The sequence below is a fragment of the Fibrobacter sp. UWB7 genome (assembly GCF_900142945.1).
Taxonomy (GTDB): domain Bacteria; phylum Fibrobacterota; class Fibrobacteria; order Fibrobacterales; family Fibrobacteraceae; genus Fibrobacter.
Genome location: NZ_FRCO01000004.1, coordinates 1 through 57671 on the forward strand (window position 1 = coordinate 1; position 57671 = coordinate 57671).

The 57671-nt window shown below is 48.9% G+C and carries 49 protein-coding genes (1 of these 49 running past the window's edge); 17 read left to right on the plus strand and 32 right to left on the minus strand.

All coding sequences use genetic code 11. The annotated features are described in order from the left end of the window. The first annotated feature begins 315 nt into the window (after positions 1–315). Both BUC30_RS11690 and tsaA read left to right on the plus strand, forming a co-directional pair. On the plus strand, positions 316–2877 hold the full coding sequence (locus BUC30_RS11690) for a VPS10 domain-containing protein (protein ID WP_073425032.1): 2562 nt from the start codon (positions 316–318) through the stop codon (positions 2875–2877). Positions 2878–2972: 95 nt separating this feature from the next. Beyond that, positions 2973–3650: a tRNA (N6-threonylcarbamoyladenosine(37)-N6)-methyltransferase TrmO gene (gene tsaA / locus BUC30_RS11695; RefSeq protein ID WP_073425033.1), complete on the plus strand. Its 678-nt coding sequence runs from the start codon at positions 2973–2975 to the stop codon at positions 3648–3650. Between the two features lie 355 nt (positions 3651–4005). Here tsaA and BUC30_RS11700 read toward each other — a convergent pair whose 3' ends face one another. Next, the gene (locus tag BUC30_RS11700) at positions 4006–5220 is read right to left on the minus strand and encodes a sialate O-acetylesterase (RefSeq protein WP_073425034.1); all 1215 of its coding nucleotides are present in this window, start codon (positions 5218–5220) and stop codon (positions 4006–4008) included. 151 nt (positions 5221–5371) lie between these two features. Between BUC30_RS11700 and BUC30_RS11705 the strand changes: the two genes are divergently transcribed. Continuing rightward, positions 5372–5926: a hypothetical protein gene (locus BUC30_RS11705; RefSeq protein ID WP_073425035.1), complete on the plus strand. Its 555-nt coding sequence runs from the start codon at positions 5372–5374 to the stop codon at positions 5924–5926. Here the strand turns inward: BUC30_RS11705 and BUC30_RS11710 are convergent. From BUC30_RS11710 to BUC30_RS11735, 6 genes are all read right to left on the minus strand, one after another. Continuing rightward, on the minus strand, positions 5923–7938 hold the full coding sequence (locus BUC30_RS11710) for a transglutaminase-like domain-containing protein (protein WP_073425036.1): 2016 nt from the start codon (positions 7936–7938) through the stop codon (positions 5923–5925). The two genes, BUC30_RS11705 and BUC30_RS11710, sit on opposite strands and share 4 nt — an antisense overlap. After that, positions 7935–9269, minus strand: coding sequence for a DUF58 domain-containing protein (locus tag BUC30_RS11715; protein ID WP_244536613.1), 1335 nt, complete (start codon positions 9267–9269; stop codon positions 7935–7937). The genes BUC30_RS11710 and BUC30_RS11715 overlap by 4 nt, the downstream gene beginning before the upstream one ends. Before the next feature lie 50 nt (positions 9270–9319). Further along, positions 9320–10231, minus strand: coding sequence for an AAA family ATPase (locus tag BUC30_RS11720; RefSeq protein ID WP_073425037.1), 912 nt, complete (start codon positions 10229–10231; stop codon positions 9320–9322). Positions 10232–10312: 81 nt separating this feature from the next. Beyond that, positions 10313–11086 (minus strand): glycosyltransferase family 2 protein, encoded by a 774-nt coding sequence (locus BUC30_RS11725; RefSeq protein WP_073425038.1) that lies wholly within the window; start codon positions 11084–11086, stop codon positions 10313–10315. A gap of 20 nt (positions 11087–11106) precedes the next feature. Beyond that, positions 11107–12189 carry an NAD-dependent epimerase/dehydratase family protein gene (locus tag BUC30_RS11730; protein ID WP_073425039.1) on the minus strand — a complete coding sequence of 361 codons (1083 nt, stop codon included), beginning with the start codon at positions 12187–12189 and terminating at the stop codon, positions 11107–11109. Then, complete coding sequence (locus BUC30_RS11735) at positions 12186–12626, minus strand: hypothetical protein (RefSeq protein ID WP_073425040.1); 441 nt, start codon at positions 12624–12626, stop codon at positions 12186–12188. Before BUC30_RS11735 ends, BUC30_RS11730 begins: the two co-directional genes overlap by 4 nt. Positions 12627–12810: 184 nt before the next feature. Between BUC30_RS11735 and BUC30_RS11740 the strand changes: the two genes are divergently transcribed. Further along, positions 12811–13626, plus strand: coding sequence for a hypothetical protein (locus tag BUC30_RS11740; protein ID WP_073425041.1), 816 nt, complete (start codon positions 12811–12813; stop codon positions 13624–13626). A gap of 128 nt (positions 13627–13754) precedes the next feature. Here BUC30_RS11740 and BUC30_RS11745 read toward each other — a convergent pair whose 3' ends face one another. The 3 genes from BUC30_RS11745 to BUC30_RS11755 form a co-directional block, all read right to left on the minus strand. Next, positions 13755–14465, minus strand: coding sequence for a queuosine precursor transporter (locus BUC30_RS11745; protein WP_170861543.1), 711 nt, complete (start codon positions 14463–14465; stop codon positions 13755–13757). Positions 14466–14467: 2 nt separating this feature from the next. Then, positions 14468–14944: a preQ(1) synthase gene (gene queF, locus BUC30_RS11750; protein WP_072827383.1), complete on the minus strand. Its 477-nt coding sequence runs from the start codon at positions 14942–14944 to the stop codon at positions 14468–14470. A 91-nt stretch (positions 14945–15035) separates the two neighbouring features. Further along, entirely contained in the window at positions 15036–17279 is a 2244-nt protein-coding gene (locus tag BUC30_RS11755) for a fibrobacter succinogenes major paralogous domain-containing protein (protein WP_073425042.1), read from the minus strand. Positions 17280–17440: 161 nt separating this feature from the next. Here BUC30_RS11755 and BUC30_RS11760 point away from each other — a divergent pair, with 161 nt between their 5' ends. Together BUC30_RS11760 and BUC30_RS11765 are read left to right on the plus strand one after the other, a co-directional pair. Further along, positions 17441–19732 carry an endo-1,4-beta-xylanase gene (locus BUC30_RS11760; RefSeq protein WP_073425043.1) on the plus strand — a complete coding sequence of 764 codons (2292 nt, stop codon included), beginning with the start codon at positions 17441–17443 and terminating at the stop codon, positions 19730–19732. 79 nt (positions 19733–19811) lie between these two features. After that, positions 19812–22352 carry a DNA gyrase/topoisomerase IV subunit A gene (locus tag BUC30_RS11765; protein ID WP_073425044.1) on the plus strand — a complete coding sequence of 847 codons (2541 nt, stop codon included), beginning with the start codon at positions 19812–19814 and terminating at the stop codon, positions 22350–22352. Between the two features lie 163 nt (positions 22353–22515). Here BUC30_RS11765 and ftsE read toward each other — a convergent pair whose 3' ends face one another. From ftsE to BUC30_RS16145, 5 genes are read right to left on the minus strand one after another with little or no spacing between them, the layout of a single operon-like run. Next, a complete protein-coding gene (ftsE, locus tag BUC30_RS11770; protein WP_073425045.1) occupies positions 22516–23205 on the minus strand; it encodes a cell division ATP-binding protein FtsE in 690 nt (229 codons plus the stop codon). A 1-nt stretch (position 23206) separates the two neighbouring features. Continuing rightward, entirely contained in the window at positions 23207–24490 is a 1284-nt protein-coding gene (locus BUC30_RS11775; RefSeq protein ID WP_073425046.1) for a peptidylprolyl isomerase, read from the minus strand. After that, positions 24490–25293 carry a hypothetical protein gene (locus tag BUC30_RS11780; protein ID WP_244536614.1) on the minus strand — a complete coding sequence of 268 codons (804 nt, stop codon included), beginning with the start codon at positions 25291–25293 and terminating at the stop codon, positions 24490–24492. The genes BUC30_RS11775 and BUC30_RS11780 overlap by 1 nt, the downstream gene beginning before the upstream one ends. 38 nt (positions 25294–25331) lie before the next feature. Continuing rightward, complete coding sequence (gene hrpA, locus BUC30_RS11785; protein ID WP_073425047.1) at positions 25332–29273, minus strand: ATP-dependent RNA helicase HrpA; 3942 nt, start codon at positions 29271–29273, stop codon at positions 25332–25334. 13 nt (positions 29274–29286) lie between these two features. Next, a complete protein-coding gene (locus BUC30_RS16145) occupies positions 29287–29427 on the minus strand; it encodes a hypothetical protein (protein WP_012820363.1) in 141 nt (46 codons plus the stop codon). A 61-nt stretch (positions 29428–29488) separates the two neighbouring features. Here BUC30_RS16145 and BUC30_RS11790 point away from each other — a divergent pair, with 61 nt between their 5' ends. Both BUC30_RS11790 and BUC30_RS11795 read left to right on the plus strand, forming a co-directional pair. After that, a complete protein-coding gene (locus tag BUC30_RS11790; protein ID WP_073425048.1) occupies positions 29489–29974 on the plus strand; it encodes an acyl-CoA thioesterase in 486 nt (161 codons plus the stop codon). Positions 29975–30112: 138 nt separating this feature from the next. Further along, positions 30113–31447, plus strand: coding sequence for an MATE family efflux transporter (locus tag BUC30_RS11795; RefSeq protein WP_073425049.1), 1335 nt, complete (start codon positions 30113–30115; stop codon positions 31445–31447). Positions 31448–31502: 55 nt separating this feature from the next. Here BUC30_RS11795 and BUC30_RS11800 read toward each other — a convergent pair whose 3' ends face one another. Continuing rightward, positions 31503–32486 (minus strand): Rpn family recombination-promoting nuclease/putative transposase, encoded by a 984-nt coding sequence (locus BUC30_RS11800; protein ID WP_083555826.1) that lies wholly within the window; start codon positions 32484–32486, stop codon positions 31503–31505. A 381-nt stretch (positions 32487–32867) separates the two neighbouring features. On the opposite strand from BUC30_RS11800, the gene dnaG reads away from it, so the two are divergent. From dnaG to BUC30_RS11825, 4 genes are all read left to right on the plus strand, one after another. Beyond that, complete coding sequence (gene dnaG / locus BUC30_RS11810; protein WP_073425052.1) at positions 32868–35024, plus strand: DNA primase; 2157 nt, start codon at positions 32868–32870, stop codon at positions 35022–35024. A 31-nt stretch (positions 35025–35055) separates the two neighbouring features. After that, on the plus strand, positions 35056–35805 hold the full coding sequence (sufC, locus tag BUC30_RS11815) for a Fe-S cluster assembly ATPase SufC (protein WP_072826759.1): 750 nt from the start codon (positions 35056–35058) through the stop codon (positions 35803–35805). A 15-nt stretch (positions 35806–35820) separates the two neighbouring features. Beyond that, positions 35821–36882: a SufB/SufD family protein gene (locus BUC30_RS11820; RefSeq protein ID WP_073425053.1), complete on the plus strand. Its 1062-nt coding sequence runs from the start codon at positions 35821–35823 to the stop codon at positions 36880–36882. 99 nt (positions 36883–36981) lie between these two features. Further along, positions 36982–37815 (plus strand): hypothetical protein, encoded by an 834-nt coding sequence (locus BUC30_RS11825; protein WP_073425054.1) that lies wholly within the window; start codon positions 36982–36984, stop codon positions 37813–37815. 562 nt (positions 37816–38377) lie between these two features. Here BUC30_RS11825 and BUC30_RS16460 read toward each other — a convergent pair. The 3 genes from BUC30_RS16460 to BUC30_RS11835 form a co-directional block, all read right to left on the minus strand. After that, on the minus strand, positions 38378–38506 hold the full coding sequence (locus BUC30_RS16460; RefSeq protein ID WP_012820371.1) for a hypothetical protein: 129 nt from the start codon (positions 38504–38506) through the stop codon (positions 38378–38380). A 161-nt stretch (positions 38507–38667) separates the two neighbouring features. Continuing rightward, positions 38668–40572: a SulP family inorganic anion transporter gene (gene sulP / locus BUC30_RS11830; RefSeq protein WP_073425055.1), complete on the minus strand. Its 1905-nt coding sequence runs from the start codon at positions 40570–40572 to the stop codon at positions 38668–38670. Positions 40573–40783: 211 nt separating this feature from the next. Further along, positions 40784–41713, minus strand: a complete 930-nt coding sequence (locus BUC30_RS11835) for an Rpn family recombination-promoting nuclease/putative transposase (RefSeq protein ID WP_073425056.1) — start codon at positions 41711–41713, stop codon at positions 40784–40786. A 193-nt stretch (positions 41714–41906) separates the two neighbouring features. On the opposite strand from BUC30_RS11835, the gene BUC30_RS11840 reads away from it, so the two are divergent. Continuing rightward, positions 41907–42545, plus strand: a complete 639-nt coding sequence (locus BUC30_RS11840) for a hypothetical protein (protein ID WP_073425057.1) — start codon at positions 41907–41909, stop codon at positions 42543–42545. Positions 42546–42611: 66 nt separating this feature from the next. On the opposite strand, the gene BUC30_RS11845 is transcribed toward BUC30_RS11840, so the two are convergent. From BUC30_RS11845 to BUC30_RS11855, 3 genes are read right to left on the minus strand one after another with little or no spacing between them, the layout of a single operon-like run. Next, on the minus strand, positions 42612–42953 hold the full coding sequence (locus BUC30_RS11845) for a hypothetical protein (protein ID WP_073425058.1): 342 nt from the start codon (positions 42951–42953) through the stop codon (positions 42612–42614). Between the two features lie 2 nt (positions 42954–42955). Then, on the minus strand, positions 42956–43546 hold the full coding sequence (locus BUC30_RS11850) for a hypothetical protein (protein ID WP_073425059.1): 591 nt from the start codon (positions 43544–43546) through the stop codon (positions 42956–42958). 9 nt (positions 43547–43555) lie between these two features. Next, on the minus strand, positions 43556–44104 hold the full coding sequence (locus tag BUC30_RS11855; protein ID WP_073425060.1) for a sulfurtransferase TusA family protein: 549 nt from the start codon (positions 44102–44104) through the stop codon (positions 43556–43558). Positions 44105–44258: 154 nt separating this feature from the next. Between BUC30_RS11855 and BUC30_RS11860 the strand changes: the two genes are divergently transcribed. Beyond that, the gene (locus tag BUC30_RS11860) at positions 44259–45812 is read left to right on the plus strand and encodes a glycosyltransferase (RefSeq protein ID WP_073425061.1); all 1554 of its coding nucleotides are present in this window, start codon (positions 44259–44261) and stop codon (positions 45810–45812) included. Positions 45813–45925: 113 nt separating this feature from the next. Here the strand turns inward: BUC30_RS11860 and BUC30_RS11865 are convergent, their stop codons facing one another. Genes BUC30_RS11865 through BUC30_RS11885 form a run of 5 tightly spaced genes read right to left on the minus strand, consistent with a single transcriptional unit; the run spans position 45926 to position 50485 of the window. Further along, positions 45926–46204 carry a type II secretion system protein gene (locus tag BUC30_RS11865; protein WP_073425062.1) on the minus strand — a complete coding sequence of 93 codons (279 nt, stop codon included), beginning with the start codon at positions 46202–46204 and terminating at the stop codon, positions 45926–45928. Positions 46205–46229: 25 nt separating this feature from the next. Beyond that, positions 46230–46532, minus strand: a complete 303-nt coding sequence (locus BUC30_RS11870; RefSeq protein WP_073425063.1) for a prepilin-type N-terminal cleavage/methylation domain-containing protein — start codon at positions 46530–46532, stop codon at positions 46230–46232. Next, a complete protein-coding gene (locus BUC30_RS11875) occupies positions 46532–47464 on the minus strand; it encodes a DUF4097 family beta strand repeat-containing protein (RefSeq protein WP_073425064.1) in 933 nt (310 codons plus the stop codon). The genes BUC30_RS11870 and BUC30_RS11875 overlap by 1 nt, the downstream gene beginning before the upstream one ends. Next, complete coding sequence (locus tag BUC30_RS11880) at positions 47445–48650, minus strand: hypothetical protein (RefSeq protein WP_244536615.1); 1206 nt, start codon at positions 48648–48650, stop codon at positions 47445–47447. The genes BUC30_RS11875 and BUC30_RS11880 overlap by 20 nt, the downstream gene beginning before the upstream one ends. 38 nt (positions 48651–48688) lie before the next feature. After that, complete coding sequence (locus BUC30_RS11885; protein WP_073425066.1) at positions 48689–50485, minus strand: type II secretion system protein GspD; 1797 nt, start codon at positions 50483–50485, stop codon at positions 48689–48691. A 421-nt stretch (positions 50486–50906) separates the two neighbouring features. Here BUC30_RS11885 and BUC30_RS11890 point away from each other — a divergent pair, with 421 nt between their 5' ends. Next, positions 50907–51806 carry a coiled-coil domain-containing protein gene (locus BUC30_RS11890; RefSeq protein WP_073425067.1) on the plus strand — a complete coding sequence of 300 codons (900 nt, stop codon included), beginning with the start codon at positions 50907–50909 and terminating at the stop codon, positions 51804–51806. A 77-nt stretch (positions 51807–51883) separates the two neighbouring features. Continuing rightward, the gene (locus BUC30_RS11895) at positions 51884–52330 is read left to right on the plus strand and encodes a hypothetical protein (protein ID WP_073425068.1); all 447 of its coding nucleotides are present in this window, start codon (positions 51884–51886) and stop codon (positions 52328–52330) included. A gap of 79 nt (positions 52331–52409) precedes the next feature. On the opposite strand, the gene BUC30_RS11900 is transcribed toward BUC30_RS11895, so the two are convergent. The 5 genes from BUC30_RS11900 to BUC30_RS16150 all read right to left on the minus strand — a co-directional run bounded on the left by BUC30_RS11900 (position 52410) and on the right by BUC30_RS16150 (position 56727). Beyond that, positions 52410–53870, minus strand: a complete 1461-nt coding sequence (locus BUC30_RS11900) for a hypothetical protein (RefSeq protein ID WP_073425069.1) — start codon at positions 53868–53870, stop codon at positions 52410–52412. A 17-nt stretch (positions 53871–53887) separates the two neighbouring features. Further along, on the minus strand, positions 53888–54748 hold the full coding sequence (locus BUC30_RS11905) for a hypothetical protein (RefSeq protein ID WP_073425070.1): 861 nt from the start codon (positions 54746–54748) through the stop codon (positions 53888–53890). Beyond that, positions 54735–55568 carry a TIGR02147 family protein gene (locus BUC30_RS11910; protein ID WP_073425071.1) on the minus strand — a complete coding sequence of 278 codons (834 nt, stop codon included), beginning with the start codon at positions 55566–55568 and terminating at the stop codon, positions 54735–54737. The genes BUC30_RS11905 and BUC30_RS11910 overlap by 14 nt, the downstream gene beginning before the upstream one ends. Positions 55569–55710: 142 nt before the next feature. Then, the gene (locus BUC30_RS11915) at positions 55711–56400 is read right to left on the minus strand and encodes an aspartate/glutamate racemase family protein (RefSeq protein ID WP_073425072.1); all 690 of its coding nucleotides are present in this window, start codon (positions 56398–56400) and stop codon (positions 55711–55713) included. 183 nt (positions 56401–56583) lie between these two features. Next, positions 56584–56727 (minus strand): hypothetical protein, encoded by a 144-nt coding sequence (locus BUC30_RS16150; protein WP_170861544.1) that lies wholly within the window; start codon positions 56725–56727, stop codon positions 56584–56586. Positions 56728–57153: 426 nt separating this feature from the next. Here BUC30_RS16150 and BUC30_RS11920 point away from each other — a divergent pair, with 426 nt between their 5' ends. Then, a protein-coding gene (locus tag BUC30_RS11920) for a hypothetical protein (RefSeq protein ID WP_073425073.1) crosses the window boundary here: on the plus strand, positions 57154–57671 show its 5' portion. It continues 304 nt past the right edge of the window; only the first 518 of its 822 coding nucleotides appear in the window; it begins with the start codon at positions 57154–57156; the stop codon falls past the right edge of the window.

Here is a 57671-nt window from a genome sequence, read left to right on the forward strand (position 1 = left end):
TTGAGTCCTTTAAGAAAAAGCGCAAATTCATCTCTTGTCATTTTAAATCCTCATATAACGGCAAGGATCATTCCCCACCTATTACATTAACACGCTATTTTGAGGAAAAAATTCCGGAAATTTTTCTTTTTTTGCGTAAAATGATTTAAACACAGAAAAAGGGGCATAACATTTTACAACCAACCTCATTTTCAAAATGTTCTCAAAATTTTTCTCAAATTAAGGTTTATATAAGAACCGCTTTTTCAAATATTTATATATATTAACTATAGTTTTAAGGGTTTTAATTGTTCTCAAAATTCCAACGGAGACGATATGTTTGGTAAAATTTCAATAATCGGCATCGCCGCACTCGCCCTCGCCACGAGCGCAAGCGCCGAAAAATACGAATGGGGCAACGTCCGCTTCGATGGTGGCGGATTCGTTTCTGCCGTGATGTTCCACCCCAAGGCCGAGAATTTGCTTTACGCCCGCACTGACGTGGGCGGTATCTATCGTTTCGATTTTCAAAATAAGACTTGGATTCCGCTAATGGACTTCATCTCGGAAAACGACAAGGGCCTTTACGGTACCGAAGCTTTTGCTCTCGACCCCAACGACCCCAAGCGCATTTACGTGCTGGCAGGAACCGGCTATTTCAGCAAGGGCCGCACGGCCGTGCTCCGCAGTGAAGACTTCGGCGCCACCTGGGACACTAGCTATGTGGAAATGCTCGCCCACGGTAACGGCATGGGCCGCCAGACCGGCGAAAAGCTCGCCGTGGACCCCAACAAGGGAAACATCATCTTCTGCGGTAGCCGCACCAAGGGACTTTACAAGAGTACCGACTACGGCAAGACCTGGACAAGCGCCTACAAGGTCGCCCTTTCTACCGCCACAGAATCCAGCCTGAACGGCGTGAACGGCATCAGCTTTGTGATGTTCGACGAATCGCAGGGCAAGAACGCCGACGGTTCCACCAAGACCATCTACATCGGCATTTCCGAAACCAAGGATAATTTGCAAGTAAGCCACGACGGCGGCGCTACCTGGGAAGCCATCAAGGGCGTTCCCACAGGACTCATGCCCCACCGCGCAAAGATTGTCGACGGAGACATGTACGTAACATTTGCTGACGGCCCCGGTCCGTATAACATCGCAAGTGGTGGTTTTTACAAGTACAATATCGCTGGAGGCACGTGGACCGACCTTACCCCGAGCGATTCCGTGGAACACGAAGGCAGCACCACCAAGAGCTACGAAAAGGACAAGAGCTCTTACGGCGGCGTCGCCATTGACCCCAAGGACAAGAACCACATTGTGATTTCGACGCTGGGCAAGTACACCGGCCGCCACGTGACCAAAGACGAAAAGGAAAACTACGGCGACCGCATCTATGCCACCACAGACGGCGGCAAGACATGGAATCACGGTCAGCATTACAATGACATTCCGAACATCGACGCCAACGGCACCGACTGGATCCCGGGCAACGCCATCCACTGGGCGGGTTCTCTTGAAATCAACCCGTTCAACAACAAGCAGGCCTGGGTCACTAGCGGTAACGGCATCTTTATGACCGAAGACGTTTCGGCAAAGGTTCCTCTCTGGAAGTTCATGTCCAAGGGTATCGAAGAGACTGTGCCGCTCGACATCGTGAGCATTCCGGGAGGCCCGCTGGTCACCGCCATCGGTGACTACGACGGCGCAGTCTATACGGACATCAAGCAGAGCGCCCAGCGCCACAAGCCGACCATCGGCACGACCGAAAGCATGGGTTACGCTCCGCTCACCGGAAGCTTGGTGCGCACAGGCGTGATTACCGTTTACGGCAAGTACGATTCGCAGAACTTCAACGTGATGTACCGCAGCGACGACATGGGCAAGACTTGGGACAGCGTGAAGACCACGCTCAAGGGCCCGAAGGGCTTGGTGGTACTTTCTGCTGACGGCAAAATCATGTTGCACCGTCCAGACCAGGGCGCCACCGTTTACCGATCCGACGACAATGGTGCCAGCTGGACCGCCGTTGAAACCGGAACGCAGACAAACTATTCCCGAATCGTCGCAGACCCGGTGGACCCCAAAACGTTCTACGTCATGGGCGGCATGGGCTCGCTTTACAGATCTACCGACGGAGGCAAGACTTTTGCTGAATCCGAAGCCCGTTTGCAGAACGAACAGGCCGGCGAATACTACAACGGCGGCGGACTCATCCGCACCGTTCCTAAGAGAGAAGGACATCTTTGGGTTCCGATGGACCAGGCTCAAGTCTGGCAGCCGAAGGGCTTCACGGAATACGGTCTTGCCTACACAGAAGACGGAGGCAAAAGCTGGAACCGCTGTGAAGGCGCTTCTACCGCAATCGCCGTGGGCATCGGCAAGGCCAAAGAAGGCAGCGACTACGAAACCATCTTCATCTGGGGCGCGGCAAAGTCCGGCGATCCGATTGGCATCTACCGCAGTACAGACAAGTGCAAGACCTTTGAACGCGTGAACGACGACTTGCACCAGTTCGGCGGTCCGGGTAACGGAAACTTCGTGCAGGGTGACATGAACACCTTCGGCGTTGTTTACATGAGCACCGTGGGCCGTGGCACCATCGTGGGCGCTCCGGAAGGCACTAAGTTCGTCGAAGTTCCGCCCACCGGCCTCAACAAGGTAGCACTCAACATTGGCAAGGCAACACTCACGCAGCAGAATAGAACTTTGCAGGTGAATGTTCCGAGCGAAAGCAAGCTTGAAGTTATCGCGCTGAACGGCAAGACGCTCCTCACTGCAGACGTGAACGGCAACAGAAGCGTAAGCCTCAAAAAGCTCCCGAACGGCAAGTACATCGCAAAGGTTGTCGGCGCTAACGGCAAGTTGCTCTTGAAAAAAGCGATTGCGATTAAATAAGTTTCAATAATCATCAATCCCACACTTAAAAAGGCTAGAGTCCAAAGCGAATGCTTGCAAACTCTGGCCTTTCTTTTTTGCTATGTTGTTAGGCGATGCAAGAACTGACGTTTAGAATTATTGCGCGAATTAAAAGCGATTTCCGTGAAAAGTTTGGCATTCCGCGACAGAGCGGGCTTGTGCAGAACTTGCGTTCCACAATACGCTTTGAACCGGAATATCGCAATGCCGATGCACTCCGCGGTCTTGAGGGCTTTAGCCACTTGTGGATTATGTGGATTTTTTCGGAAAACATCCGCAGCACATGGAGCCCAACCGTGCGCCCGCCTAGACTCGGCGGGAACAAGCGTCTCGGCGTTTTCGCCACACGTTCAAGCTTCCGCCCGAATCCGGTGGCACTTTCTTGCGTGAAGATTGAAAACATCAACCTCGACGGTCCTGAAGGTCCTGAAATCGTTGTGAGCGGCGCAGACCTCATGGACGGCACCCCGATTGTCGACATCAAGCCGTACCTCCCCTACACGGACGCGCATCCCGAAGCGGTCGGCGGTTTTGCAGACGCCGTGAAGCAGAACAAAGTACACGTCAAGAACCCCGAAGTACTTGCAAAGCTGAGTGAAGAAAAACGCACCGCTCTGATAGAAGTCTTGGAGCAGGACCCGCGCCCCGCTTACCAGAACGATCCCGAGCGTGTTTACGGATTCAACTTTGCCAAATTTGAAGTCAAGTTCAAAGTTTCAGGTGACGAGCTCGAAGTCGTGAGTATCGAATAAGTGTTTCCGCAACATTTCATTCTCAAAAAAGACTTTTTCCCAAAAACATGCTACTAAAACACGAAATTCAGCGATTTAGTAGCACAATTTTCGACTTTATATGTAGTAAAAAAGGCATAAACAACCCTGTTCGTGCTACTAATATTTCGTTTTTTGATATTTAGTAGCATATCCAACTCAAATTTCAGCGTTTACGCCCTAATTTTCAATTACTTTGTATCAAAATCATGCTACTAAAATTAAGTTTTCAATGATTTAGTAGCACATTTTAACACATTTCACTCTTTTTTCCATAAAAAAAACACAAAGAAAGAGCCCCGTGCGAACACGGAGCCCTTAGCGTGAGGAGAACTTATTATTGTAAATTCACGCGTTGTATAATGTATGACGACGATGTCATAACGCTCATCATATAAACGCCCGCAGGAACTTTTCGCTTAGAAACCAGAACGTTACTCGAACCCGAGCTCAACAAGCGACTCACACTAGCCACCTCTGTACCGAGCACAGAATAAAGGCGAATATTCACAAAGCCAGCATTCGATAGAGAAAGCGGAACTTGTACAAAATCACCTGCATACGCCACATGACCAATCGACACAGAACGCACGGCATCCGAGAAGATAATTCCGCCTACAGTCGAACTCGAAGAAACATCAACACTCGATGAACTTTCCGCTTCTGACGAACTCGACTGCGTTTCGCTACTGCTCGATTCAGCAACAGGATCCAACTTGCTTCCGAGAACCTCAATCATCTTTTCGGCATAGCGCTTGCCAAAGTCGCGGTATTCCTGCGAAGTAAAGTGGACATTCTGTCCATCGCCAAGAGCCTGATTAAATCCTTCGGATGAAACTACATAAAAGTTTTTTGACTGTTGCGGGAGTTTAGCGATATTGTTGTTCGCGCCCTTGCTAGAGCCGCTACGCAACACTTCGCCCGCAAGGAACGGCACATCATTGCCAAGACCCAAATCCTTAATAATGTTATCGTAAACCTTTTTGACCTTGGAGGGCCATTGACCGTCACCAGCATCCGTTTCACCCTGGTGGAAGATGATCCCCTTGATGACACCATCTTCTTGAGCCTTCTTAGCCATTTCAATCAAGCGACCGTAAGGATTTCCACCATATTCATTAATGCGCTGCGTCATCCAGCTCTGCTGGGACCTAGCATAATTGGCATAGCCATCCTTGTCGAACAGTTGGATACTGCACCCGGCAACAGCCACGACGATAACACCCACCTTAATTTTAGAATCCGTCTTTTCGACCATCGTGCGGCCAAAATAGTCCGTAGGTCCAAGTTTTGCGCCCTGACAATGCGCCAACGGAGGCACTGCCGTAGCCCATTTTCCCTTGGTTTTCCCTGAACAAGAACCATTATTTGCCGCCCAGAGCACCTGGAAACGTTCGTCAACGGTCTTATCCTGACTACCGACGTCGCCCTGGCCTTCCATATTGGATTGGCCAAAAGCAAGATAAATGTGGAAATTTGGGTCTGGGGCAGCATGAGCCGACACGGCAAGCCCCAAACCGAAAAACAAGCCCACGAAACGCGAGACTTTCATCTAACACTCCTTGGGGCACTGAAAATGCCCCCCAACAACTTTTCATAATATATTCTCTATTCACAAAGAATGTTAAATCTTTGGAAAATCGCGTTGTAGGGTTCTGCAACATTGAATTTTTTATATATATTCCCACTAAAAAGAGGATTTTATGACAATCAAAATTTTGGCAACCCTTGCTGCAGCCGCCATGCTCGTCGCTTGCGGTGATGATACATCGACCACCCCTCCGTCCAAAGCACAGCAGTGCTCCACCGGGCTTTCCGCAGATTGCCTTATGGGCACCTGGAGCATCAACGGACCGACCGTTACAAGAACCGTTGAAGGAGAAGTCGTATCCCTCATCGACCCGAGCCACGACTTAACCGCAAACCCGGCAACACTCAAGTTCTATGTCGATGCCAAAAACGTCAATAAATTTGAATTCGTCAACTCCAGCTTAAGCAAGGCAGATTGCATTACCGGCACAGGAAAGACCTATGGCGATTGGAGCATCGCAGGCACTTCGCTCACGCTCGTGGCCAAAATCGGCAACGAATGCATGGCAAAGAGCACCATCTCGGTCACCCCCACCATCGCTGTCAACGGCAACCAAGTCACTTTAACACTCCCCTCCATTTTCTTCATGGAACCGGAAATGAAGCAATCCGACGCTGTTGAAAAGCAGACTGCAAGCGAAGTCTACAAGTTCGAAACAGCCAATTAAGCACGCCAGCGGTTGCGTTCGTATTCACGCAACTGCTCTAATGCGGCAGACAAATTTTGTTCAAAGTGCGAGTCCTTGCGGCTCGCCTTTTTTGTTGTTCGCACAGTTGTCTGCACAGTATTTAACGACTGTTCCACACGTTTAGCAAAAACGGGAACAGTCTCGCCGGGAGCTCGATTGAAGCCCAAGCGAGCAAGTCTTTTTTCAGCATCATCAATGAGCGCAATCCATTGGGCAGCACTCTTCGAAACATTTTGTTGACTTATTTGGCGACGATGCCCACGGAACTTGAGCAAAGCAAAAACAAGGAGCAAGACAACAAGTACAACGTAAAGTACAGGGCTAGAAACGATACGTTCCGAAGCGGTTTGCCAGCTATCGACAATACGGCGCCACTCGCCATCCTTGAGTAAATGCATCACATAAGAGAATCGACCTTTCAAACCTTCAAGCTTTGTTGAAAGCCAGGAGGGTTTTGCAAAAGTCATTTCGGTCAATGGCGGTGTCGGATCAAAAATGTACCACTTATGGTCGATATAAACTTCGACCCAGGCATGGCTATGACGCCGGCGGAAAGTCGCATACGGACGCCCCGCAACGTGTTCAGGATGAGCAAAACCAGTCACGTAGCGCGCAGGGATTCCCTGATGACGCAAGAGGAGTGTCGCAAGCGTTGCGTAGTACTCGCAATAACCTTCCTTGGTTTTCCAGAAAAGAGCAATGGGGTCGGTTTTAGAATTTGGAGTTCGACCGGGAACGATGTACGAGTATTTGAAATTATGGATAAAATAGGATTCTATTGTTTTTAAAGTTTGGACCGGATGCGCGAGCGGGAGTGACATCGCTGCGGCGATCGTGTCCAAGAGCGATATTTCTTTACTCGGGATTTGCAAAAAAGCCGAAAATGTCGTTGAAGAGTCAACCGAAGAAAATGCCGAGGAATCCGCTGGTAAATGCGCTGTAATCGCAAGTGTTTCCGCAGAGTCCGGCACGTAATAATACCAGTCGCTACGAGTTCCATTCGCGCCCGCAAAAATATTCGTCGAATAGTAATCCAAGGAGTCTGCATTTTTGCTCGCCACGCCCACAACATTCGCAGGCGCAAACATAAAGCCAAAATTGTTGAGTGTCGCTTGCACCCAAACTGATTTGACGTTTGGAGCTACAGCCGCTGAATCTTCGGATTCAAAGACTGCATAATCTACGCGATAACGAGCCGGATAAAGTTTCTTTTCGGCCTTTGTTGGGAGTTTCCAGATGCCTGCCACATATTTTTCGTAGGCAGCAGCACGCAGATACGAGGGAGCAAGAGTGTCCCAAACGCGAAGGACAATTTCGCTATTGTACTTGGAATTGTAATTACTGGAGAAGGAGCCCAATGCAGCCACGGGATCAAATCCCATCACGCGATTTTTCACGTAATACTCTTCAGCCCAACGGCCACTATAATAGCGATTGCTCTTCCAATATTTAAATCCGAGATACGATGAGCCACACAAGCTCGCATAAAGTAATACAAAAAGCAGCCGCTTGTAAAGAGCAACGTGCGGACGACCGAACGCATATACAGCAAGCAATAGCGCCACAACAGCACTGATTACGCTTGCGCGAGGCGCTTGGAACAGTCCCATGAAAAGCGCAGCAATGCCATTAAACACGACAAAGACTTCGTAGCCGCCATTCCCGAGACTCCGCTTTTGCAACCATGCCAAGTAAAGTAAATACCATGCCGGGATAAAGACCAAGTACGGCGAGACGCCCATTTCAACGCTCGGCGTGAGTACCCACCACAATGCACACGGGACAATCGCACCGTATGCGAAAATTTTTCTGTAACGCGGGATTTTTCTCTGGTTCGTCGCAGACTTTGAAAGCAAATATTGTTTGACGTGAATCGCGATAAACAAGGCTGCAAAAACAAAGCCAAGAATTTCAAGTCCACTTGAAACGCCCAAATTGATGGAAACGATGCAGAAGAAAATCGTCTTGCAAATTTCACGGAAGTTCATCATAGACTGACCTCCGCTTCGCGGGAACTTTCAGGCGAACGCTCTAAATGCGCTCGTTCACGATGCAATCGTTCATTAAAAACGCGTTCGAGAAGCGCCGCGTTCACAGCCAAAACATCATCGGAAATTGCGATCTTAGATTCGTCCGTCAACTTGGAATGCGCATCCAAAATCACCTGCTTATGCACAAGCGGATCTTCAGTCGCGAAAAGCCCCATGCGGAGCACAGGGCCAAGCGGGCGTGCCGCCGGTGACCAAAGTTTTGGCGCACTTGTCGCACTTCGAGAATTTACAGTATTTCGAGATGCACGCGGACCTTTCGAAGTGCGCGCCTCTAGCCAAGACGCAGCCGGGATTCGCGCAAGCGCTTCCAAGAAGCTCACGCCACCATCCCCCTGCACAAGCGCAATTTCGTCATCACCAATGAAGAATCGCCCAAGCGCCTTGCGTTCCAAAAGCCACAAACCCACCCCAGCCGCCAAACGAATCAACATTTCAACAGCCGATTTTTCGCGCAAGTTACGAGCAGTTACATCTAGCACGAGAATCGCACCCGCGCCACGTTCCGTTTCAAATTCTTTCGTGAATGGCTTTCCGTAACGTGCAAAAGCCTTGTGATGCAAATCGCGCAAAGAATCGCCCTCGCGATATTCGCGCACGCCCACAAAATCCATCCCGCGTGTAAGACTCGGCATCAGCAGCGGAGCAAATACAACACCGCTCGCGCCCGATGTCAAAAACGGGAACGCTCCCACACGCAACGGTCGCGGGAACACAAGCAATTCCGCTTTCCCTGCATTCGCCGCATAACGCAAGGCACCATTGATTTCCGGAATAATCACCGCCACTTTTGGGATTTCAAATGCGCCGCGCTTTTTCGTCTGGATTTTGCAAGTGAGTTTCGCCGTCTCGCCCGCAGCAATCGCAACAAGTGCGGACTCTTCGCACTTGAGCGATGGATCCATGCGGAAACATCCAAGCGACACCGCATTTAGCTTGTCTTCAGCAGTAACATGCAAGTCAATGGTCGACGTTTCCCCCTCATAAACGTTCCGGACAGAAATGTCGCCCGCCTTGAACTTGCTCTTGCGTGCGGTCATAAAAAGGCATGGCACAAGTGCCAAAAAATACATGAAATCCAAGCCGCAAAACACCCACGCCGCCCAGAATCCAGGCACCGCTCCCGCAAACATCGAGAACAGCATCAGCGCTGCCGCCGCATGCCCCACCTGCGTAAAGCCTTCTTGCCAAATGTAGTACAAACGCATCAAGAGTCCCTTGCGCTTGGGACTTCTCGGAATGGCGTTTATAAACCAGCGGAAAAAATGCATCATAAAAACTTCACTGGATCCTTCCGCCTTTGGCGTCAGGATGACGAAACGTATTACTTCGGCACTCGCACCAGTTTCAAGATGCCTTCGAGAATTTGTCTAGAGGCACCGGGCGTGTTCGAATCTTTTGCAAACACACGATGTTCCATCACCGGGAAGAACACATGTTGGATGTCATCGGGATTCACGAAATCGCGACCCGCGACATACGCGCAAGCTTGTGCCATCTTGATGAGGTTGATTCCCGCACGCGGGCTTGCCGCCAAACGCACTGCCGGATTTACACGCGTTGCCTGCACCAGCGAAACCACGTACATTTCAAGAGATTCATCAATGTGAATCTTACGGACATCGTTCCGCACTGCAATAATTTCATCGGGAGTCGTCACCGCCTTGAGCGTGTCAAGCGGTCGTCCATCGCGATGCGCGCGCAAAATGCCAAGTTCCGTTTCCGCCGTCGGATACCCAAGGGAAAGGCGCACCAAGAATCTATCCATTTGCGCTTCAGGTAACGGAAACACGCCATGGAATTCCACAGGATTCTCGGTTGCAAGCACCATGAAAAGTTTCGGGAGCGCATGGCGTTCTCCTTCCAGCGAGACCTGGCGCTCTTCCATCGCCTCCAAAAGCGCACTCTGCGTTCTCGGAGATGCACGGTTGATTTCATCCGCCAAAAGTACCTGCGTAAAGACAGGTCCCTTGCGAATTTCAAACTCGCCCGTATTCGCCTTGAACACAGCGCCACCCGTCACATCGGCGGGAAGCAAATCCGGAGTAAACTGGATACGCGCAAAATCAGCGCCAATCGCTGCGGCAAGCGCCTTTGCAATCGTCGTCTTGCCCGTCCCCGGCACGTCCTCGATAAGCACGTGACCATCGGCAAGGAGCGCCATCACAAGCATTTCAACCTGATCCTGCTTGCCAAGCAGAACACCATTCAAAGCATGAATTAAATCTTTAACCATGCTTATAATATATGTTTTTTAGTAGGAAGTAGGCGGCAGGAAGTAGACAGTAACCAGTTATTCAATTTTTGTGAGTAGAACTTAAAGCTTCGAAGCTCGCATTCTTCGCCAGATTTGGCACAAAACGCGCAAGCCGTACGTGACCACATTGAGGTTCGATTTTTCATCAGCGTAACGCGTCGGGATTGGGAGTTCCGCAATCGCGAAACGGCGAGCATCGGCAATCGCAATCAGTTCCAAATCGATATCAAACGACATGCTCAAGCGATTCAGATCAACGGTTTTCAGGAATCGCGAAGAATAAACGATAAAGCCACTGTGACGGTCCGTAAGTTTCACACGGAAAGCCAAATTTTCAAGCGCCGTCAAAAACGCTCCGCCAACGCGCTTGTACAAAGGCATGCCACCGCGTTTTGCCTCCCCCGCAACCGCATGGCGCGAGCCCTGCAACAAGTCGAGATTGCAGTTTTCCATTTCGGCAAAGAACGCGCCCAACTTTTCAGCAGGGTATTGATCATCTCCGTGCAAGCATGCGACAAACGCCGCACCAGAAGCTATTCCTTCCGCAAGGCCCTTTTTGACAACGGCACCGTAGCCGCTATTTTGTTCAAACTTAAAATATTCAAAACGCGATTTGAGGTCGCATGCATTTCCCGCACTTTCCGCATTTTCCGCGCAATTCGACATAAAGTGTTCATACGCTTGAGCCGTTCCATCACGCGAGCCATCGTCAATCACAAGCACGTGTGCACGCGACAAAACAGATTCATCAATTTTGGAGAGGACATCACCAAGTGTATTCTCTACGTTGTACGCAGGAACAAAAATAAAGTAATCTATCGCAGAACAAGACATAACTGGATCCTTCGCGCAGCTCAGGATGACGATTCAGATCCATAGTGATTTACAAACCATTCGAGCGATTCGCGCAGAACGACGTCAATCGGAGTCTTTGCCTTAAAGCCCAGCAAGCGTTCCGCCTTCTCTACAGACGGCAAACGGCGCATGGAATCTTCGTAACCTTCGCCGTAATATCCTACGCCAGAAACTACTTCCGGTTCAGGAATTGTATCAACACTTACGCCCTTGATTTCGGCAAAGATCTTGCGCATTTTATTGGCGAGTTCCGCAATCGTAAGTTCGTTTTCCGGATTCCCGATGTTAAACGCCTGTGACAGCGGCGATTTTTCCGCGGCATTTCCTGTTGCACTTGTCGAGAGTTCCGCTTCAAACAGAGCGAACATAAAATCGACCGCATCAAATACACTCGTGAAACTGCGCTTTGCAACACCGCCATTCACAAGCTTCAGCGGCTCGCCACGCACAAGAGCCGAGGAGAAATTCGCGAGCACTCGCGGAATGCCCGAGCCATCGACGCCCGGCATAAAGTCCATGTACGGTCCGACAAAGTTGAACGGTCGAACCACCGTCCACTTCAAATTTTGGAGACCTGCAATATAGCGTTCCGTCAAAAGCTTTGCAGTCGCATAGCTCCAACGGCTCGCCGTCACCGGTCCAAAGGTCAGCTCGGATTCGTCTTCAACAAGCAAGTCCGAATCCGCCGACGTGCGCCCGTAAATCTCAGACGTCGAAAAATGAATCAACCAGGAACCCGACTTTGCGCAAGCATCAGCCAAAGCTGCCGGATGGTCGTAATTGCTGCGGATAACTTCAGGAGCCTCCGCCATGTAGCGACTCGGCGTGCAAATTGCCGCCAAATTCACAACAATCGGATATTTAGCAATACGTTCAACGACGCTCTTATCGGCGAGGTCTGCGACCATGAACTCGCAACGTTCGTCATTCAGTCGGTGCTGGATTCTATAAAAATCCAAATCAACGCCAAAAACGCGCCACTTAGTGCGCGTCAAAATGGCGTCGAGAAGGTGACAACCAATAAAACCACCGCAACCAACAACGGCTACGGTGATACTTTGATCATTGAATTGAGGAATCATTCCTTGACAATGAAGAGACCGGAGTTGTTGCCCTTATTCTGCTTGTTGTACGGAGCAACGCGGATAGCGCCAGTCATAGTAGCTTCAACAGATTCAGCATCGAGCTTGACCTTTGCCGTATAGCAGGTCTTGCCATCTGCAGATCCATTCAAGTCATAAGGTTCATCGAGCAAATCAATGCCCTGATCGCTAGCATTCTTCTTGAAGATGATGCGGTAGCCATTGTCTTCAACAGCAACACCGAAAATAACATCAATCGTTTCGCCAATCTTGAACGTTTCGCCACCAGCCGGATAAACAACCTTGATGCCAGTTGCTTCGCTTACAGAGCAATCGTAAGTCGGAGTGGACGGAGCTGCAGACGGAGAATCGTCATCGCCACCGCAAGCAAAGAAAGCAAGGGAGCTAGCCAAAATCAAAGCATGGGAAAACTTCATAAAATCCTCTTCTCAAGTTTTTGGGTTTAATGGTAACAATATACAAATTTAAAGTTTAAAAAGATTTAAGCGCCATCACAAGGCGGCAAAACCTGGCAAAAACTGCCCATTTGTGTAGTTTACGTATATTTATAAAATTTTTACAATTCATCAAATTCAAAAAATACCCCTACCAGGAACTTTTATGGGAAAAACAATTATTTCGCTCGCATTAGTCGCAGCTTTTGCCCTCCCCTCCTTCGCGCAAGACATCATCTCCATGAAAAACGGAACCCGCGAAGAAGCAAACGTCCTCGAAATTGACGAAACAACGGTTCGCTATAAGAAATTCAACAATCCCGAAGGCCCAACCTACACAGCAAAGAAAGAATCTATCAGCGAAATCACGTACAAGAACGGAACCAAAGAGAATTTTGACAACACCCCTCCAAAGCTTTCCCCAGAGAAAGATCCAAACTCCGTTTGGTGGACAAAAGCTAAAGAAACAAAACTCGGTTTTTGGATGGATCCGCTAGGTTTGGCTCAATGGGGACCGATGGTCGGCGTTTCAATCCGTGTCGGGAGTAATTTTGACGTTAAGGCTCATGTGAGATACTACAACCGCGACTTCCCTCTACGCGACGTTTTTAGCTCTTATTCTTATTCGTACGATCAGGGGTTCGGCTTTGGATTGGAATTCAGCAAGCTCATCGCTACAACCCATGGAAATTGGCATACAGGTCTTTTGTTTGAAATTGCAGCATTGAGTGCTTGGGGCACATATGATTTCTTATTCACAGATAGATACGACTCTTCCCACAATTCTGAATATAAATACATAAAACTCAATTTACCAGTCACTCAATACACATTCGCCTTAACAGGTGGTTACACGCTACGTTTTAACAGCGGATTTTTCATCGACGGTTCACTCCAATCAGGCGTAACAGTCCAAACAGTTGGTGATACCGAAGATTTTTTCTACGCCGATGCCAGTCTAAAACTCGGATACGAATTCTAAACAACATTATTCCCGCGAAAGCGGGATTTTTTTTGCTCTATAAAAAGGCGATCCCGGCACTAAGGCCGGGATGACAATGTGCGACGAGATGGCTCTGGATCCCGTCGCGACGCTCCAGGATGACAAGCCTAATCTTTCAGCAGTTCCGGGTGTTTTTCGGAGATGCGGCGGGCAAGGTACACAAACGGAGTATCCATAAGCGTCGTAATGACAAAGATGCCGTAGCCGAACACGAGAATTTCGCCAATGGTATTCCACGGGAAAACGCCCGCAAACGCAAGCAAATTGAACACGAACACATTCATGAGCTGGCTTACAAGAGTCGAACCATTGTTACGGACCCACAAGTACGCTTTTTTATCCTTAAACTTTTTTTCAGTCCACTTCCACCAAGCGTGATAAGCCCAGACATCGAACATTTCGCAAATTGCGTATGCAAACAAGCTCGCGAGCATCACGCGCGGCGTATTCGAGAACACCATACGGATCGGTTCCGCCATCGTATCGCCATCGGCGGGAATGTACAAGAACCAGCTCTGCGAAATGAGAATAAACGTCACATTCGCGAGAATGCCGATTTTCACGCAGCGGCTGGCCTCTTTTTTGCCAAAGACCTCGCTCATGATGTCCGTCGCGAGGAAGGAGGATGCGAAAATAACGTTGCCGAGCGTCGTGTCGAGGCCAAAGGCGTGCACAAGAATTAAGACTTCGATATTTGCGGCAATTGTCGCAATGACGGTCCAAGCGAAAATGCCCTGCTTACCGAAAAAACGGAAAAAAGCAACCAAGCCTCCAAAGAACACGAAAATGGAGGCTATCATAAGGAGTTCGTTTTGCACGATTACTTTCTCCTATCGATAGCGGCGAAGAGGCGCGTCTTGGCGATAGCTTCGAATTCAGTACCCGGCTTGCCATAGTTTGCAAACGGATAAAGAGAAATGCCACCGCGCGGCATAAAGATGCCTTCGACTTCGATGTACTTCGGATCCAAAAGCTTCACCAAGTCCTTCATGATGATGTTCACGCAGTCTTCGTGGAAATCCCCGTGATTGCGGAACGAGAACATGTAAAGCTTGAGCGACTTGGATTCCACCAAATACTGGTCCGGAATGTAGTTGATCTTGATTTCGGCAAAGTCCGGCTGACCGGTTTTCGGGCAAAGGCTCGTGAATTCCGGGCAGTTGAACGTGACCATATAATCGTTACCCGGATGCTTGTTCGGGAACTTTTCGAGCACTTCGGGGCTGTAAGTGGTCTTGTACTGGGTTTTGTTGTTGCCCAAGAGCGTAACACCTTCGAGTTCAGCTTCTGAACGCATAAAGTCTCCTAGTTTTGTTTTAAGTCAGGATGGGTTTCGAACTGACCGATCTGAGCGCAAAGATAGAAAAATTCGCACTTCAAAAAAAGGACTACTCTTCGGATTCATCCTCAGTCTTTACGCAGCGAACAGAAAATCCACGTTCCTTTTCGTTATAAACACTAGCAGTCATCGACATATAATCTCTTCTATAATCAAAGAAGACATAAACCGCTAAATTAAATTCTTTACCTTCCTCGGCAGACCAGAAGTTCGCAAACAAACCGTCATCATCAAATTCCGTTTGACTGAAATCCGCATGAGCATCGGCATATCTTCCATAATAGGCGCCCACCGGAATTACAGAAAATCCATAGGGATCTGTCGACGGCTTATAGCTTGAAGCTTTCCAACCCTTAGATGACATCAAAAGTCCCGAAGAACCGTCAACCTTTTTTACATAATCTGCTAAAGTACGCCATTCAGTAGAATCAGGGATATGCCAACCATCTGGGCAAATTCCCTGATGCGGATATTGAATATCTTTATCATACCAACTGAGTCTATACTTCGTAGAGATATTCATCGCAGCGGTCCACGAATAAAGCCTACCTCCAACATCGCAGTTTTTATCTTCTTCCTGATAGCACTTGGCATTACCGACCAAATTATAATTATCCTTATCGTAATAGTTCAGATTTTCAGCCATCCAAGTCTGAGTACCAATAACGACCGTCTTATATTCCTTACCATCACGGGTATCCTTTAACTTGCCGTAATCCACTTCATCATTCATGTAGTATTCTTTCGGATGGTCGTAAGTCGTTGCTGGGCGCCAATATCCATTGCCCCCATCGCAGATATAAATTTCATTGCGCGGGGTCGTCATAAACTCTCCAGCCCTCTTGGCAGTACAAGCTCTTTCATAAAGTTTTTCAGTGGAGAACATCATTCGCCATACATTATCTTCACAGACATAGTATTCACCGAGATTCTTGCTATTACCATTTTTCAGCTGAACATAATCACCATCATTTTCATCCGTGCACGCACCGAAGCCATATGCTTCACCAACAAACAAGCTTACATACTTTTCGAATGCCGGTACTTGAGGATTGATCTCTTCGAGCATCTGGCGAATGCCGACCATCCCATACGAATAGGACATAATCCAGTCTGCCATAGAAACTCGCATTTTTTCACTGTTGTCCCAAGTGCCATCTTCTTCAATATTATTAGCAATGCTCGTAAGACGACTCAACAAATCCGTTTCTTCCAAATCTCCCTGCAAAAGAATCGATACGGCAAGCAATTTGGCATCGTCCGATGTTTTACCAAAAATCGTCAAATCCTCAAAAGGATGGTTAGCACCACCAAAACCAAAAGCCTTCATGATTTCCTGTTCAGCGGCAGCCTTTGCCGCAGGAACATTTTTATACTCGCCACTCTTGGTAAAAAGATAGACCACACGCTTATAAGCCAAATGCATCAGCACATTGATGTTTACGCTTTCTCGATCTTTCAAGTCAACAATACCACGCAAAGTCACCGGCGATGTTGAATTTTTAAACAAGTTTTCATTATAGTAATTGCCATTGACTTGTAACTGAGCATATTGACTAGACAACGTAACCTTTGGAGAGGTATAGCCCCCCTGTTTACCAGTCACTTCCCATTCAAAGTTCGTTCCGGTTAAATCAAGCTCACCATCAAGTTCAGACAATTTAACGGTACTTCCCACCGCAAAAGGTCCCTTTTCAGCAACCCCCTTAAAGGATTTCTTATTAATTGCAATCGTCTTTACATTTTCTCCAGAACCAACAACACTAGAACTCGATTCAGGTGTGACACTAGAACTTGATTTTTGCGAACTACTAGACTTTTGAGAACTACTGGACTTATCGCGAGAATCAGAAGAAACTGCCTTAGACGACGAGGATTTTTTGTCGCCTGAATCAGACGAAGTTATCTTCGATGACGAAGAACTGTTCTTAGAAGAAGAGGATTTATCCTTAGACCCAGCCGATTCTTCCTTAGACGAAGAGGAGCTATTCTTCGAATCGGAGGATTTCTTTGAAGACGAAGAAGTCTTTTCATCACTGGAACTAGATAATTTCTCAACTTTTTCCCACTTTTTATCTAGGCAACGATAGTCTATTTCTTCATCCTCAACAAAAATGACAGAGCCATCCCTATCGGATGTACACTTACCTAAGTCAAAAATAGACTCCACGCTTGATCCGTCCGCAGGAACATTATTGGATACGGAAGAAGGTTCAGACGGGGATTCTTCACCGCAGCCCACTAAAAGTAATGCCGAGATAAACGGAAGCAATGCAAGTCTATTCTTTTTCATATTATCCCTAAATTGAGTATACAAAGCAATGTATATTTACGTGGATTTATGCAATAATAGATATTTTGTCAATGAAAGATTTCTAGATAAGAGTAATTTTCCTACGTTTTCGAGGTAGTTTTATTATTACATGCTGTAGCCATCAAAAATCTGGGGTTGTCATGAATAAAATTTCAACGATGTTTAAGGCATTTTCATTAGCCATTGCCGCATCAACATTTTCTTTTGCGGGTGTAGGCATGGCCGATGGTGCTGCAAAATTTCTTGGCAATACCACAACTTTTGGCGAAATCCCTGATGATTTTGGCACATACTGGAACCAGATTACTGCCGAGAACGAGTGCGTTTGGGGCCATGTCGAAAAAACGCGTGGTGAGTACGACTGGACGGGTTGCGACCTCGCCTATAACTGGGCAAGAAAGAACAAGGCTATTTTCTCGTTTCACACCCTGTTGTGGGGTTCGCAAAAGCCGCAGTGGTTGGGAAAGACTCTCGACGCTAGCGAAACAAAAAAGGCTTGGACTGATTGGATTGATGCGGTTAAAGAACGTTATCCCGACCTCGAAATGATTGAAGTGGTAAACGAAGCCGTCAAAATCAACAACAACAACTATCACTCTGGATATACCAACAGCAATCTGGTTGAAGCCCTTGGCGGCGATAGCGGAAACTACGAATTCGTGGTCACGGCTTTTAAAATGGCACGTGAACGCTGGCCCAAAGCCATCCTAATTTACAATGACTACAATACAATCCAATGGAATAAGGAGCTAGCCATAGACCTTGTTAAGAAAATCAAGGCCCAGGGTGCGCCGATTGATGCCTTTGGAATGCAGTTTCACGAAACAACCACACAAGGGAGCGGCAAACGCAAGTGCTTGCATTTCTCCGTCCTCAAACGCGCACTTAACGATGCACACGAACAAACGGGCCTTCCCATATACATTACACAATACGATGTCGGAGACAAGGACGATAATCTTCAGAAAAAGTGCTACATAGAGCATATTCCGCTCTTGATGGAAACAGAATACGTGAAGGGCATTACCCTTTGGGGCTACATTTACGGCAAAACTTGGTTGGAGGAGGGTAATTCCGGCCTTATTAAAAACGGTGTAGAGCGCCCGGCATTAACCTGGCTCAAGGAATATTTCAAGGATTCGAGAGTTCGTCGCTATATGCTAGGCCTTGCCAACGGTGCAGAAAAACGTCTAGGTAATGTCATTGTCGATGGTCAATCCATTCCCGAAGATTATGAGGACTACTGGAATGAAATTACTACGGATAACGCGTGCACATGGATTGCCGTCGAAAAGGAACGCGGCAATTACGATTTTTCAAAATGCGATGCCGTTCATCAATGGACTGTCTTAAATCGATGGGATACTCGCATGCCCTTCAAGTTCCGCAATCTGCTGAAAGGGACGCATTTGCCACATTGGCTGAATGGGCTCGACGTGAACGAAACCAAGGAAGCCATTACGGCTTGGTTTGACGCAGTTGCCAAGCATTATCCCGAAATTCACCAGATTGAAGTTGTCGATGGAGCGGTCCGTAATAGCACAGGTCACTATCATTCCGGATTTGATGCCTACAACAACGTAATTGAGGCTCTCGGCGGCGACGATGGCGACTACAAGTTTGTGACCACGGCCTTCAATATGGCTCGTAAACGCTGGCCTTATGCGACCCTGATTTACAACGATTATGACGAAATGCGTTGGGAAAACGATCCGACGGTTAATCTCATTCTGAAACTTCAAGAACAAAATGCGGCTATCGATGCATTTGGATTGCAGGCAGCAAACTGGATGATCCAAGGTTCTGGCCCTGAGATAAAGTGCATTGCCGGGAGTACAATACGGGACGGCATTCAAAAAATTTACGACAAGATAAAGATTCCCTTGCTCATTACAGAATACAGCATCGGTACGGATGATGACAACCTTCAGAAAGCTTGCTTTGCAGAACATATTCCCGTTTTCATGGAATCGGAATATGTTGCGGGAGTCACTCTCTGGGGCTACATTTACGGGGAAACGCCGCGGATGAGCCCCACAAATACAGGCCTCATCAAAGATGGAAAAAATCGCCCTGCTATGGACTGGCTTGAACAATATTTCATTAAGCACTGGGCAGACAGCAAGAACATGTGGTCCCGAGGCATCACGAGACATCCGCTGGATTCGCTTGATTCAATCGCTTTGGAACCGCCGATAGCCATTGACGATAACGGCGGCAAATTCGGCAACAAGATTCGCTTAGAGCAGAGCTCGCTGCAAAATTACGATGTATTTGATGTGCAAGGCGTACGCTTGGGCAAGCTCTCGGCCTACGGCTTTAGCGATGCATCAACAATGCTCAAGTCCGCCAGCACCGTAAAAACCTCGGGAATCTACTTCTTGCGCAACCGCACCACCGGCAAAATGCAAAGCGTTAGAGTCGCGAGATAAGGACAGTTGCACCGCAACATTTTGCCCTAATGAGCACTACAAAATTTTCTGACAGGAAATTTTTACTACATTTCGAGCCATGAATCAAGAAACACCCGATACTACTCTAGGTTTATCTAACGTCAATCACCTAGAACGACTTTATGACGGCTGGTTCCTCGATTACGCCAGCTATGTGATTTTGGACCGTGCGGTCCCATATTTTGAAGATGGCCTGAAGCCTGTTCAGCGCCGTATTTTGCATTCCATGTTCGAAAACCACGACGGACGCTACCAGAAGGTGGCAACAATCGTCGGTCGAACGATGGCTTACCACCCGCATGGTGACGCCTCCATTGGCGATGCACTTGTGGGCCTCGGTCAGAAGAATTTGCTCATCGACACCCAGGGTAACTGGGGTAACCCCTACACGGGCGACCGCGCTGCAGCCCCCCGTTATATCGAAGGCCGCCTCACGCCATTCGCTGTCGATGTCGTATTCAACCCCGAAACAACGGAATGGATCCCGAGTTATGACGGCCGTAGCGAAGAACCGGTCACGCTCCCGGTCAAGTTCCCGTTGCTTTTGGCTCAGGGCGTCGACGGTATCGCAGTCGGTCTTTCGACTTCCATCCTCCCCCACAACTTCCGCGAGCTCTGCGAAGCTAGCATCGCCTGCCTGCGCGGCAAGAAGTTTACGCTTTACCCGGACTTTTTCACGGGTGGCATTATCGACGTCACGGACTACAACGACGGTCAACGCGGGGGCAAGGTCAAGGTCCGCGCGAAGATTGAAAAGGTCGACAACAAGACGCTCGCCATCCGCGAAATTCCGTATGGCACCACGACCGTGAGCCTCATCGAAAGCATTGTCAAGGCAAACGACAAGGGCAAAATCAAGATCAAGCACGTGGATGACAACACGAGCCAGGGCGTCGAAATTCTCGTGCACTTGCAGCCGGGGACGGACCCGCAGGTCGCCATCGATGCGCTTTACGCCTTTACGGACTGCGAAAAGTCGCTCTCTCCTTGCACGTGCGTCATTATCGACAAGCACCCGAAATTTGTCGGTGTTTCTGACATCTTGAAGCTCAACACGGAACACACCGTGAAGCTTTTGGAATGGGAACTCGCCAACGAACTCAAGCACCTCGAAGACAAGTGGCACATGACCACGCTCGAAAAAATATTCATCGAGAAGGAAGTCTATGAGGTCATCAAGAAGGCGAAGGACCGTGAACAAATTATCCGCCTCGTTCGCGAAGGCCTCACGCCGTACCTCAAGCGTCTGCATCGTCAGACCGTTACGGACGAGGAAATCGGCAAGCTCATTGAAATTCCGATCCGCCGCATAAGCCATTACGACCGCGAAAAGGCCGACCAGCTCTTGAAGGAACTCGAAGAGAGCATCGCGACCTGCAAATACAACCAGGAACATATCATTGACTACGCCGTGAACCACTTCAAGAACATCTTGAAGAAGTACGGCGAAGGCAAGGAACGCCGCACGCAGATTGCCGAATTCGGTAAGGTAAATGCCGTACACGTGGCACTTGCAAACCAGAAGCTTTACGTGAACCGCAAGGAAGGCTTCGTGGGCACAGGCATGAAGAAGGAAGAATACCTCTTCGACGTGTCGGAATACGATGACTTGATCGTGTTCAAGGCCGACGGAAGCTTCAAGGTCGTGAAGGTCAGCGACAAGGACTTTGTCGGTAAGGACATCATTCTCGTTGAAAAGTTCAACAAGGACGACGAACGCCATATCTATAACGTCATCCACCAGGATGGCAAGGATGGCTACGCTTACATCAAGCGTTTCAACGTCGGCGGCGTGACTCGCGACAAGGATTACTACATGGGCAAGAACAAGCCCGGTAGCAAGATTCTTTACATGTCGAGCAACATGAACGGCGAAGCCGAAGTGGTCGAAGTCATCTTGAAGCCGCGTCCGCGCATCAAGCTGAACTTTGAAGTGGACTTCAGCGAAGTCGAAGTCAAGGGCCGTGGCGCTCTCGGCAATATCGTTTCGAAGTACCCGGTCAAAACGGTCAAGAGACTCCGCAAGGGCGTTTCGACACTTGGCGCAAGAGTGCTTTACTTCGACGCTCCGAGCGGTATCGTCTCGACGCAGAAGAAGGGCGATTGCCTCGGTGAGTTTGGCGAAAACGACAAGTTGCTCATCATCAAGCAAGATGGTAGCGCTCGCGTCCACAACATGGCAGACCCGATTCTCGTCGGTTCGAACATCAAGTACCTGCACAAGTACGACCCGGCACAGGTCTTTACGGTGCTCTACTTCGAAGGCTCGAATTTCAACTACATGGTCAAGCGCTTCAACCTTGAAGGCTGCCCCATGACGACGGAATTCAGCGTTGTTTCTGACCACAAGGACACGAAGTTCATCGAGCTCTTTGCAACTGATGACGCACGCGAACTGATGGAATACCAGGTCGGTCGTGAAGTCCAGAAGGAAGAACTCGACTTGACGGAAATTGCGGAAGTCAAGGGCTACAAGGCTCTCGGAAGCAAGTTCACCGCCAAAAAGATCAAGCGCGTGAGCCGCATTTCGCCGGCAGACCCGTTTAGCGACGGAAGCGGTGAAAGCGAAGGTTCTAGCGAAGATCCGAGCTTGTTCTAGGGAACGCTTATTCTAGGAAATGTGCCCCGCGGATGCGGGGCATTTCTTTTCTTAAAACATGATGGTAATCCCGGAACTGAGTCCGGGATGACAATGCAATTAAACAAAGTGTTTATGATGTCATGCCGCACTTGTTGCGGCATCGCCTTTTTTAATCGATGTTTTAAAGAATATCTCTGTTAAGCAATTCGCCGTGGCTGAGTTCAAGGCGACGGAACGGGCTGTTCAAATAAAAGTCCGGGTTATGCGTTGCCATGAGGATGGTTGTTCCGCGGGCGTTGATTTCCTTGAAAATGCAGAAGACTTCTTCAGCGTTTTTCGGGTCCAAGTTACCGGTCGGTTCGTCCGCCAAAAGCAAATACGGGTTGTGCACCATCGCACGGGCAATCGCCACGCGCTGCTGTTCACCGCCCGAGAGCGTGTAAGGCATTGCAAAGCGCTTTTGGCTAATGCCCACGAGCGCAAGCGCGTCAAAAACAGCCGCATTAATCTTGTTGCTCGGAGTACCCACAATGCGGAGCGCCAGAGCCACATTTTCAAAAACATTGCGGTCCGGCAACAGCTTAAAGTCCTGGAAAATAATTCCCATCTTGCGGCGGAGCGCCTGGATTCTATCGTCCGGCGTGTTCTTGCTATCGTACAAGACGTTGTCCGAGAACTTGACCATCACTTGGCCACCACGCTGTTCGTCCGGACGTTCGTCCATGTAGATGAGTTTCAGCACCGTCGACTTTCCGGCGCCGGAATGCCCCGTCAAGAAAACAAACTCGCCCTTGTTAATACGGAAAGTGACGTTGTTCAACGCCTTCCAGTTGGCTTCGTAAGATTTCGTGACGTGAGTAAAATGGATCATATTATTCCGTCATTCTGATTTCGACGAGAACTTCCTTGCGCCACTTCTGGATGAGCTTCTGGAGCTTTTCATTTTCCAAGTGAGTGGCAGCCATCATTTCAATCTTGCCGTAATCTTCTTCGAGCGTGAGTTCGCGCACCTGGCGGGAATCGTCGAGACGGAACAAGTGATAAGCGCCATCAATAATGACCGGTTCAGAAATTTCACCGACGTTCAAATTGGCAACCGGATCCACATAAGCGGGTTCCATTTCGTTACGCTGGAACCAGCCAAGCAAACCACCCTGGAAGTTGCTGGATTTGTCTTCACTGTACTTCTTTGCTGCCTTGGCAAATTCATCCTTCGTCTTAATATTCTTGCGGAGCGAATCGGCGAGAGCAACGACTGCAGCAGTATCCTTTGCGGTCGGAATCGTGCGCAAGAGAATTTGCGCAGAGCGAACGCCATCTTCCTTACGGCCAAGCACACGGGCAATGTGCCAACCCAGGTCCGTCTTGACCGGAGTCGAGGCATAGTGACCGTTCTTCAAATGTTCAATAGCCTTTTCGAAAGCAGGGTCCAAGAGACCACGCTTAAAGTAACCGAGATCGCCACCCTTTGCAGCAGAGCTGTCCTGCGAATGGCGCTGAGCCAAAAGTTCAAATTTGATACCGAAGTTGAGACTATCAATCAAAGATTCAGCCACATGCTTCACAGAATCCACAATCATGGAATCCGGTTTCACAGGAATCTGGATATGGCTTAGCAAAACGCAGTTGAACTGGCGCGGGAGCGAATCCTTGTAATCCTTATAGAACAAATCCACTTCTTTCTTGGTCGGGTGGATCGTGCCCACATGAAGCTGGCGCACACGGGAAATTTCCATGTGGTTGCGAATCTGCTTACCGAGCTGTTCGCGATACTGAATCATCGAAAGACCGAGCTGGGCACGTACAGCCTTTTCGAGCGTTGCCATATCAATTTTCTGGCTTGCGGCAATAGACTGAAGGTGCGAAGTCACACGCTGGTCCACTTCGTTTTCCGAAATCACAATCGAATCGCGGTCAATGCGGCTGAGCAAAACCTTTTCTTCAATCATGCGATCCAGCACTGCATCTTTCTGCTGCTGTTCAGTCATATTTGCAGCTTCGGGTGTTTCCTGGAACCTGTAAAGGTTGTTCATGAACTCCGAACGCATAATCGGCTTGCCATCGACAACAGCCGCAATCCCCTCCATCAACACAGGCTCAGCAAAGCAGCCAACAGAGAGGGCAAAAACTAAAGAGGCAATTCGATTACTGATCATTATCTTTCCTTTTCACTAAATACGTTCATCTTCGTAATTATGGGAATTCCCGTTTTCCATTCATCCTTGAGGCGTTTCACAACCGTATTCTGGTGTTCCACCCAAGCATGCATAGAGACATCTTCAATCACTTCGTCAAGCGGACGGGCATCAGCGGAGTCCAGGCGGTTTGTCACCACGGCAATCTTAGCGGCGCCATCGCAAACCTTCATCGGAGTAATGCGGCCCACCACAGCTCGACGAATAGACGGAATCATGCACGGGTCCGGAGTCACATCGACACCATCAAATTCTCTCATGCGCTTTACCAAGCGATGGTTAGGCGGAATCGATTCAAACTTGGTATTCTTGAACTCTTTATAATACAGCACCGCAGACTTCCAGTCGGCAAAGGTGAGAATTGCACCCGAGACCGAAGTTTTCCCATTCAAATACAAGTTCTGGTTCTTATGGTAAAAGTCAATCTTTTCGACATCGCTTACAATCATCGTATCGAGATAAGTCTGCATGAAATAATCAGCAACGATTTTGCGCTTTGTGCGTTCAATCATACGGATGAGCACAGAATCTTGCAATGCGCCATTTTTTACCGCCTGCTGATAAACGAGTTCTTCATCAATCCAACGCTGCAAAAAGAGAATGCGCTCGCGGTCGCCCCAGGAATCCCAATCGGGAGCGTACGTGTAAAGCTCCGACTGGTGCAACTTGGAATCGCCCACAGTAACAACGACAGGGTCTTTTGTCTTACAGCCAGCCATCATCGCCAAGCTGAGGACAAGCAATATGCGAATAAGAGATTTCATCGCGACAAATTTAGCAAATCTCGAGGTCGAGAGAGTACTTAAAGCCTTCCAAAACGACCTTTCAACCTTGCTAAAGCGTCTTCTTCTACGATATCTTCGGCGTCACCCCCCTTGCGCTTGTACTTGAGGATTTCAAAATCTTCGAGCAAAGCCTTCGCCTGCAAGTAAAGTTCGGCAAATTCCGGGTCATCTGTTGGCGTACGGTCGATTTTTCCGAGGAGTTCACGGGCATTTTTCAGTTCGTGATCCTTGAGGTAACGCGCCTTGAGGTACGAGCGGAAATACTCGCGGAGGGTATTGGCCGAAAGTTCCGTGTTTTCGCGGGACACGAATTCGCGAGATGCGCTAGAATTGTGAGATGCGCCAAACGGAAGTTCTATGTTGAAAAGTTCCGCAAGAACACGCAGGCGTTCAAACAAAGTAAGTTCTTTTTGGTACGCCGTATGGATCGCAATTATGGTTTTATTTTTTACGGTTGACTTACCGCACCCATTGCGCATTTCCACGCTGAAATCTTTAAGCAAATTCCAGTTCTTTACAAAAGCTTCGGCACTGATAAGGCCCGATTCATATGTCGCACGAACGAGCGAGAGGCGGATTTCTTCATCTTCGCTGCGAGTGTTTGCAGCAAGGCTCTTGAAGTCACGAATCTTTTTGCCGCGCGAAAATTCAAGCCCTGTAAAACGCACACAACGAGTCGCATCAAGACTATCGGCTGCAAGCGATTTAGCCACCCAAATTTTGAGAGCCGTTTCAAAGTTGTCCGCAAAGACACCACCCATTTCGAGCAAGTTCAAGCGGTCGGCAATGAGCTGTTTTTTCTCTTCCGTGAGTGAAGTCTTTTGCTGCGCGGGATGCGCCGCAGTTTCGGAACGCGCGCCTTCCACACGCTTGCGGAAAGCTTGCCAAAAGCGCGATTCATCGGACATCATCAACGCCGACTGCCCAAGACGCCAACCAAAACGCATCCCTTCAAGCGGGAAGTCAATGCCAAACGTCACCAACGCCGGGCGGACCGCCAAGAACATGCGGTAAGAGCCCCATTCAGGCGACACTTCGATTTTGTATGGCTCCGGGAAGCCCGGCTTCGAGACAACCAAATGCAAACGCAAATGATTTTCTTTGTCGGGATTCACCGTCGGAACGTCGATGCTAGCGCCGTTTGCACCCGAGCGGATTTCCTTTGTATTCGAAAGGACTTCGTAAAGCAACAAAAGCGGAGCTTTATGCGGGAAGTTGTCGAGCGCCGCAAAGAATTCATCGTCAATCGCGGTGCGTTTGGCTTCGAGCAATTTCTTGACGCTCTTGGGCATTTCGCGAATCACGGATTCAATCATCCATTCGCGCCATTGCTGGATGCTCATCGCAAATTTTGCCGGCGAAATTTCAGTCAGTAAGTCATAAGGCAACGAGAGCGTAATGCCATCGCAATCGCGAGTGGCATCAAAGACCATTTCGCCTGTGACAACGCGCTCACCAATGCGGAAATGTTCAATGGAACCGCCTAGAGTAGGTGCTGGAGCCGCATCCTTAGACTTGACTTGTGCAGGGCTCGGAATGACAATGCGATTGACACCTTTTTCATCACTTGTCCAAGAGGTTCCACTCGTGCCGCCATCCAACTGATCCAGCCAATACTTTTCATCAAATTTGAGGAACTGGTCGGTGTGCTCGTAGATGTAGCTTTTGAGCGTCTTGATGGAATTGACGTTCCCCGCAATTCGCGTGTAATATTCCACAAGCGCATCTTCGCTCGGAGCAAGCCCGAACTGGCGTTTACGAGCTTCGAGAGCATGGAGATTTTCGACGACGCGGTCGTTGTGCTTCATGAAATCGAAAGGCCTTGCCACCTCGCCCATCACCACGGCTTCGCGCCAGAAAATCTGGGCGCAGTCTTCGGGATTCACGCGGGCGTAATCTACGCGATGGCCACGGCTAATCACAAGCCCTCTAAAGCTTACTTCTTCGACAGCTTCCACAAAGCCGCGTTCCTTATTCCACGTGGGTTCAAACCAGCGACGAGTGCAGAACGGTTCTGCAACTTGCAAAATCCATTCCGGCTTGATTTCGGCAGCCTTCGTGAGGAACGTGCGGCTCGTTTCGCGCACTTCGGCACTGAAAAGCCATTCCACGCTCTTGGCGTACAAATCGCTGCCCGGGAACACATGCGTTTCACGACCGCTCACCAAGCGGTAACAGCCGTTTTCAATATCGCGATGCGCAATCCCGCCCAAGAATCCGGAAAGGAGCGCAATGTGCAAATTGTCGCGATGGAACGAATCGAACGGACAAACTTTATTTTCAAATTTCACTTCGAGAATGCGACTGAACTGTTCGTACAAATCCACCCATTCACGCAAGCGCAAAAAGTGCATGCTGTTCTTGTCGCAGAACTTGCGGAGTTTATTCCAAGTTTTTCCGTCCCAATCCATGCAGAACGCATTCCACATTGAAACATAAACGAGGAAATCGCTCTTGTGACCGCAGAATTTTCGATGCAGCTGACGGATGCGGGTGCGTTCCGGCTCATCGTTCGGCACCACACGCGGGTCCTGAATGCTAAGCGCCGAGCACACGATAAGCGCCGGCTGCAAAACGCCCAAATCACGAGCGCGCAAAAGCACTGCCGAAAGCGACACGTCCATCGGGAGGCGCGTCATATCGCGGCCAAGCTTGGTCACATGACCGCTAGAATTGTCAGCCGTGAGTGCGCCAAGTTCAAACAACGTCTTGTAAGCGCCACGGAATGCCGAATGCGGAGGCGACTGCAAGAACGGGAAGTTTTCGAGTTCCAGCCCGAGACTGCGCAACTGCAAAACGACATTTGCCAAATTGCTACGGCGAATTTCTGGCTCCGTGAATTCATCGCGCTTTTCGAAATTCTCGGGAGAGTAAAGGCGAATGCACACGCCGGGCTTCACGCGCCCCGCGCGTCCAGTGCGCTGCCGCGCGCTGGCCTTCGAAATTTCTTCGACGGGAAGCCCCTGGATTCTCGCCTGCGCATTGTAGCGCGAGATTCGAGCCATACCCGTATCGACAACGTAAGCAATTCCCGGAATCGTCAAGGAAGTTTCAGCAATGTTCGTCGCCAAGACCACTCGCGTCTTGCCCGTGTGCTTGAAAATGCGGCGCTGCTCATCAGGACTCATGCGTCCGTAAAGCGGGAGCACGTCAAAAGTTGCAGCATCTAGTTCGTGCGCAAGTTCGCCTGCTAAATCCTGAATGTCACGTTCCGTCGGCAAAAAGCAAAGCAAGTGATCGCGATGGCGAGTTTCCAAATCGAGAATCGCATCACGCGCTTCTTCAATCAGCCCTGAATCGCCCTTGCCCGAGATGTCACGGAGTGCGCTTGCCGAACCATAGTCCGAAAAATAATACTCCACATCAACAGGGTACGTGCGGCCTTCAGCCTCCATCACGCAACTGTTGTCATAAAATTCTTCAAAAAGTTTTGCGTCAAGCGTTGCCGATGCAACAATAAACTTGAAATCTGGACGACGAGAAAGTACCGTCTTGAAAATGCCAAGCAAGATATCGATGTTCAACGAGCGTTCATGCGCTTCGTCAATCATGATGGCATTGTATTGCCGGAACAAGCGATCCTTGCGAAACTCCTGCAACAAGATACCGTCCGTCATCACTTTGATGGGGGCTTCATTTGTACCTTGTTCCCAAAAACGAATTTTCGTCGAGACAAGTTCTTCGTCCTTGAGTTCTTCGCGCAAGCGGTCCGCAATGGAAATCGCCGCTAAACGGCGAGGTTCGGTAACGCCAATCTTAAACTTGACTGGATCCTTCGACTCCGGGCTGCGCCCAATAAACCACTCCAACAAAAACTTCGGTAATTGCGTGGATTTGCCGGAACCGGTATCAGCCTTGACGATGATAACTTGATGTTTTTCTAAAAGCTCAAAAAACTCCTCCCGATGTTCAACAACGGGAAGCTCCGGGTACTCAATTTTCAAGTCGGTTAATTGCATTACGAGATAACAATTACTCTTTAATATGCCCGCACTTATCGCAGGTGAGTTTATAGCTGTTATCGGGGTCTACGACCATCACGCCGTCACATTCCGGCACTTCGCACGGGAGTTCGCCCGGCATCACTTCTCTATAAGTCTTTTTTTCTTCCATAATAACCTGAATATAGAAATTCAAGACCCTGCTCGCCCACGACAATATTTATTTTTCGGATATGGAAAACGCAAAGACAGTCAAGCAATCTCAAGTCGAAACCCGCGACATCGTTCACCCCTCCGACGTCAACGCCTACAATTTTGTATTCGGCGGACACCTGACATCGCTTCTCGACAAGGCAGCCTGCATTGCCGCCTGCACTCATTCCAGACGCAAAGTCACAACGGTCTCGATCGACAACGTGCGCTTTTTCAAACCCGCTACTGTCGGAACCATTCTCACAATCAAGGCATCCGTAAACCGCGCCTTCAACACCTCCATGGAAATCGGAGTGAAGGTCTTGGGAATCGACCCACAAGTATCCTGGCAGCCCGAAGTCATCTGCCACGCTTATATGACATTTGTCGCCTTGGACGAAAACGGAAGACCGACCCCGATACCCTCGATTATTCCCGAAACTGAAGACGAAATCCGCCGCTACGAAGAAGCCGGCATCCGCCGCGAAGCCAAGAAAAAACTGGCAGCATCTCTAGAAAACAAATAAACTCTCTCTCGTTCCGGAACAAGTCCGGGATGACAAAAGAATTTTATTCTCTCGTCTAAAAAACACTGGATACACTTGAAAACATTTTCATCAAAAAGGCCCTTTGACGGGGCCTTTGTTGTTTCTAGATTTTTACACATGAAACAGATCGACGTCAAAGACCGTTCGCTCATCAGCCTTTCGTGGCCGCTAATCCTCACATTTGCCGTGAGCATGATCCAGCCCATGATGGACAGCTGGTTTTTGTCGCGCACTTCCGAAACCGCAGCCGCAGGTGTCGGCGCCATGCTCCCGATTCTCGGGGCGCTTTTCACCGCGCTCCACGCATTCTCGCAATCGGGCGCAAGCATCGTTTCGCAGTACATCGGCGCAAAGCAGAACAGCCACGCAAGCAGCACACAGACGATGGTCCTCTTCGGGAGCATTCTTCTCGGCATCGCACTCACGCTCATCATTTATCCGCTTTCCGGGAACATTCCGCATTGGATGGGGCTCACCGAAGAACCAGCTGTATTCGCCACGCAATTTTTAAGCGTTGTTTCGTTTGGGTTCGCCTTCCGCGCCTTGCAAACTATTTTGACCGCTCTCATCGCGACGCACGGCCTAACCATTTGGAACTTTGTCGGTAACACGCTCACGATTGCCACAAACGCAGCCTTGAATGTCGTATTCCTCGAAGGACTTTTCGGACTCCCGAAAATGGGCGTTCACGGAGTTGCCCTCGCTACCGCACTTTCCTGGCTCATTTCATCGGGCATTCTTTGGCTTGTGCTCAAATTCAAAGTGCACCACCACAGCAAAATTCGCGACTGGAAACGCACCCGCGTTCTTTTGCCCGACTGGATCCGCATCGGCCTCCCCGCCGCCGCAGAACCCATCAGCTTCCAGCTATTCCAAGTGTTCATTACCGCGATGGTCGTCTACATCGGCACAACAGCAATGACCGCCCGCGTGTTCGCCGGTAACTTTGCCGCGCTTTCCGTCATTCTCGGAGTCGGCCTTGGCAGCGGTAACCAAATTCTCGTGGCGCACCTCGTCGGTGCTCATGACTACACCAAAGCAAACCGCCGCGTTCACCAGACTCTCGCCGTGGGCATCACTAGCGGTTTCTTGCTATCTGTCGCAGTAGCCCTCCTCGGCGAACACCTGCTCAGGCTCTACACCGACAATCCCGAAGTTCTCCGTCTCGGCAAAATCTGCCTCTGGTGCGACGTCGCCGTGCAACCCTTCAAAGCCGTAAACTTTATCGTCACCACATCGCTCCGCGCCGCAGGCGATTCCAAATTTCCGGCACTCGTCGGTAGCGGCATGATGTGGACACTCGGCCTTGCCACCTCGCTTATCCTTGCATTTGTCGTTGGGCTTGGGCTCCCCGGCCTTTGGCTTGGCATGGCTGCAGACGAATTCTACCGTTCGTTCGCAAACATTTGGCGCTGGCGTAGCGGCCGCTGGAAAAGCAAAGCGGTGGTTTAGAAAGCAAAAAGTCCGGCATGAAAGCCGGACTTTTTAACTAAAGAGCTTTAGCAATTTACGATTGGCCGAGAGAAGCCTTAATGGCAAGAACATCTGCTTCAGAAAGCTCCGTGAATTCAGTAATTTCTTCGATGGGCTTCTTTTTCAACAGCATTTTCTTCGCAATTTCGCGATTTCTTTGATTGCGACCCTGTTCAAGACCCTGTTCAAGACCTTGTTCGAGACCTTGCTGCAAGCCGCTATCAATAGCCGCTTTATGGATTGCGTATTCATCCCACTTGGCTTTCTGAGCTTCGTCGATCATTTTCTGTTCCTCTTTCGATAATTTAGCCAATTTCGCTGTCGAAAACAAGAGCTCGAACACCGTATTCGCGTACTGCTTGGGCATCTGCGTCATATTTTTCATGTTCTTAAGAGCATAAAGCGCCTTGTCGAGCGTCGTTTCAAGTTCGTCCAAAGGCTTGTTGAACTTCGGAAGCTCCACAAACGCAAAATTGAGCGTATCACTAATGCAAGACCCATTGATTTCGCGAAGCTTTGCCCGACGAATGTAGCGGTCATCGGCAAACACATTAAATTCCATGAACACAACTGTAACAACAGGGTTCAATTCGTAATTGTACTTTTTGCCGCGTTGTCCCTGAGCAACGACCGTCTGCGAAGCATAATAAATCGAACGATTGACAATGTTTTTCTGAAAAAGGATCTGCACTTCGATGATGAATCTCCGCTGAGCCGAATCGATGCAGTGCAAGTCGAAGATGGAAGTCCGATTTTCATTCGAACCGTCGCTGTATTCCTTGTTACGAGACTGCACATCCACAATCGGCGATGCAATTTCACCTTCAAGTACGGCATTCAAAAGCGCAATCAGGCAAACCTTATTTTGCGAATCGGGATTAAAAGCCTTTTTGAAAGTTCTGTCGAGAAGAAGATCCGCGAAAACGCCCGCGCCTTTGTATTCTTCGAAAGTTTTAACTTCGCCAATCATTTCACCATGGCTATTTTTTGTTTCAGCCACATTACTATTGTTTTCCATATTTTTCCGGTGTTAAAACACCCGATAATGTCGGGGCCATAGACAGAAAATTGCTCCCTATCCATTATATTAACACGCTTTTTTGGGAAAAATGTTTCGCTATTTTTTGAAATGAAATGAAATTTTACAATTGCCACTGAGATAAGCAATAAGTCCAACAAGAATACCAAACAATTTTCCTATTAGCCAACAACAATCAACTAGAACCATTATTTAAGTACAAATTAAATTTGCTTAAATAAAATCTTAATAGACAAAAACTATAAATGGCAATATAATAAGAAAATTTCCACATCAGCAAGCGATTTCAAAAACCAAAGCAAAGCGCACCAAAGGCATGTAGCGACTTTTCCGCGCCCCAAAAATTTCTACATTTGGCGCATGCCGTTCTACTCCGACGAAATCATCCAAGAACTCAAGAACCAGGCGGATATCGCGCTGGTCATTCAGCAGTTCTTGCCGCTCAAAAAAAGCGGGGTCAACAAATACGTCGGCGTGTGCCCATTCCACGATGACCACTCCCCATCCATGTCGGTAAATTCCACGCTGGGCATTTACAAGTGCTTTGCATGCGGTGCGGGTGGCGATGTTTTCAAGTTCATCCAAGAACACGAGAAACTCGACTTCAAGGGCGCTGTAGAATGGGTCGCAAACTTTGTGGGTTTTGCACTTCCGAACCTCGGCAACAACGTCAATACCGAAGTGCTCGAAGAACGCACTATGGTCCGCAAGCTGAACGAGCTCGCCTGCGAATGGTTCGAACAGCAGCTCACGCTAAGCCCAAAGGCTTTGGAGTATTTGAACAAGCGACGAGTTTCGCCCGAAACTCGCAAGCAGTTCCACATCGGTTATGCACCAACGGGGCGCGAAGGGTTAATCGGCTACGCCGCACGCAACGGTTTTTCGCCACGCGATTGCGTCAAGGCAGGGCTAGCCGTTGAAAAAGAAAACGGCGGTATCGCAGACAAGTTCCGCGATCGCTTGATGATAGCCATCCAGAATCTCTCGGGAGTCGTTGTCGCCTTTGGCGGTCGAGACTTGAGCGACCCTGCATCGCACAACGGAATAAAGCTTGCCAAGTACATGAACAGCCCGGAAACCGCCCTTTACAGCAAGCGCGATATTCTATTCGGTTTAAACCACAGCCGAAACGCCATCATGAAGGAGAATGCGGTCATTATCGTCGAAGGATATTTTGACCTCATCAGCCTTTACCAAAGCGGAGTGCAGAACGTCGTAGCCGCATCGGGTACGGCACTCACCGAGAATCACGCAAGCATTCTCGCCCGCTACGCAAAGACCGCGTACCTTGTATTTGACGGAGACGCCGCCGGGCAAAATGCCACGCGCCGCAGTCTCGAAATCGTGCTGCCCAAGGGTCTTTCGCCAAAAGTCTTTGCGCTTTCGCGACCGGACGGCACCAAGATTGACCCGGACAACTTCGTGAACGAACAAGGCCCGGACGCTTTCAGGAGAGCGCTCCGCACCGCCGAAGACTGGCTCAGCTATCTTGGGCGTACAATGCCGAACAACAGCCCCGAAGACCGAGCCGCATTCATCACGCAAGCAAAGACGCTTATCAAGAGCATCGAGAATCCGGAACTCCGCAACCAGTATTTGAAGCTTGTTTCCGAGCGTTACAGCACCACGCGTTCGCTCGCAGGAATCAAGGTCGCACACCCGAAACGCGAAAAAGCGCCCACTGCCGAACAGCCCGCCGCACCGCAAGTAAGCGTTCCGTGGGAACTGCTCTCGCCGATTGAAGTACGATTTGCAAATTTGCTTTATCGCAACCCCACGCTTCTCGACCGCGCCGCAGAATATTTCGACATGGACTTTGCCGCAAGCGGAATCCAGATTTTTGATTCTCCGCTCATCGATGAATTTATCCAGTCCATTCTCGCGCAATATGCAGAAACGGGCACATTCTCGCCGAGAACCTTGTACGAATCGCTTTCGCCGCAGTTGCAGCTTTTCTTGGAGCAACTCCCCGACGAGACGTGGAAAACGCCGAACGAGATTCTGGAATTTTACGACACGCTTGCCGTGCTCACACTCAACCTGTGTGACCGCTACAAAAAGCTCATCCCGCTTGATTCCGAAGCAGGCATGCGTCTCCGTATGCAGTTGAACAAGTTCACGCAGGGCATTCAAATTGTCGCCAAGAAGCGCAAGATTTCGGCCATTACGCCGGATGTTTTTGCCGAGCAGATAATCCAGAGCAAAACACCGCTCATCGAGCTTTACACATCAATTAACGATTTGTCGTCGGGCGTTGCGCAATCCACTACCGCGCAGTTCTCGCAGCAGGTCCCCGCACCACCCCCGGTGCAACTAAATTCGCCGCAGTCCGCAATTCCGCAAGCAGAAATGCCCCCGGAGATGGAAGCCCCGCCTCCATTCGATAATGGCGAGCAATTCGCATCGAGCGAACCTCCCGAAGAAGCACCTTACGATCCGAACGAAGAGCCTTACGTCCCTGATGATGAGCCCTACGTTCCCGACGATGACTTTGGAGCCATGGACGATTTCGGCTAGGCCCACAAGATTTTAAAATTAAAGAGGAAATATGTTATCCATCAAGAACCTTAAAGCAAGTATCGAAGACGGCACCCAAATCCTGAAAGGGATCAATCTTGAGGTCAAGCCGGGAGAAGTCCACGCCATCATGGGCCCGAACGGCTCCGGCAAAAGTACGCTCTCCAAAGTGATTGCAGGCCACCCCGCCTACCATGTCGATGGCGGCTCCGTAGAACTCGACGGCAAGAACTTGCTCGAAATGGAAATCAACGAACGCGCCAACTCCGGCCTCTTTATCAGTACGCAGTACCCGACCGAAATCCCGGGCGTGAACAACGTCGAATTTTTGAAGATGGCGCTCAACAGCAAGCGCGCCTTCCTCGGCCAGCCCGAAATGAGCGATGAAGACTTCAAGAAACTCTGCGAAGAAAAGATGAACTTGCTCGAAATGGACGAACGCTATCGTGAACGCGGCGTGAACGACGGCATGAGCGGTGGCGAAAAGAAGCGTAACGAAATCCTCCAGATGGCGATTCTCGACCCGAAGGTAAGCTTCCTCGACGAAACAGACTCCGGCCTCGATATTGACGCACTCCGCATTGTTGCAAACGGCATCAATCACATCATGTCGCCCGAAAAGGCGGTGATTCTTGTGACGCATTACCAGCGCTTGCTGGACTACATCAAGCCCACTTACGTTCATGTGCTCCGTCACGGCAAAATCATCTTGAGCGGTGGCCCGGAACTGGCCCTCAAGCTCGAAGATCAAGGCTACGACTGGATTGAAGAAGCCAAGTAAAGTCGAGGACGCATAATGAACGCTGAATTTATACAGAACTTGCCCACCGCAGAACAAGCGATAGCGCGCCTGCGTGAGCTCGGCATGCCCAAGCGCAATAACGAACTTTGGTCGTTCTTCCCGGTTGCCAAAATCCCGACACCGGAATTCATGGGCACGGATTTTGCAGCAGCCCCAACGACTTCCCCGGCAGCAAACGAGACCGCCGCGCAGTCCCCAACCACCCAGGAATCCGACTTCGCCGCCCTCCTCCCGATTGCAAACAACGCCCGCCCCATGGTTCGCGAAATCGTGCCAGGCGCTGCCGAAATGGCGATGCTCAAGTGCAACAACGACTTTGGTCACACAGTTCTTGACATCGGCAAAGGCGCCAAGGTGAGCCTCGAAATTCTCGACAACAAGGTCACGCACGACATTGCCGCCGAACGTTTTGATATCAACGTTGGCGAAGATGCAGACGTCGAAATTTTCTTTGCCAACCCAGCTTGCGATTTGCCGCTCCGCTTTAGGCACTTCAACATCAACCAGGCCGCAGGCGCCAATGTCCGCTTTTCGAGCATCTGCAAGGACACTGCGATTGGCCGCGTGAGCGTCGAATGCCACCTCAAGGGCGAAGGCGCCAACTTTGATTACCGCAGCCTCCACGTTCTCGAAGGCGAAGCCTCGCAGCACAGCCGCCTCACGATTTACCACGAAGCACCGCGCACCACAAGCACTCAGCTTGCCCGCAACTTGCTTTCTGGTTCTGCACGCGTGAGCTACGACGGAAGTGTCATCGTCGGTTACGACTGCACAGGCGTCAACTCGAGCCAGCTCGTGAATACAATCCTCTTGAGCGAAGATGCTAGCGTCTCCGTGAAGCCCGTCCTCAAGATTTATCACGATGACGTGGAATGCACGCACGGCAACACCGTCGGCGAACTCGATGCAGAACAGATGTTCTACCTCGTGAGCCGCGGCATCCCTAAAAAGGCAGCCCAGGAAATGCTTATGCGTTCGTTCGCACAAGAGACATTCCTGCCGCTCCCCGACAGCCCCGCGAAAAAACGACTGATGGCGGAACTAGGGGTTAGGTAATAGGTTTCAGGGATTAGGAACACATTACATCACATTCAAAAGGCGGCTTCGGTCGCCTTATTTTATTTATGCAAATAAGATTTTTGTATATTCTTCTATATGAAAAAACTTATCCTTATAATTACTTTGGGAGCACTAAACGCATTCGCTATCGATTGCCTACGCTCCACCTTTGACATTTTCGCCAAAGAATATCCAGCATCTAGTGAGCCTACAACAGCGATTTACAAGAACTTTTTTGTAGATAGCATTTACCTCCATTATGCGGACACAAGCCATAGCACAGAGTTCGACAACAACAAGTATTACTACACAGGCACTCATGTTGACAGTGCCAAGACTTACACCAAAGAACACGGCTCCAACAATTGGGAAATCAAAGTCCGAAGTCCAGAAGAGTTAACTCTTGAAGCCTATGGAGTCAAAACCACCATTACACAAGAGGGCGATTTCAAAAAGGTCCACCAAGAAGGCAAGGGCAATCCTCCAATCATTGAATACCTGATTTACGAAACAAAAGACTCCGTTTACTACATCGTATCTTATCTTTATGCGAGCGGGAATAAAGATTCCTACGAACACAGAGTTTACATTCGCAACGATACTTTATACACAACAGAAGAAGGACTAGGAGCCTTTATCGTTCGTGACTCAGCAAACGAAAGCAAGTGTTACGAATACGACGATTACCCCCAAAAAGAAATTCGCGCCACTTACGAATACGAAATGAGAGGCGACACGCTTACCGCCACCGAAAAGATTCTCGGGGGTTACCGAAGCACGTTCACCATATTCTTCGTCCCCAGTGAAAAATACTCCACAGCCATTATATCTGGCAAACGTCGCCCAAGACTGAATCCGGCAAAATCAAAGGACTTCGACCTGCTCGGCCGCCCCGCCAAGAACAAGCACATTTTTATAATCAAGCGCTAAAGAAAAATAATGGATCCCCGACGCTTCGCTTCGAGGATGACAAATTGGGACAAAAAAAATCCGTCGGAGAAATCTCCGGCGGATTTTTACATTGCTGTGAGAACTCTCATTACCTTTCATTCCCGAATCGCAGCCTCAGCTGCGACAGAACTCACGAGCAATGTACCCACACACCCCAAACATCCCAAACCAAACACCCTAACGCTTCCCCTTCTTCCAGCGTTGTCAGTGGGCTACCACCGACATCAATAAATGTATCCGATAATTCTGGGTTGCGCTAAAAATATTTTCAAAAGCAAAGTCCAAACAAGAAAGTTCCAAGTCGGAATAATGTTTTTTCAAAAACAAGATTTAACTGGATTGGGCTAAAGCCCCAACTCTTTGGCTCGGTTATAAAAATGAGCAAGCTCATTTTTGCAACACTCGCCTTTCGAGGTTGTCTTCCGCCTTCGGCGTCAGGATGACGAGTTGTTCGCTCAGGACGACGTTTAACGCTCTGGAAGACAAGCGGCAGGATGATAAATACAAAAAAAATCCCGCGAAAAGCGGGAAATTTAAGGTTTTACATGATGTTCACAAGGAACAATAGAGCGGAGCCACTAAAGGCAACCACAAAATTTACGACGAATTCCTCAAAAGCAGTGCGCTTCGGGTCCTCATCCGTGTATTGATTTTCTTCCCAGTATCCCATTCTCATCTCGTAAACCGTAGGATTCTCCTACGAAGCTTAATTTAACTTTTTTTTTCAAAAATCAAAAGACTTTTTTAAAAAATTATTTACGATATTTCAGAAAATTTGAGCAAAGTCACCTGATAAATCCGTACAAAGTTTACGTATTTCGTACGGACTTATTACTTACGTTCTTCAATCTTCTTGATGGGTTCGTCCATCATGCGTTCGGCAATGACTTCCGGAGTTTCTTCAGCCACGGCGGCGTTCGATTCTTCCGGCATCCACGGCTTGTCGAGGCTCTTTTCCCAAGACACGGTCGGAGCCTTCTGTTCTTCCTGGGAGGCATCCACAATCGGGAGGCCAAGGAGTTCGCGGGCGCGGTTGAGGGCAGCATCAATGTTACCGAGAGCGTTTTCTTCGCCAAGCTGGGCAAGCACACCGGCACGGGTCAAAGCCACCACCGGCTGGGCATGCACACCACTCAAGAGGAGCTGCGTACCTTCGCTCTTGCAACGCTTGAGCAAGTCTTCAATCATGTTGATACCGGCGGCGTCAATACTAGAGACGCTACGCATGCGCAAAATCAAGATCTTCGGCTTTTCGGAAATGCGGTTCATCGTTTCCTTGAACTTGTCCACCGCACCAAAGAAGAGTGAACCGGCAAGTTCGTACACAAGCACGCCCTTCGGCACCTGGCGTCCGAGAGTATTGCGGGCAGCTTCGTCATCGTCATCCTTCAAGGCAGAAGAAACCGCTTCGACTTCGGCCACATCGCTCATACGCTTGATGAAGAGCACAGCAGCAAGGAGTACGCCCACTTCGATAGCGACCGTAAGGTCAATAATCACCGTGAGGAAGAAAGCCACAAGCATCACCGTCACATCGCTCTTCGGAGCCTTGAACATCTTGATAACGCTACGGTAACCGCACATATTGAAAGCGACCTGGAAAAGCACTGCAGCAAGGGCTGCCATCGGGATCATTTCGGCATACTTGCCAAGCACGAGCATGATGAGCAATAGAACGACAGCGTGAACAAGGCCAGAAATCGGGCTCACGGCACCGTTACGGATGTTCGTTGCGGTACGGGCAATTGCACCCGTTGCCGGAATACCGCCAAAAATCGGGCTCAAGATGTTAGCCACACCCTGGCCAAAAAGTTCCGTGTTGGAGCGGTGCTTTGTACTCGTCATACCGTCAGCCACCACAGCAGAAAGGAGCGATTCGATAGCGCCGAGCATAGCAATCGTAAGTGCCGGCTGGAACACCTTTTGCATCATTTCGAGGCTGATATTCGGGAGGTGCGGCACCGGGAATCCGCTCGGGATGTGGTTTTTCATGCCAATGGTCACCACGCCGTGACCGTTCACCGGATCATCCCAGCCAAGGACCTTCACCATCACCGTTGCAACGATAATCGCAATGAGGGAACCCGGAACCTTAGTAGTAATCTTCGGCCACAAGATGCAGACAGCGAGAGCGACAACACCCACAATCACAGAGTAGACGTTCATGGAACCGAAAGAAGAAACGTAAAGCTTGATTTTGCCCACGGCATCAGCCGGATCAGCGCCCGCAAACGTAAGTCCAAAGAAGTTCGGCACCTGACCAAGCGCAATGATAATAGCGATACCCGCCGTAAATCCGACCGTCACCGGATACGGGATGAACTTGATAATCGCACCGAACTTTGCAAGACCGAAAATAACGAGGAAAATACCCGCCAAAAGTGTCGCCGAGGCAAGTCCATCGTAACCGTACTGGCTTACAATGCCGTAGACAATCACGATGAATGCGCCCGTGGGGCCGCCAATCTGGAAGCGGGAACCGCCTAACAGCGAGATGATGAAGCCCGCGATAATGGCGGTGTAAAGGCCCTGTTCCGGACCCACGCCAGAAGCGATAGCAAACGCAATCGCCAACGGGAGAGCCAAAATGCCGACAATCAAGCCCGACATCAAGTCGCTAGTGAAATCCTTGCGAGTGTAGCCGCGCTTGAAGCTACGAACGATTTCCGGGGTGATTGTCGAAACGACGCCTGTCAAATACTGCTTGACGGATTCCTTGGCGTGAATATCAGACATTGAAGGTCTCCATATTAAATTCGAGACCCAAATTTAGGAATTTACCCCAATTTCGTTAAGGGGGGTAAGATTTTTTTATAAAATATATTTTACAGCGAGTCCTCGATTTTTTCCGTTTTTCCCTCTTTTTCGATAAAAAAACATCCGAGGTCTTTGATTGACCTCGGATTATTTTTACTGTCATTGGCTTTTTTAATGCCTAGAGCATTAATTACTTTTGATCGATTTCCGCTTTAATCGCTAAGACATCAGCTTCAGAAAGCTTTGAAACGCGTACGACCTTTTCTACAGAATCACCTTCAATAAGCAAATCTTTTGCCACTTCGCGAGCCTTTTGATTACGGCCTCGATCAAGGGCGGCCTTGTTGATTGCATATTCATCCCATTTGGCTTTCTGCGCTTCGTCAATCATTTTCTGTTCCTCTTTCGATAATTTAGCCAAAAACGCACTCGAAAACAAGAGCTCAAACGCCGTATTGGCATACAGCTTGGGCATCTGCGTCATGTTTTTCATGTTCTTAAGCGCGTAAAGCCCCCTGTCTAGCGTTGTTTCAAGCTGGTCCAGAGGTTTGTTGAACTTCGGGAGTTCCACAAATGCGAATGAAAGAACTTCGCTAACGCTAGCCCCATTGATTTCACGGAGCTTGGCTCGGCGGATGTAGCGGTCATCGACAAATACGTTGAATTCCATAAAAACTACTGTAACAACCGGCTTCAGCTCGTAATTGTACTTTTGTCCACGCTCGCCCTGCGCAATGACCGTCTGCGATGCGTAATAAATCGCTCGGTTGACAATGTTTTCTTGCATGAGGAGCTGCACTTCGATGATAAAGCGTCGTTGCGCCGAATCGATGCAGTACAAGTCAAAGACTGTTGTCCGGTTTTCGTTCGACCCGTCATTGAATTCCTTGTCACGGGACTGTACATCCACAATTGGCGATGATATTTCTCCTTCAAGCACAGCATTCAAGAGCGCAATCAGACAAACCTTATTCTTGGTATCAGGATTGAAGGCTTTCTTGAAAGTCCTGTCCGTAAGAAGGTCAGCAAAGACACCTGCTCCTTTGTATTCCTCATAAGTTCTAGCCTCGCTAATAGTTTTACCCCAATGGGCTACAGCAATGTTATTATTGTTTTCCATATTTTTCCGTTGTTAAATTCCCGATAATGTCGGGGCATAGACGAAAAATTGCTCCCCGTCCTTTATATTAACACGCTTTTGACGCCCGTTTGGCCCACATTTTTTGTGTAAAATTTTCGCAATTTATTATAATTTACCCAAAACACAAATTGAACATTTTGAACTTTATCTCAATTAAAAATACATTATATGTATGAAAAAAATTTCCTTTATACTCATTCTTATTGCTTTGGGCGAAGCTATGGCTCAGTCCTGCAAAATCAGCAGCACTCCCAAAGGAATGCAGATTCAGAATGAATTGCCTACCGAAAACACAGACATGCCCTCATTCCCTAATTTGGGCAACACCGTAGATATTTCAGGCATTGTCGCTGAAACGAATATTGACCTCAGTACGGATCCAATTTGCATGAAAGCAATTCCCGGTTGCAACGTTACCGTAAAAAACTCTCAAAGTGAATCCGCAAAAACAAGTCGCGGAGCTCGAGCAGTACTACACAATTTTAAAATTCATTCCGAAAAAGAAACCCTTATGTCAAAGGTCGCAGACTCAACATGGATTCTCTACCCAAGCGATCTTGAGTTAAATATCGGTGATACGCTTTACGTCAAAAACTACTCTGCATTATATTACAACGTATGGGACGAAAATACACATTGCGATTACGTACCCAAGCTTTCTGCAGTAGGCGAATACACCGTTATTCAGGGGAATCAGACGCAAACAATTCACCGATTGCGCACCGCAAAAGATTCAAAGTCAAAGACGTTCAATCGAGACGCTAGCGGGCGATTTTCGACAAGCAACAATTGTCATATAATCAAATATTAATGGATACGCCCGCCTTCGCGGACATATCCCTTTAAAGTTCAAAGCTCTAATTTCAGCTTGTTTTTACTACAGCAAACCCTTCTTTGCAGAGCGCATCAGGTTCTTGACTTGCTTTTTGTCCATCGCAGGCACGTTTGCGTCCTCGAAGCGCTTGGAACGCGGAGCACAATCTTCGCAGAGGTGCTTGACCACCGTCCCAAAACTTGCGGCTCCGTCGGACATGGACATTTCACGGGTGCGGTAAGAGCGCAGCAAGGCTTCCTTGTGGCACTTGTCGCAGATGCCCATCTTGGGGGCGGCAGGCTCGCGGGCGGTATTGCGCTTCTGCTTGTCCTTTTCGGAATCAATGGAGAACGCACGGCTCATGGCCGCATTTTTACTAGCAAAACGATTGTCAAAAAGACCCATAATTACATCTCCTTTAAATCTTCTACAAGTTTATCCTGCAAATATAGCGCTAAAAGCATGCAGCAAAGCGACGTGGCAGAGCCGTCTTCCATAAAGAGGGAGCGCCCGAATTTGCCGCGTTCCATCTGTTTTTCCTTGAACGTCTCGGCAAATTCAGCAAAATCGAGGAGTGTTACGCGCGGGGCGTTCGCCGCACAGACTTCGCGAATCATAGTATTTAAATATTCCACCTCGCTTACCGCAATCGGGAACATTTCCGGGGGAATCGTGAGCAAAAAAAGTCGCGACTGCGTCTTGTTCACGAGTTCATTCACGAGCGTTTCGTAAAGCGAGGCAATCGAGGCGCCATCGGTACCGCCGTGGTTCAGTTCACGCAACCCAAGCCCCATGATAATGCGGCCGGCATTTTTGCCTATGACATCGGAAGAAAGGCGCGCTTTGATTTGCGATAACGAGACCGCAACAGGCACATTTACGGAAAACTGTATAGGTCGGCTAGGTTCCCGGCACAGCACGGCTTCCACAAAACGGTTCGCCGCTTCGCCCTTTGGCCCAAATAATTCATCGCCTATAACTAATACTCTGTTTTCCACATAAACAATCTATACTTTAGAATCCGATTTGACCACCGAGATTTCCCAATAATTGCCTTTTTTTTCGCGTGAAAGCACTTTATGGCCGTCAGCAATGAGCGATCCGGGCACATTTTCGATCGGGGAACCCTCATCGAGCCAGATTTTGAGCGTTCGGCCTGCCGGATACCCGGACATGACGATTCGCGAACGGACGGAATTAAGGGGGCATTTTACGCCACGGAGGTCCAAAAGGGAGGGAATTTCGCCCTGGAGGGCGGCTGGCAACGGCAAAATTTTCGCTTTTTCACAGAAATCGGCAATTTCGTCGGTGTATTTTTCGGGATTTTCAGCCCATTCCCCCACCGGAAACTCCGGAAGACCGCAACATACTATTTTAGATAGAGCCTCTTCGGGGGTAAGGAGTGCCGATGTACCGCGACGGATCCATTCCACGCACGCATACATTAATAATTTACGTAAAGATTCTGTAAAACCTGCGGTTTCGCGGTTCGCATCTATCCAGCGAGCGATTGGAGATGTTAAATTTTTCTTGCGTTCATCTGCCATTTTTTGCATATTTCGCCATTGTAAAAAAGTCTAATCAAACCTATGTAAAAATACACTTTCCAAAGCAAAAAATGGGCCAAAATTCCTGAAAAATGTAGCAAAGGTCACATTGCGTTTCTATATTTGGCCCCAAGCATTCAATAAATGCAAAGGTTACAGTAGAATGAGTACTATACTACTATACGCAATGTTCGTCGTCTACGTTATCGCAGGCGTGGGATTGGTGATTTACGGGTTCAGTTGCTACTATAGCATCTACCTGTTCCTCAAGAACAGCCGCAAGACGCGACTTTCAGACCGCAAAGCGATCTTGAAGTACTACCGCGAACATTCGCTCGCAGACCTCCCGCAGGTCACGACCCAGCTCCCGGTTTTTAACGAAGCCAACTGCGTTGAACGTCTCCTCGAAGCCGTCTGCGCCATCGACTACCCCAAGGACAAGCACGAAATCCAGGTCTTGGACGACTCCACGGACGAGTGCTACGAAGTTACCAAGAAGAAAGTTGCTGAACTCGCCGCCCGCGGTTATGACATCAAGCTCATCCACCGCACGAACCGCAAGGACTTCAAGGCAGGCGCTCTCAAGGAAGGCATGGCAGTTGCAAAGGGTGAATTCCTCGCCATCTTCGATGCCGACTTCGTTCCTGAAAAAGACTTCCTCCTGAAGACCGTTCCGTACTTGGTCATGGATCCGCAGGTCGGCCTTGTCCAAGGTCGCTGGGGTCACTTGAACCGCACCGAATCCGGTCTTACGCTCGCCCAGTCTATCGGTATCGACGGCCACTTCGTGGTGGAACAGTCCGCACGTAGCTGGGGCAAGCTCTTTATGAACTTCAACGGTACCGCTGGTGTCTGGCGCAAGGACGCTATTTACGGTGGTGGCGGCTGGGAAGGCGATACGCTCACCGAAGACATGGACCTTTCTTACCGTTCCCAGCTTGCTGGTTGGAAGATGAAGTTTGTGTTCGACGTGATTGTTCCGGCTGAACTCCCGAACGACATCAACGCTTTCAAGGCTCAGCAGTTCCGTTGGGCAAAGGGTTCCATCCAGACCGCTATCAAGATTTTGCCGAAGGTTTTGCGCTCCAAGGTTCCGCTCCGCGTGAAGATTGGCGCCATCCTCCACACGACGCACTATTCGATCCACCCCTGCATGTTGTTCACAGCACTCTGCGCTTGGCCGTTGCTCGCGTTCTTTGAACCGGTCGGACACCTCCCCACTTGGGCATACACGGTTGGTTTCGCATTCATCTTCCTCGCCGCAATCGCGCCTTCTGTTCTTTACTTTGTCGCCCAGCGTTGCTCCGGCTACACCGGTTGGAAGATTCGCCTGCTTTCGCTCCCCATCTTGATGGCCCTCGGCGTTGGCATCGCAGTCAGCAACTCCCGCGCAGTGTTTGCCGCAGTTCTCGGCACAAAGGGCAGCTTCGTTCGTACTCCGAAGAACGGTGGCGCCAAGAAGAAGGCCAAGAGCCATTACGCACAGAAGTTCCCGTGGATGGCACTTATCGAACTCCTCGTCGGCGTCTACTGCATTTTCGGTTTGCTCGAATACATCAACGCCAGCAAGTACATCATCGGACCGTTCCTTGCCCTTTATGCAATCGGATTCCTCTCGGTGAGCGTGCTTAGCTTTATGCATTACATCAGCAACATCTTCGAAGTTCGCAAGGCCATTAAGTGCTCCGAATGCGTCGAAGAACAGGCTACGAACTAAACTATAGTTTACTACAGACGCGGCGAGATTCGCCAAACGCAATTCAAGAAGCTCTGCAAACGCAGGGCTTTTTTTTTGTTGCTTTAGTTGTTGGTCATTAGTCACTGTTATTTCTAGAATCGCGCGCGAATGGCACCACGGAATGCTCGAGATTCGTCCGAGGGGGTATCGCAAGGCGGGAGGCCACGCACAAAGCGGGTGCGGCAACGGAGTTCTTGAGCTTTCCCGGTCGCAAAGTGGACATAGTTGTCCGAAATTGCAACAACGCCATGATGGAACATCGAATAGACGTTCAACGAGACGGTTGTAAGGATCGCGGCCACAGTCATGGCGATAAGCATTTCCAAGAGAGTAAAGCCGTGACGAGAAGTTTTAGGCTCAGCTAGATTCATTCGCAAAGAAAAACGCCTCCGATTCTCATCGACAACGCACGAGGCGTTTGAGAGAATAATGTTCACTCGCAACAACAGCCCACGCCAAATGCGGACTGCCAGGAACACGAGTGAGGCGGACCGACAGAGAGTCCGCGCAATCCGGACGCGCCGCAACCAACGATTCCATTGTTTCTAGCACATCATAGAACTCATCCAAGCGCATCCGCTCGTCAGCCACTTCGCGATTGAAGAAGTTCCAACCGCCAAGGAGCGCCGTTGTTCCAACAAGAAAAACGGCCAACGCCACGCAAACTTCGGGCAAAGTAAAGCCATGACGAGAGTGCATCACAAGCGCCTCCGGGAAAATACGAGATTGCGAGAGTCCATACAAAATGGCAAAAGCGCCTGAGTTGAATCGAGAAGCTTTGCCGAAGAATCTCGCTCAACAGTTCCGGACGGAGCCACCGCCAAGCCCTCGAATGCAGACTTTTCAAGGAGCGACAATCGATTATTGCGGTAACCTACCGCAAGCGCCACACTCGGAAATTTCATTTGTGCACGGTCAGAAATTTCAACATTCTGTTTTGAGAGGAGCGCCCCCGCAAGCGAAACATTCCCTGAAACAGTCACGCCAGCAATCCCAAAGATTTCAGCAAAGTCAGCGGCTACATTTCCTTGAACGCTCACAGAACCGGTTGCATAAATTCGAAGTGTATCAAAGTGAACATTCCCGCGAATCTTGACATCGCCCTCGACATTTGCCATAAAAGAACGAACTGAAAAATCACCGAGGTCGAGCGTCAAATCGCCAGCGCTCACGTTTATCGCCATCGAGCGTTCCGCAGAAAGCCCATCCGAAGAATCCAGCTTAAAAAAGCGACGATTCCCCGACAAGTTTTTCAAGCCATCCGAATGCAAAATGCGTTCATGCAAATTCTGCTCCAGCACCACGGCGCAACGCACCCATTCCGAAGTCGAGAATCGCCCGTATTCACTCCCCAGCATGAACTGGAATTTATCGCGAACACTCCATTCGGTCCATGGCCCAAGAATCCGAGATCCGACAATCGGAAGCTCCGCAAAATAGCCGTCCGGAAAGCCATTCAGTTTCGCGAGCACCGCAGATTCCGCGAAATACATTTCCTGAGTTTCTTTTGCAACAAGCGATACGCTTCGGCGAAGCGCCCCCGGCATGCGAAGCATGGCTGTCACGAGAATAGAAAGCACAAGCAGCAGTCCCAACACAAGCGGAAGAACGTTACCGCGTTTTGACCGCATAACGAACCTCCTTGCGACCACAACGCATCACAACATCGTTCATTCCAATTCGCTTCACGCGGTATCGAGAAAGCGAATCACCGACTGAGAGCGTTTTCGTTTCACCTGCGGATGTTTTCACAAGCGCCACTCGCCCGCCCACAATTCCAAGCAAACTGAATTCCGACGAATCACAGGTTCCTCGTGAAGTTCGCCAACTTCTAGATGCGACACCGTCCACAAAACCCGCACGTCCGAGAGTCCATTTTGCAGGGAGCAAATCGCGATGCCCTTCCGCCCACGCAAGCATTTCCAAATCGCGAGCGGCAGGCTGACTTAATTCAACTGGCGCAGCATCAACAATTAAATCAAACAGTTCATTGTCAAAAAACTTTGCATATAACAAATTCAAAGAACCGCCGCACATTGCAAAAACACACGCACAACAAACAAACAAAGCTACGGCACTCATTATCCAACGCCTACGTTCGCAAGGTTTCATTGAATCGCACTCGTCTAAATCCTTGCCACACCAAAATGGATCGCGTGCAGCCACTTGAAAGAGATCTTTCACATGCAGCGATTCCTCGACAGTCCCAACTTTCACACAGCAAACAACAAACTCCCCCACGTCATTCATTTTCGCAAACAGTTCATCGGCTTTCAAGAATTCCTTAAAGTGCGCCACCCGCTCACGGCAAGCATCATCAAACGTTTCTCCGTAGCCGTATTCTTCTGACCAATGGCATAAACGGCCTTCCATAAAAACGAGAATGTACAGGCTATGTTCCCAAAGCGCGACAAACAACAAATTTCCATTATCCGCAACCTCCGCGCAGTCATTATTGAGTTCAGCACATTCACCGTCACACTCCGCGCACACTTCATCACACTTCAAGCAATTCTCACCATCCCATTCGCCTCGCAATATTTTGTCAGCAATTGCATACAACGCAATTTGTTTTGGCAAGCAACGGTCAAACGTTTTTCGGTAATTTTCCAACGGTTCATCCGCCACCGCCACAAGATAGCGATGTTTGCGTCCATCCGACGCATTGAACGAAACTAGCGGCCAAAAGAAAACCGCGCACTCGCCATCTGCAAAACCGGCATTAAATACATCTCTAAAATCTTCGTCAAATCGCTTGCGCAATTCCGTTTCCGTGAGAGTCCCGTCAAAAGACGTCGTTACCTCCCACGTCATCATCCGAGCCGCGACAGGCGCGACTTTTTTCGCCCACCCAATCATTCCTTCGTCTCCACACTCGGCGTGATAAAAATCGCGAGTTCACTTTCGTCCTCTTCTTCGGAGGTGTAACTGAATAACCGCCCAAGAATCGGAATACTCCCCAAGAACGGCACCGCCTGCCGCACCTCCGTCTTGTTCTTGCGAATGAGCCCGCCCAAGCACAAAGTTTCACCATCACGCAACACCACCGTCGTCTTCATGTTTCGGGAACTGATGTCCCGCGGCCCATCGCCAGTGCTCCTGCCCGCCGTCTTGATTTCTGGCGACACAGACAACGTTATCAAACCATCTTGCGTCATCGTGGGCGTGAGTTCCAGCGAAATACCATCGTTAAACGAGCGGTAATCCGTAATCGGATACCCATCCGCAGAAACTTGACTGACAAGATAATAGACCGTATTCGTCACGTTGAGTTCCGCCTTATTGCCGTTCAGTGTTGTCACACGCGGGCGCGCAAGCACCTTTGCCTCGTTGTTCTCCTCCATCGACGAAAGCTCCAGCTCAAAGCGATCCGGCAAGATTCCAATTTTTCCGAACGCCCCCGATTTGGAAATATCCTTGCCCAAGAAATCAAAGAATCCGCGCGCCTGAATCTCGCGCTCGCCCACATTCCGAGTTGCCCCACTCCGCACACCAATCGCAAAACCACGTCCCTTGCGAAACTCCACAATCACACACGCAAGCGTCACCTGCATTTGGGGCACATCGACCATTTTCAAGAGCTCCGCAGCACGCGCAATCGCTCGCGGCGAACCTCCAAGCACCAGTGAATTCTGCTCGCGATATTCCGAAACATTCAGTTCCGATCCTTTCATAAACTTCGAAAGCTGCGCCATAGCCTTCTCAGGCGACACATGCTTTAGCGGGAATACCTGTACATCGACAAGCGCTTTCGCCCCTTCTTCCGAGACCCAAAGCGACGACGAATCTAGCCGAAACGTGAACGCACTTCCGCGAAAAAGTGACGCTAAAAGTTCCGGCAACGAAACATCCTTGAACGACATCTGCACAGTTTCATTCAAGTCGCCATAAACCGCCAAATTGAGCCCCGCATCTTCAGCAATTGCCTTAAGCACCGATTTGAGCGAAGCCGACTGCAAATCCACCGAATAAAGGTCTCCCGCACGTTCCACAGAAACTTCCGCGCCATCCGGCGAACCGTTCAGAGCTTTCCCGCCGTTCCCCGCTTTTGCACGAGAAACCCGCAAACACCCGCGCTCCCCGCGTACCTTAAACCCGTTAGATTCCATCAGCACGCGAAACGCCATTTCCGGAACCATTCCCCTCAGATTCCCACTCACCACACCATCCACGTCGTAATCCGCAAGCACATTCACGCCCGTGTTCAGCCCAAATTCCTTCACGAACTCGCGCACGTTCATGTTTTTGACATCAACGACTACGCCTGAATCCGAGAGCGCAATCGAACCATTTTGCACACGCGATCGTCGAATATGGTACACACGCCCCTCCAGCACCACATCTAGCCCATGCGCAGCGCAAAGCGAAGTCAGCCCTTCGAAAAGGCTAACCCCCTCCAGGTGAAACGTCACGCGCACATCGCCCGCATCATCCGTCAAAATGGAAGTCCCATACGCAAGCGAAAGCGTCCGCGCCACCTCCGAGAGCGCGACATCTGCAAAATCAAGCGTAACCGCCCCCGGCGAAGTCCGAACAGACTTCGAGAACGTTTTCGGCGTACTAACAGAACGCGCAACCGAAGACGAAGCGCCCGCCAGCGACGAAGACAACAACAATATCAAAAGGGAAATTCCCAAGATCCTTAGAAGCATACGATTCTCCTAAAATGCGCATGCCCGCTTTTTCAATGCGAACGCTCTTTGGCGCTACAATTGCGGCCCCTGCCCGGGATAATAATTAAGGATCTAAGAAACGATATAATAAGTTGCGAACTCAATGTACAAAATTGCGAACGCAAAAGCAAGGCGGAGGCCTTTAGTCATTGGTCATTAGTTATTGGTTTATAATCTAAGAACCATTGACCAAAAACCAACAACCAAATAAATTTTCGGAACTTTTATCCCCACTGAGGCGAATTACCTCGTTTTTTCATGGGTTTTAAGACCAGCAAAAAGGACTTTTCGAATAAAAACATCGAAATTTACGCAATTTCGCCACATTTCCAAAATTGGCACGGTTCTTGCTAAATACAGGGTGGAAACAAAAAATCCACCCACAACCATAGGAAGAATCATGAAATCAAAATTCATCGCAATCCTCACAATTTCTACACTCGCCTTTTTTGCCACAGCATCTGCCAAAAGCAATGCTTCTGACATGAAGAGCGTCAAGGCCGAAATTACCGCTGAAATTTCAGCAGAAGTCGAATCCGAAGTTGTCGACAAGGCAGACTTCAAGAAGATGCGCGAAGAAAGCAAGGAAGCTCGCAAGGGTCTCCTTGACAAGATCAAGCTCGACAAGGACGAAGCCAAGGTAGAAGCTCCGAAGCCGCCGAAGCCGGAAATCGAACCGCCGACCCCGAAGACGGAAGAAGAACTCCAGGCCGAACGCGAAGCTCACAAGGCTGAACTCGAAGCCAAGAAGGCCGAACGTGAAGCTAAGAAGGCTGAAGAAGAAGCAAAGCGTGCTGAACGTGAAGAAGCTTTGAAAGCTGAACGCGAAGCTCGCAAGGCTGAACTCGAAGCCAAGCGCGCCGAAGAAGAAGCTAAGCGTGCTGAACGCGAAGAAGCCCGCAAGGCCGAACGCGAAGCCAAGAAGGCCGAAATGGAAGCAAAGCGCGCTGAACTCGAAGCACAGCGCGCAGAACGCGAAGAAGCTTTGAAGGCTGAACGCGAAGCTCGCAAGGCTGAAATGGAAGCTAAGAAGGCTGAACTCGAAGCACAGCGCGCAGAACGCGAAGAAGCTTTGAAGGCTGAACGCGAAGCTAAGAAGGCCGAAATGGAAGCTAAGAAGGCTGAGCTCGAAGCACAGCGCGCAGAACGCGAAGAAGCTTTGAAGGCCGAACGCGAAGCTCGCAAGGCTGAAATGGAAGCTAAAAAGGCTGAACGCGAAGCACAGAAAGCAGAACGCGAAGCCCAGAAGGCAGAAAAAGAAACTGTAAAAGAAGAAAAGACCGTAGCACAGGTTGAATAAGGACTTTCCTCCTAAAAATCTGGGCGACGGGAGCATCCGTCGCCCTCTTTTTTCCGAGTCTTTTCAAGGTTAACGCTATGAGAAACGCAAACAAACTTATTGCACTTTTGACTAGCTCGATATTCGTGGCGGTTCCGTTTGCTCAACCGGAATCCGATATCGCGACGCCTGCAGAAAGGTCTGAAATTTCGCAAGACGTTCCTGATCTTGGACAGAAACAGAAAGAAGACTGGCAACGCTTACGTGAAGAACGCAAGCAAGCACGGCAACAAATTCTCTTGGACATCAAGGCAAATGCCCATGCCGAAATCAAAGATATCCAGCAAGACATCAACTTGCAAAAAACGAGCAACAACGCGCTAAACGAAAACAAGAATATCACGAAAGAAAATATTATCAACAAAGAAAAAGGGCAAATCGAAAAGAATCGCGATGAATGGGAAAAACAGCACCCAGAAAACCCGCCGTTCGATGTTCCACGTCCAAACGAACACGTCCCTTTCCCTAAAGGTCCTAAATTTTAAGACCAAAGATTTGAATTTTACCAACCCACACAAAAGCGACGCCGAATGGCGCCGCTTTTTTTGATCAATTTTTAGCTTATCACCACGTTGGCGGCGGAGCGTAGATGAATTGACCCGCGCTGCAAAGGAACACGCAGCCATCGATATCGCTAGACTCGCCTTCGTTTTCGCAAGCGGTTCCGATTACAGGGCTTGCCTGGCAACGCAGAGACGGGCGGTCGCAATCGACTTCTTCACCGCATTCGTAATACTTGAAGCGTTCCACCCACTTGTTATTGACGCAGATGTAGTTTTCAAATCTGAAACTATTATTGGATTCCACGATGCGGAGGTCTCTGCTAGATTCGGAGCCATCGCAAGGTTCGCTCAGCCACTTGTCATTGCAGTATCTATCGATGCCATACTTATTGCAAAGTTCGTATTCGCTATAGCCGCATTCAGGAGCAAGTGCGTTGCATACAGGAACCGCGCATCCATCCATTCCCGGTTCGCAATCCTTGACATTCAGAGACCAGTATCCCTGATCACACACAAATTCCTCACCTGTTTCGCAATCAAATGCAAATCTTTTTTCTACACCGCAAAAACCGCAACCAGGCCTATTATCATCGCATTTAACATCGGTGATGTGTTCGCAGATTTCATCGCCCATGCCGTACTCTCTCCACTTGCCGCCTTCGCACTTGTAATGGCCATTGAAGACGCCTTCTTTAAAGCAAGCTTCGCAGTATTCGAGTTTGCCTTGGGCGCAGAGTTTATTGTTATCCGTTGCCTTGACTTCCCACGTTTCACCGTTGCAAACGTAAATGGCACCACTTCCACAATCGGCAATTTCCTTAATGCCATCCGGTTGGCAAAGGCGGTATCCACAGCCACCCATCCCCGGCTTGCATTCATCCGGTTTGACATTCAAGCAAGTCACCGGCTGCCAATTGTTGTTTTGGCATTCATAGTTTGCACCTGTCACGCAGTCAACAGCGGTGCGACCATTCTGATCCACGCAGTTACCCTTTTCGGTCATGCCATCGTAATCCGTGATGTGCCTGCAAGTTTCCACGTTTTTTTCTTCGCAGCAAACCGGTTCCTGAGTCCAAATTCCATTACAGTGGGTAGTCCAATGACCGTTCGGACACGTTTCAACGGAGCTCGAGCTCAACGGCTTTTGAGAAAACGAAGAACTGCTGTTTTTCACAGAAAAAGAACTTGCAACAACAGAACTGGAGCTGTTCAATTTAGCGGACGAAGAACTGCTCACACAGAAGTAGGTCTGGCCCATTTCACAAAGTTGTTCGACGGTGTAACCACACTCAGGAAGCAGTGCAGCACACTGCGAGCTGAGCGGGATATCGGATGAAGAGCTTACAGCAACCTCTGAGCTAGAGGACTGCGGAGCAGGCTGTTCAACTGCCGAGGAAGTCCCACCGTTTCCAGCGTTGAAATCAGGACCGCTGAGAGTATCGTTATCGCATGCAACGACTGCGAAAGAGATAGCCGCCACAACGGCAAGGCTCATCGCCTTGACATAATGATTCTTTTTCATGATGTTTTCTCCTTAATTTATAATTTCACCCATTCATTACCCGTTTTAATAATCGGGCAATTACCAGACAAATCCGCATCAACTTTTATATGTTCCGCTTCGGCATGGCTATTGATTTCGCCACAATAGTAGAACAGGAACCTGGACATTTGAGTCAAAGACAGCGCCTTACATTCTCCCGCCGGAATATCAATCACCTTGATGGTATTCTCGGTAATTTCAGCAACGATATAGGCTGCAGTCAATCCATCGCTATACACGTTGAACGTATAAAGTCCACAATTTTCGTCCAAAGTTTCGTTCTTTATCGCACTGATGATTTGAGGATACATCGAGAACGCCATTGGGAAGTATTCTTGCAACGCATCGACATTCTGCTTTACAATCTTGTGCGGCCAAGGCGTATCAAATTCAGCCGTCATCGGCGGATTCGGATTTTGCGGATTGCCATCTGTATTTAGGTCAATCGCTGTTGACATAACGCCACTGTCAAACGAGTCCGATTCTTGATTGAGCAATTTCAAGTAATACTCCAACGAAATATCTGGCTTTGCAGTACCTTCATTTGGTTTTTCAGAACTACTGGAATTATTATTCACATCAACACCAGTAGAAGAACTTGTGGTTCCAGGAGGCGTACTATTCGAGGACTCCACATAAGAGCTGCTCGATTTTGCAGAACTACTAGATTTTTCGGCATCCTTAGATTCAACAGAAGAACTAGACGATTCCTCTTCGGAGCTCGACGAAACTTTATAGGCAAATTCATTTGTTTCTTCGGACGTACCTGCAATTTTATCCGAAGAACACCCCACAAAGAAGCCCAGCGAAAAGATTACCGTGAGCGTTATAAGTTCATACAAACTACACTTCTTCATTTTCGTTCTCCTTCACGTTTTTCGTCAGGGGGAATAACTGCAAATTCAAGCGATAAACTTGTTCAATATTCTTTTCTTCGGCGGCGATGGCAATAATCTGGCGACGGCATTCATTCAGCACACATTCAATCTTGTGGAACGACTCGCGCGAAAGCCCCATGGTCACTCCACTAAAATTACGAATTTCCTTGGGGAGTTCAAGTGCCGAAGTCGCAAGCCTGGACATTTGGCGGTGCATATTCCTCATGGCAAGTCGCGTTGCATCCGTTGTGCCCTTGATCGAAGTTTCGGACTGGACAAAATTTTCATCTTCTTTTTTCAGGAGTCCTGATTTCGTGAGGAAATCGAGGGAATCGCGAACTTCCGCAGCAGAAATCTGCGGATAGCACATTTTTGCCATTTCACCCGGAGTGGCGCCCGGCATAATCGGGGCAAGTTCCCTGACAACCGAGTTGTGCCAAGTATCGTAATACTTGAAGAACTCGCCTTCAATCGTACGGACTTTGTACGTCTTTGCGATGGAAAGCATTTCTTCGTAGGCGGCTTTTTTACTTTCTTCCGTCTCGGCCTGGCCGAACTTGACCATCGCCCTGAAATAATCCATCTCGAAACCGGCAAGCCCCATGGCGGCACCCGTGCGTTCTACACCGATACGGCTCAACTTGCTTTTACCGTCGCAAACGACCTTCATGTACGAGGGTGAACTGAATCCTGCGTTCTTGGAGAATTCTCTCCAAGAGAACGCGGAACAGCGCTTGCGTTCCTCGTAGTAATCACGCATGAACATGCGGAAATCGGTATATTCGACAATCGGTTTCATATTAAAAAATATAAAACCGTATTTTTCAAAAATCAAGTCTTTCTATGCTACAAAATTAAGGATTTTTGCAAAATTTAAGCATTTTTCTAAAAATTTCGCACAAAAATTTTGCATATACTACATCTTGTAGCATATAGAACAATCAACCCAGCGCTTGGCGGGCAGCTTCTTTGGCATGGATGATGGTCGTATCGTACACAGGGAGCTCACTATCCTTTTCAGAGATGAGCATGCCGATTTCCGTGCAGCCGAGAATCACACATTCAGCACCACGTTCTTTCAAACTCGCAATGATGCGCTGGTATTCAGCACGCGAAGCATCAAGAACCTTACCCAAGCAGAGTTCATTAAAAATCACGTTGTTCACAATTTCAATATCCGGAGCGTCCGGCACAATCACTTCGAGGCCAGCGCTCTTAAGGCGGTCCTTGATAAAGTCCTGTGTCATCGTGAATTTAGTGCCGAGCAGCGCGACTTTCGTAAAGCCATCGCGAATAACGCTTGAAGCAGCCGCATCGGCAATGTGCAGAATCGGAATATGAATCTCACGTTCGATTTGCGGGACTAGCTTATGCATCGTATTCGTTGCAATCACGATAAAGTCCGCCCCCGCACATTCGAGACGCTTTGCCGCATCTGCGAGAATTGCCGCATTGCCATCCCAATTGCTATTGGACATGTTCGCCTCGAGTTCTGCAAAATCAACACTATACATCAAGATTTTTGCACTGTGAAAACCGCCCAACGCGCTGACAATTTCTTTATTCAAAATTTCATAGTACGTGATTGTACTTTCCCAGCTCATGCCGCCAATCAAACCAATCGTCTTCATAAATTTCTCCGTTAACATCCGTCAAAGGCTAATATTCATTAGCCGAACACAACGCAATAATAGATAATAATTATTAGCTCGTCAAATGGAATTAATAAAAATCCCAGCCTTCATACGAAGGCTCGGACAACATATAAGCAAGGCCTTCCCAAAAGCCTCTTCAATAATCTATAAGCAATAAAATTACGAAATAGCTGTAATGCCGCGATCTAACGACTGAAACAAGTCCTTCTTAGAAGCAGCATTGTTGGAATTCACATTCCTCCCACTTTGCGCAAGCTGCTTCAAAAGTTTCAATCGTTCACGTGCTGTCTGGATTGCGTCCATATTCCATCTCCTTCAAAACACAACTCCCAACACACGTACAAAGATAAAATAATTTAACAAACTTGTCAATTAAACGAATATCGCCCATTTTTTACCATTCTACAAGATGCGCTGCACCTCCACCCTTTAAAATTAAGGATAAGTAGAACTTTTTTGTTGTTAATGGAATGTTGACAAGAACCGTGCTTTTAAGTGTCATTGAATCCTGTCGAATCACCAAAAGCCCTTTTAAAGTCCTTTTTGTTTAAAATTTTAAACATCAGACGGTGCTTCAACATTAAAGTTCTACATAGCCCATTTCCCTATTAATATAACCAAATAACAAAGAAACTCTCGATTTTATTTACAATTTGTCCAAAGTTTTGATTTGGGACATTTGTAAAAGAATCCTTTTAAAGGTATATTAAAGAAAAAAAGGAGAACAATATGTCTATCACAAAGTACAGGCGTAAAATCGCTTTATGTGTTGCAGCACTTTTTTGGGCAGGTTGCGACAGCGATTCCAACAGCGCCGCACCCGAAGTCGTTTCAGACAATCCTGGCGAAATCACCTCCAGCAGTTCCGAAGCAACAGCCCCCACCAGTTCTTCCGAAGAAGAAGTGATTCCCTCGAGCGAATCTTTTGACGAAGTTTCCAGCAGCTCCGAAGCCACACCCGAATCATCTAGCGAAGCGGAATCGTCATCTAGCGTGAATAGCGAATACCCCTACACGCTGAGCACTTTCCCGAATGTTCACTGCAAGGATTCAAGTTACTTTCATAAATCGTGGTGCCCTTCAAGCAAGCCCTCTTTAAAACAAACCGTTGCCGAAATGGCTGAAAATGAGCCTTTATACGGTATTATCCAACCTGTCTGCCAAGATTACGACAGAACGGTCAACGTGTATACTTGCGATAACGGATGTACATATTCACCAGGAGCATTTAACAAGCTGGAAGGTGA

What these genes read in the sequence shown, in the direction of transcription:
- BUC30_RS11690 (WP_073425032.1), top strand. Translation starts at nt 316, where the DNA reads ATGTTTGGTAAAATTTCAATAATCGGCATCGCCGCACTCGCCCTCGCC.
- tsaA (WP_073425033.1), top strand. Translation starts at nt 2,973, where the DNA reads ATGCAAGAACTGACGTTTAGAATTATTGCGCGAATTAAAAGCGATTTC.
- BUC30_RS11700 (WP_073425034.1), bottom strand. Translation starts at nt 5,220, where the DNA reads ATGAAAGTCTCGCGTTTCGTGGGCTTGTTTTTCGGTTTGGGGCTTGCC.
- BUC30_RS11705 (WP_073425035.1), top strand. Translation starts at nt 5,372, where the DNA reads ATGACAATCAAAATTTTGGCAACCCTTGCTGCAGCCGCCATGCTCGTC.
- BUC30_RS11710 (WP_073425036.1), bottom strand. Translation starts at nt 7,938, where the DNA reads ATGATGAACTTCCGTGAAATTTGCAAGACGATTTTCTTCTGCATCGTT.
- BUC30_RS11715 (WP_244536613.1), bottom strand. Translation starts at nt 9,269, where the DNA reads ATGATGCATTTTTTCCGCTGGTTTATAAACGCCATTCCGAGAAGTCCC.
- BUC30_RS11720 (WP_073425037.1), bottom strand. Translation starts at nt 10,231, where the DNA reads ATGGTTAAAGATTTAATTCATGCTTTGAATGGTGTTCTGCTTGGCAAG.
- BUC30_RS11725 (WP_073425038.1), bottom strand. Translation starts at nt 11,086, where the DNA reads ATGTCTTGTTCTGCGATAGATTACTTTATTTTTGTTCCTGCGTACAAC.
- BUC30_RS11730 (WP_073425039.1), bottom strand. Translation starts at nt 12,189, where the DNA reads ATGATTCCTCAATTCAATGATCAAAGTATCACCGTAGCCGTTGTTGGT.
- BUC30_RS11735 (WP_073425040.1), bottom strand. Translation starts at nt 12,626, where the DNA reads ATGAAGTTTTCCCATGCTTTGATTTTGGCTAGCTCCCTTGCTTTCTTT.
- BUC30_RS11740 (WP_073425041.1), top strand. Translation starts at nt 12,811, where the DNA reads ATGGGAAAAACAATTATTTCGCTCGCATTAGTCGCAGCTTTTGCCCTC.
- queF (WP_072827383.1), bottom strand. Translation starts at nt 14,944, where the DNA reads ATGCGTTCAGAAGCTGAACTCGAAGGTGTTACGCTCTTGGGCAACAAC.
- BUC30_RS11755 (WP_073425042.1), bottom strand. Translation starts at nt 17,279, where the DNA reads ATGAAAAAGAATAGACTTGCATTGCTTCCGTTTATCTCGGCATTACTT.
- BUC30_RS11760 (WP_073425043.1), top strand. Translation starts at nt 17,441, where the DNA reads ATGAATAAAATTTCAACGATGTTTAAGGCATTTTCATTAGCCATTGCC.
- BUC30_RS11765 (WP_073425044.1), top strand. Translation starts at nt 19,812, where the DNA reads ATGAATCAAGAAACACCCGATACTACTCTAGGTTTATCTAACGTCAAT.
- ftsE (WP_073425045.1), bottom strand. Translation starts at nt 23,205, where the DNA reads ATGATCCATTTTACTCACGTCACGAAATCTTACGAAGCCAACTGGAAG.
- BUC30_RS11775 (WP_073425046.1), bottom strand. Translation starts at nt 24,490, where the DNA reads ATGATCAGTAATCGAATTGCCTCTTTAGTTTTTGCCCTCTCTGTTGGC.
- BUC30_RS11780 (WP_244536614.1), bottom strand. Translation starts at nt 25,293, where the DNA reads ATGAAATCTCTTATTCGCATATTGCTTGTCCTCAGCTTGGCGATGATG.
- hrpA (WP_073425047.1), bottom strand. Translation starts at nt 29,273, where the DNA reads ATGCAATTAACCGACTTGAAAATTGAGTACCCGGAGCTTCCCGTTGTT.
- BUC30_RS16145 (WP_012820363.1), bottom strand. Translation starts at nt 29,427, where the DNA reads ATGGAAGAAAAAAAGACTTATAGAGAAGTGATGCCGGGCGAACTCCCG.
- BUC30_RS11790 (WP_073425048.1), top strand. Translation starts at nt 29,489, where the DNA reads ATGGAAAACGCAAAGACAGTCAAGCAATCTCAAGTCGAAACCCGCGAC.
- BUC30_RS11795 (WP_073425049.1), top strand. Translation starts at nt 30,113, where the DNA reads ATGAAACAGATCGACGTCAAAGACCGTTCGCTCATCAGCCTTTCGTGG.
- BUC30_RS11800 (WP_083555826.1), bottom strand. Translation starts at nt 32,486, where the DNA reads ATGGAAAACAATAGTAATGTGGCTGAAACAAAAAATAGCCATGGTGAA.
- dnaG (WP_073425052.1), top strand. Translation starts at nt 32,868, where the DNA reads ATGCCGTTCTACTCCGACGAAATCATCCAAGAACTCAAGAACCAGGCG.
- sufC (WP_072826759.1), top strand. Translation starts at nt 35,056, where the DNA reads ATGTTATCCATCAAGAACCTTAAAGCAAGTATCGAAGACGGCACCCAA.
- BUC30_RS11820 (WP_073425053.1), top strand. Translation starts at nt 35,821, where the DNA reads ATGAACGCTGAATTTATACAGAACTTGCCCACCGCAGAACAAGCGATA.
- BUC30_RS11825 (WP_073425054.1), top strand. Translation starts at nt 36,982, where the DNA reads ATGAAAAAACTTATCCTTATAATTACTTTGGGAGCACTAAACGCATTC.
- BUC30_RS16460 (WP_012820371.1), bottom strand. Translation starts at nt 38,506, where the DNA reads ATGGGATACTGGGAAGAAAATCAATACACGGATGAGGACCCGAAGCGC.
- sulP (WP_073425055.1), bottom strand. Translation starts at nt 40,572, where the DNA reads ATGTCTGATATTCACGCCAAGGAATCCGTCAAGCAGTATTTGACAGGC.
- BUC30_RS11835 (WP_073425056.1), bottom strand. Translation starts at nt 41,713, where the DNA reads ATGGAAAACAATAATAACATTGCTGTAGCCCATTGGGGTAAAACTATT.
- BUC30_RS11840 (WP_073425057.1), top strand. Translation starts at nt 41,907, where the DNA reads ATGAAAAAAATTTCCTTTATACTCATTCTTATTGCTTTGGGCGAAGCT.
- BUC30_RS11845 (WP_073425058.1), bottom strand. Translation starts at nt 42,953, where the DNA reads ATGGGTCTTTTTGACAATCGTTTTGCTAGTAAAAATGCGGCCATGAGC.
- BUC30_RS11855 (WP_073425060.1), bottom strand. Translation starts at nt 44,104, where the DNA reads ATGCAAAAAATGGCAGATGAACGCAAGAAAAATTTAACATCTCCAATC.
- BUC30_RS11860 (WP_073425061.1), top strand. Translation starts at nt 44,259, where the DNA reads ATGAGTACTATACTACTATACGCAATGTTCGTCGTCTACGTTATCGCA.
- BUC30_RS11865 (WP_073425062.1), bottom strand. Translation starts at nt 46,204, where the DNA reads ATGAATCTAGCTGAGCCTAAAACTTCTCGTCACGGCTTTACTCTCTTG.
- BUC30_RS11870 (WP_073425063.1), bottom strand. Translation starts at nt 46,532, where the DNA reads ATGCACTCTCGTCATGGCTTTACTTTGCCCGAAGTTTGCGTGGCGTTG.
- BUC30_RS11875 (WP_073425064.1), bottom strand. Translation starts at nt 47,464, where the DNA reads ATGCGGTCAAAACGCGGTAACGTTCTTCCGCTTGTGTTGGGACTGCTG.
- BUC30_RS11880 (WP_244536615.1), bottom strand. Translation starts at nt 48,650, where the DNA reads ATGATGACGTGGGAGGTAACGACGTCTTTTGACGGGACTCTCACGGAA.
- BUC30_RS11885 (WP_073425066.1), bottom strand. Translation starts at nt 50,485, where the DNA reads ATGCTTCTAAGGATCTTGGGAATTTCCCTTTTGATATTGTTGTTGTCT.
- BUC30_RS11890 (WP_073425067.1), top strand. Translation starts at nt 50,907, where the DNA reads ATGAAATCAAAATTCATCGCAATCCTCACAATTTCTACACTCGCCTTT.
- BUC30_RS11895 (WP_073425068.1), top strand. Translation starts at nt 51,884, where the DNA reads ATGAGAAACGCAAACAAACTTATTGCACTTTTGACTAGCTCGATATTC.
- BUC30_RS11900 (WP_073425069.1), bottom strand. Translation starts at nt 53,870, where the DNA reads ATGAAAAAGAATCATTATGTCAAGGCGATGAGCCTTGCCGTTGTGGCG.
- BUC30_RS11905 (WP_073425070.1), bottom strand. Translation starts at nt 54,748, where the DNA reads ATGAAGAAGTGTAGTTTGTATGAACTTATAACGCTCACGGTAATCTTT.
- BUC30_RS11910 (WP_073425071.1), bottom strand. Translation starts at nt 55,568, where the DNA reads ATGAAACCGATTGTCGAATATACCGATTTCCGCATGTTCATGCGTGAT.
- BUC30_RS11915 (WP_073425072.1), bottom strand. Translation starts at nt 56,400, where the DNA reads ATGAAGACGATTGGTTTGATTGGCGGCATGAGCTGGGAAAGTACAATC.
- BUC30_RS16150 (WP_170861544.1), bottom strand. Translation starts at nt 56,727, where the DNA reads ATGGACGCAATCCAGACAGCACGTGAACGATTGAAACTTTTGAAGCAG.